This window comes from Streptomyces sp. NPDC096013, from assembly GCF_044763565.1.
In the GTDB taxonomy this organism is placed as follows: Bacteria; Actinomycetota; Actinomycetes; order Streptomycetales; family Streptomycetaceae; genus Streptomyces.
Map to the genome: position 1 here is coordinate 1 of NZ_JBIWGK010000013.1, position 57,671 is coordinate 57,671.

Sequence of the window (57,671 nt, forward strand, 5' to 3'; positions counted from 1 at the left end):
GACGCGGCGATCACCCGCGCCCACGACCAGTTCCGCTGGTTCTCCGGCGGCTGGCCCGTCAACTCCGAACTCCCCGGACCGGCCGCGTTCGCCGGTGCCACCCAGTTCGTACGGCCCGAGGACGTGGCCGAGTCGATTCCCTGCGGCGACGAAGTGGAGGCGGTCGTCGAGGCCGTACGGCCTTACGTGGACGCGGGGTTCACCGAGGTCGCGCTCGTCCAGATCGGCGGCGACCACCAGGAGCCGTACCTGGAATGGGCAGAACAGAAGCTGCTGCCCGCCCTCCGCGAACTGTGAGCCCGCGATGACCACCAAACGCGCCGCGATCTTCGACGTCGACGGAACCCTCGTCGACACCAACCACCTGCACGTCGTCACCTGGTGGGAGGCGTTCAGACAAGGCGGCCACCGCGTCCCCATGCGGGAGATCCACCGTGCCGTGGGCCTCGGCGGCGGCGACCTCATCGAGCATCTGCTCGGAAAGGACCGCGACCGCGGGGACGACGAGCAGTTCGTCGCGGCCCATCACGCCCTCTACGCCACGTACTTCGACCGCCTGCCGCCCCTTGCGGCGGCGGGTGACCTGCTGCGCGAACTGGCCGGGCGGGGCTGGACGATCGTCCTGGCGACCTCGGCGAGCGGCGCGGAACTCGCCGCGCTGCGCCGCGCGATCGACGCGGACGAGGTCATCCTCGGTGCGGCCAGCGCGGACGACGTCGCGGACGGCAAGCCCGCCCCCGACCCCGTCCAACAGGCCAGGGAACTCGCGGGAGTCGAGAGCGAACGTGCCGTGTTCGTCGGCGACACCGTCTGGGACATGAAGGCCGCCGCACGCGACGGAGTGACCCCGGTGGCGCTGCTGTCCGGCGGGATTCCCCGCGCGGACCTGGAGACGGCCGGCGCCCAGGCGGTGTACCGCGACCCCGCGGACCTTCTCGAACGGCTCGACACGAGCGTCTTCGCCGAGCAGTGAGGGGCGAGATCGACGCTCCCGACACGAGGAGGAGGACGAGGACCAGGACAAAACAGGGAGCGCCATGACAGAACTCGACCCGTTCACCGACCTGCTCGACCCGCCGATGTACGTCGTGACCACCGCGGCCGACGGTGAGCGGGCCGGCTGTCTGGTCGGATTCGGCTCCCAGTGCTCGATCCGGCCCGTCCGGTTCATGATCTGGCTGTCCAAGGCCAACCGCACGTTCCGGGTGGCCGAGCACGCCGACCGGCTCACCGTCCACCTCCTCCGCCGGGACCAGGACCACCTGGCCCGGCTCTTCGGCGGTGAGACCGGCGACCTCATCGACAAGTTCGCCGACGTCCCCTGGCACCCGGGACCCGGCGGCTCGCCCGTCCTCGACGAAGCTCCCGCCTGGTTCGTCGGCCGCGTGGAGAACCGCGTCGACGGCGGCGACCACGTCGGATTCCTCCTCGCCCCGGAGACGGTCACCAACGCACAGGGCGACAGCATCACCCCCCTGTCGTTGAGCGACGCCCTCGACATCGACCCCGGCCACCCCGCGAACTGACAGGCAGGGCTTGGTGGTGGCCGACTGAGCACCGGTCAGGCCCTCCCCGCCAACGGGCTTGCCGCGCAATCGAATTGATGCCCTCGGCGGAGCCCGGAACGGGGTCGTACGCGGCTTCGGCGGCCCCTCGCGCATGTTCCGGGCACGGTCTGCCGCTGCCCTGTCGTCCGCTCCCCGGCACGCCGTCACCGGCCCGTCCGCGGCCTCGCCGCATCCGCTCTGACCTGGTGGTTTCGGCGATTCCGCCTAGGGTGGAGTCATCCACCGAACGCCATGGGAGGGGTCTTCGTGAGCGCGGAAGGCATGGAGTACGACGCCGGCGACATCATGGTTCTGGAGGGGCGGGAAGCCGTTCGGAAGCGACCGGGGATGTACGTCGGCTCGACCCGTCAACGCGGGCTGCACCACCTCGTGTCGGAGGTCGTCGGCCGGGCGGTGAACGAGGTCCTGGCGGGCCGCGCCGGTTCCGTCGACGTGACGCTCCTGTCCGACGGCGGCGTGCGCGTCGCCGATGACGGGGTCGGCGATGGGGACTCCTACGGGGCGGACCTCGAAGCGGAGTTGACGAGCTTCGGCGTCGGCTCCGGGTTCAGCGGCCGGCGGACCGCCGTCGTCGGGCCTTTCAGCGTGGGGCTGTTCGTCGTCAACGCCCTGTCGAGCCGTCTGACGGCCGAGGGGACCCGGTGGGCCAAGGAGTACGAGCGCGGTGTCGAGGCCGACCCGCCCGCCATCGCGGGGGCAGCGCGCGGCAACGGGACGACCATCTCCTTCTGGCCCGACGCCGAGATCTTCGAGACGACCTGGTGCTCCTTCGCCCTGCTGGCGGAGCGATTCCGCCAACTGGCGTTCCTCAACCGGGGTTTGACCATCTCGCTGACCGACGAACGCCCGGCGGACGGGGTACGCGCGGTGCTGTTCCGCTTCCCGGACGGCGTACGGGACTTCGCCGCCGCCCTCGACGCGGAGGCGGGAGGTACGACCGACCTGGACGTCATCGGCTTCGAACGGGAGGACCCGCGCATGGCGGGCACGATGGAGGTCGCCCTGCGATGGTCGGACTCCCCGGCGCCGATACGCGGCTTCGTCAACAGCATCGCCACCCGCGAGGGCGGCACCCACGTGGACGGCTTCCGTGCCGGTGTGGCAGCCGCCGTCACCGCGTACGCGAGGGAACGGGCGGGGGCGGCGGCGCCCGACCTCGACGCCTGTGCCGACCGGATCGTCGAGGGACTCACCGCGGTCGTGTCCGTGAAGCTCGACCAACCTGAACTCCTCGGGGCCACACGGCAGTTGCTGGGCAACGCGGCTGTGCGGATCTGCGTGGAGGAAGCCGTCCGGGAGCACCTCCACGACTGGTTCGCCACACACCCGGAGCAGGCCGCGCGGATCGTCGACGACCACGTCACCCGTGCCGTGCGGCGGGACTGAGCAACAGCGCGCCGCCGTCCCGCCGTTGTCCTGTCCCAGGGCAGCGGCAGGGACCGCAGGATGTGGTGGACCATCGTCTCGATGACGACGTAGTCCGGGCCCCCTCCCGCCGACGCGACGAACCCGGTGTACACCCGGTCGGCGGGCAGCCGGAGGGGCCAAGCCGCTCTGCCGGTACGGAGGTTCGCGGCGCGCAGGGTGTGACCGCCGCTGGTGACCGCGCGTTCGTCGGCCTTGTCCATGACCAGGCCGAGGTTCTTGGCCGCGCCGGTGGCGGGCACGGTCCAGGTGGCCGCGCCGTCGGCCCGGGACCGCCCCACGACACCGTCCGCACCGGTGGCGCACACGACCTGAGGGGCCGTGGCACCGCAGACCCGCACCCCTCCGAGCCGGAGAGGTCCTTGGTCCAGGCCCGCGCCACGAGTCCTGGAGGGCCGTCACGCCGGAGCCCGACGCGGTGTGTCGCGAGGACGCGGTCGTGTGACCTGTCCCGGAGGACCGCGCGTCCCTGGAGCCCTCGCAGCCGGCCGCTGTCACCCCGAACAGGACCGCGCCCAGCATCCCGCGCACCACTCGGACCGTCGCATAGCCACCCCCCGGGTGTCTAAAGCGCCCATGGCCGCAGACGTCCCGCGTCCGGCACCATGCCCACGTCACACCCGGTCGGCGCGTGCGACCGGCGGGGAAATGATGACCCGACCGGTTGGTCCTCGCGGCCGGACGGTGTGGCGGCACGGGAGCGGAGGCCGCGTTGGGGACACTCGCGGTCCGGCGCCGCGCGGGCGGCGGGTTCCCTGTCTGGCTGGAGAAACGTGGTGCGACTTCCCCTGCTGCGGGCCGTGCTTGCGGCCTCGGTGCTCGTGGCGTCCGGAGCGGGCGCCGCCGCCCCGGTCCGGGCCGACGGAACGTTCCGGCCCCGGGCCGTCGACGATCTCGCGCGATACGTCAACCCGTTCGTCGGCACCGCCCCCGGCGGTCCCGACTTCGGCCACGGCGGCGGCGCGGGCAACACCTTCCCGGGCGCCTCGGCACCCCTCGGCGGGGTGCAGTGGAGCCCCGACACCGTGACGTACCAGCACGGCGGCTATTCCTACGCCGACAACCGCATCCGCGGCTTCAGCCTCGCGCACATCTCCGGAGCGGGGTGCGCCGCCTACGGCAACGTCCCCTTCATGCCCACGCAGGAGACCGCTCCGCCGGCGTACGCCACGTTCTCGCACGCCAACGAGCAGGCGGCGCCGGGCAGTTACCACGTCACCTTCGACAACGGCATCGGCACCGACCTCACCACCACCCAGCGCTCGGGCATCGCCCGCTTCACCTACCCGGCGTCCGACACCCGCCCGGCCGCCGTGAGCATCGACGCGGCCAAGGCGTTCACCGCGGCCACCGGATCGGTCGACATCGGCACCGACACGCTCTCCGGGTACAGCGACAGCGGCGCGTTCTGCAAGTCCAAGAACCGCTACCGGCTCTACTTCCACGCCACCTTCGACCAGCCCTTCGCCCAGGCCACCCACCCCGACGGCAAAGCGGGCTCGGCCATGGTCACCTTCGCCCCCGGCGTGCGCACGGTGACCGCCCGGGTCGGCGTCTCCTTCGTCGACGTCGAGGGCGCCCGCCAGAACGCGCTCGACGAGCAGAAGGCACAGTCGTACGACACGATCCGGCAGGACGTGCGCGCCGACTGGAACCAGTGGCTGAACCGGATCACCGTCGACGGCGGCACGGACGCGCAGCGCCGCGTCTTCTACACCGCGCTCTACCACGCCCTCCTGCACCCCAGCGTCTTCAGCGACTCCGACGGCCGCTACACCGGCATGGACGGCGTCGTCCACCGCACCCGGGCCGGGCACGTCCAGTACGCGAACTTCTCCGGCTGGGACGTCTACCGCTGCCAGGTCCAGCTGCTGGCGCTGCTCGCCCCGCGCGAGGCCTCCGACATCGCGCAGTCCGTCCTCGACCAGGGCCTCCAGGCCGGCTACTTCGACCGCTGGACCCTCGCCAACGGCGGCAGCGGCGTCATGGTCGGCGACCCGCTGCCCGCCATCGCGTCCGCGATCCACGCCTTCGGCGGCACCGACTTCGACGCCGCCACCCTGCTGCGCACGGCCCTCGCGGACCGCCAGGACAGCCGCCAGCGCCCCGGCCACGAGCAGTACGACACCCTCGGCTACGTCCCCGCCGGCACCAAGGGCGTCTGGGGCTCGGTCTCCACCACCCTCGAATACGCCGTCGCCGACTACGCCCTCGCCCAACTCGCCCATCGTCTCGGTGACGTGACGTCCTACGACACTCTGCTGCGGGCCTCCGGGAACTGGCGCAACCTCTTCAACCCCGCCACCGGCTACATCCAGCCCCGCGCCGCCGACGGGACCTGGCCGGCGTTCACCCCGGCCCAGAAGACGGAGTACGTGGAGGGCAACGCGGCCCAGTACACATGGATGGTGCCGCAGGACCTGCCCGGGCTGTTCGCCGCGATGGGCGGGGACGCCGCCGTCACCGGACGCCTCGACACCTTCTTCACCAACCTCAACGCGGGCGCGGACCAGCCCTACGCCTACCTCGGCAACGAGCCCTCGTTCGGCGCCCCTTGGGCCTACGCCTCCGTCGGGCACGCCGACCGCGCGGGGGAGGTCACCCACCGCGCGCTGGGCACGCTGTTCACCGACGCACCCGGCGGACTCGTCGGCAACGACGACCTCGGCGCCATGTCGTCCTGGGCGGTGTGGGCGAGCCTCGGCCTCTACCCGGAGGTCCCCGGCACCGACCAACTCGTCCGCACGGAGCCCCTGTTCACCGCCGCCACCGTCCACCGGGGCAACGGAACCTCGCTCACGGTCGGCTCCGGGGCGCGCGGGCACTCACTCCGCTAGCGGGAGCCGTACGGGACGGGCCGCCGGTCCGGGGGAGGCCGTCACCTCGGTCGGCTTCAGCGCGCCGTGCGGCCCATCGCACTCCACCACCACCCGCACCGGCTCCCCGCACCCGGTGTGCCGTACGTCGAGCACCGGCCCCTCGGGGTCGGCGGCGTAGGTCTCGCCCCACTGGCGCAGGGCCATGAGGACCGGCCACAGATCGCGGCCCTTGCCCGTCAGGCGGTACTCGTGCCGGGTCCGGCTGCCTTCCTGCCGGTAGGGCACCGTCGTCAGGATGCCGGCCGCCACCAGCTTGCGGAGCCGGTCGGCGAGCACCGCGTCCGAGAGCCCGATATGGCGCCGGAAGTCGTCGAAGCGACGGACCCGGACGAAGGCGTCCCGCAGGATCAGCAGGGTCCACTTCTCGCCGACGAGATCGAGCGTGCTCTGGACCGGACAGTTCTCCGTGCTCACGTCGAGCCATTCCATGCCGCCAGCCTAGCCACCTGGCTCTGTCGTTGACAGTCAGCTCCCACGACATCTAGCTTCTTTTCAAGAAGTCAGCCGGGAGGTAACGCCGTATGGGACGGTCACGCACGTACGAGTGGGACGATCCGGGCGTCTCGGCAGCCGCCGTAGGACAGTCCACGGGTCTGGAATTCCTGCGGGAGCTGATCGGCGGGCGGCTGCCCGCGCCGCCCATCGGGGCCACCCTGAACTTCAGCCTCGACGAGGTCGAGCACGGGCGGGCGGTGTTCTCGCTGGTACCGGGGGAGGAGCACTACAACCCCATCGGCAGCGTCCACGGCGGGGTCTACGCCACCCTGCTCGACTCCGCCGCCGGGTGCGCGGTGCAGTCCACGCTGCCGCAGGGCATGGGGTACACATCGCTCGACCTGACCGTGAAGTTCCTGCGCCCGATCACCGCCGACACCGGGCGCGTCCGCGCGATAGGAACCGTACTGAACGGCGGACGGCGTACCGCGCTCGCGCAGGCCGAACTGTTCGACGAGAAGGACCGGTTGCTCGCGCACGCCACGAGCAGCTGCCTGCTGTTCCCCGTCCCGGGGGCGTGACCCCGGGACGGCGGAAATCCGCCTGTCCCCCGTGCAGGCGGATCCGCACCGTCAACTCCCCCGATCCCCACGGACGAAGGCGCTGCCGGAACGCTGTGCAGTTTGCCTGGCGCGGCGGCCGTGGTGGTATGGGGAGAAGTACGTATGTGGATGTGACACACGCGGGATCGTGAGGACTATGACGGGCGGGCCTGCCGGGGCGTACGAACGCATGCTGGCGGTGGCGGTGGCGGCGCTGCACGAACGGGACCCCGAGCGGCTGTGGCCGATGGTCGCCGCGTCCCTGCCGGAGCTGTGCGGGGGCGAGGCGCTGATCTACAAACTCGGCGAATGGACGGACCGGACCGGCGCGATGGGTCTTTCGCCCGCCGCCGCGGCGCACCTGGGCCGGATCGACGACGACGCGATGGCGGTGCTGCGCCGCGGCTACCCCTTCGCCGACCACTACGCGACGGCCGGTGCCGCCCGCCGCCCCGGTACCGCCCACCGGATGGCGGGGAGAGGGTGGGCGCGCAGCCGGACCGCGGGCACGGTCAGCCGGCTGCTGGACGCCGACCACGTCCTGGCGATCCCCCTGCCCGGCACGGCCACCCCGGTCACCGGCTGCCTGGTGTACCGCGCGGGCGCCGACTTCACCGAGGACCAGGTCCGGGCCGCCGAGCAGCTCCAGCCCCTGCTGGCCGGGGTGGAACAGCAGCGGCAGCTCCTCGAACGCTGGCGCGCGACCACGGCACCACCCGAAGCACCGGAACCGCCGTCGGACTGCCGGCTCACGCCCCGCCAGGTCGCCGTCCTCCTGCTCCTCGCGGACGCGCTCACGGCCTCGGCGATCGCGCACCGGCTGGGGATCTCCGTACGGACGGTCCACAAGCATGTCGAGGCCCTGTACCGGAAGTTGGGCACGAGGGATCGGGTGAGCACCGTACTGCGGGCTCAGGCGATCGGTTTGCTGCCGGGTCGGGCGGGGCGGTGAAGCGAGGGGCAGTCGCCCCTTGAGAGCTCGCCGATGTGCGGCCCGCGCGGGACACCGAGGCCCCGCCCCCTGCCCCCGGCTCCCTCGATGTCCGATGATCGTCGTGGACACCCGGGTCCCCCGAGGCCCGCACTCGGCATCGACAGGAGCTCACCCCCGTGACGTACGACATCACCGCCCTGCGCGCCCTGTTCCCCGCCCTGAGCAGCGGCACCGCCCACTTCGACGGGCCCGGCGGCACCCAGACGCCCCGGCCCGTCATCGAGGCCATCACCGAGGCACTGGCCAATCCGCTCTCGAACCGCGGTCAGGTGACGGCGGGGGAGCGCAACGCCGACACCATCGTCACCGGGGCGCGCGCGGCCATGGCCGATCTCCTCGGGGCACAGTCGTCGGGGATCGTCTTCGGCCGCAGCGCCACGCAGCTCACCTACGACTTCTCCCGTACCCTCGCCGCGCGTTGGGAGCCCGGGGACGAAGTCGTCGTCACCCGTCTCGACCACGACGCCAACATCCGCCCCTGGGTGCAGGCGGCCGAGCGGGTCGGCGCCACCGTGCGCTGGGCGGACTTCGACCCCGCGACCGGCGAACTGACCCCGGACCACCTCCGCGCCGTCCTGTCCGACCGCACCCGGCTGGTCGCGGTCACCGCCGCCTCCAACCTGATCGGCACGCGCCCCGCGGTCCGTGAGATGTCCCGCCTGGCACATGAGGCCGGGGCCCTGTTCTGGGTCGACGGCGTCCACTACACCGCCCACGCCCTGGTCGACGTCGACGCCCTCGGCGCGGACTTCTTCGTCTGCTCGCCGTACAAGTTCCTCGGCCCGCACCACGGTGTCCTCGCCGCCCGCCCCGAACTGCTCGACACCCTGCGCCCCGACAAGCTCCTCCCGTCCTCCGACGCGGTGCCGGAACGCTTCGAACTCGGCACGCTGCCCTACGAGTTGCTCGCCGGCACGCGCACCGCCGTGGACGTCCTCGCCGGCCTGGACGCGGACGCCACCGGCAGCCGCCGTGAACGCCTGGCCGCGAGTCTCGCCGCGCTCCACCGGCACGAGGAGACCCTGCGCACGCTCATCGACCACGGGCTCGCCGACCTGGACGGGATCACCGTCCACTCGAAGGCGGCCGAGCGCACGCCCACCGTGTTGCTGACCTTCGACGAAGCCTTCGGCGAGCACGGCACGCAGGACGCCTCCCGCTTCCTGGCGGACCGCGACGTGCACGCGCCGTCCGGCGCCTTCTACGCCCTCGAAGCCTCCCGGCGGCTCGGCCTGGGCGACTCCGGCGGCCTGCGTGTCGGCCTCGCGCCCTACACCGGCACCGACGACGTCGACCGGCTCCTGACCGGACTCGCGCTGTTCCTGAAGCAGGCCTCCCGCTGACGGCCGGGACCGTGCCAGGACAGCGCTTGAGGAGAAAAAGATGTGTCCGATGACGGGTTAATGATGGATTCGGCCCCTTCAACATTGCCCCGTACTCCCTCTAGCGTTGCGCCCATGTGAACGGCCTCGCCGTCGGCTGATCAGCGCCGCTTCGGCCTTGGGCGGTCTCTGGAGGGAGAAGGCGATGGCGCCTGTGGTACCGGACGTCGGAATCCCGACCCTCGGAGACGCCGCCCGCCGTGTCGCGTACGTCCTCGCGGGGCGGCCGCCGGCCGCGGTCGCCCACCCCCACTGGAAGCCCGGAAAGGCCACAGCATGACCACCTCGTCCCTGAACAGGATCGCCGGCGCTCCCATCTCCTGGGGTGTGTGCGAAGTACCCGGCTGGGGCTACCAGTTGACGCCCGAGCGGGTCCTGAACGAGATGCGCGAGGTCGGCCTCGCCGCCACCGAGTTCGGCCCCGAGGGCTTCCTGCCCAGCGCGCCGGACGCCATGGCCCGCACCCTCGCCGACCACGACCTGCACGCCGTCGGCGGCTTCACCCCGCTGCTGCTGCACGTCCCCGGACACGACCCGCTGCCCGAGGCCGAACAACTCCTCGCGGGCTACGACGCCTCCCAGGCCGAGGTGCTCGTCCTGTCCGCCGTCACCGGCCAGGACGGCTACGACTCCCGCCCCGAACTCGACGCCGACGGCTGGAAGTTGCTGCTCTCCAACCTGGACAGGCTGGCCTCGCTGGCCGCCGAACGCGGTGTGCGCGCGGTCCTGCACCCGCACGTCGGCACGATGATCGAGAACGGCGACGAGGTCCGCCGTGTCCTGGAGCACTCGGCGATCTCGCTCTGCCTCGACACCGGCCACCTCCTCATCGGCGGCACCGACCCGGCCGAGCTGACCCGCCAGGCGCCCGAGCGCATCGCCCACACCCACATGAAGGACGTCGACGCCTCCCTCGCAGCCAAGGTCCAGGAAGGCAGGCTCAGCTACACCGACGCCGTCCGCAAGGGCATGTACCGCCCGCTGGGCGCGGGCGACGTGGACGTCGAGGCGATCGTCACCCACCTCAGCGCGCGCGGCTACGACGGCTGGTACGTCCTCGAACAGGACACCATCCTCACCGAGGAGCCGACGGCGAAGGGCCCCGTCGAGGACGTGTGGGCCAGCGCCGAGCACCTGCGCTCGGTGCTGCGCGGTGTCGCGTAGCCCCGGACATCAGGAATCCGGGAAACGGGAATGACCGCTGACCGATTTCTCGCCACGTGCTGGACCACGGCGGGCGACACCGCTCCCGACGAGGAGGACCAGCGCAGTCCGCTGGACCTGCGGGAACGGGTGGAAGCGGCGCGGGACGCCGGATTCACCGCCTTCGGGCTGCTGTACGCGGACCTGGTGGAGGCCGAGCGCGCGTACGGGATCGCCGGCATCCGGTCCCTGTTCGAGGACAACGGAATCGACCACGTCGAACTGGAACTCCTCACCGACTGGTGGACCGACGGACCCCGGCGGGCCGCGTCGGACACCGTCCGCACCGGCATGCTGAGAGCCATCGAGTCGCTCGGCGCCCGCACCTTCAAGATCGGCCCCGATGTCGCCGACGAACCCTGGGAACTCGACGTCTGGGCCGAGGAGTTCGCCGTACTGGCCGCCCAGGCCGACGGCGTCGGCGCCCGCCTGGGGGTCGAGCCGCTGCCCTGGTCCAACCTCAGGACCGTGCACGACGGGCTACGGCTCGTCGAGGCGGCCGGTCACCCGGCGGGCGGGCTCATCATCGACGTCTGGCACGTCGAGCGCGCCCACACCCCGCCGGCCGAACTGGCGGAGGTACCCGGGTCACGGATCGTCGGCGTGGAGCTCAACGACGCCCACAGCGACGTCGTCGGCACACTCTTCGAGGACACCGTGCACCGCCGACTCCTGTGCGGAGAGGGCTCGTTCGACCTGCCGGGGATCGTCGCCGCGCTCCGGACGGCCGGCTTCCGCGGTCCCTGGGGCGTGGAGATCCTCTCCGACACGCACCGCGCGCTGCCGGTGCGCGAGGCCGCGGCGGCGGCATTTCGGAGTGCCGCGGCACTGGTGAACTGACCGAAAGGAAGGGATAGCCCTCGCTGGTCGTGGCGGTCACACGGCGCAGCCAGTCCTCGGTGACGCACTCGGGCTTGCGCCTGAGCAGCACCGGATGCCGGCCGACGCGCCGTCCGTACCGGTCGTCGGCTGATACGGACGGCGCGTCGCACCCGGGGATCAGCGTTCGTAGACCCCCGTCAGCCGGCCCCGGCCGAGGACCGGCGCGGTGACGGTGGGCAGGAAGGCGCGGGGCCGGGCCCGGTCCACCGGTGTGGTGCCGGAGGTGTCGGTCACGGGAGCCGCGAGGGCGAACAGCTCGAAGACGTAGCGGTGCGGGCCGTGGCCCTTGACGGGCGCGGGGCCGTGGTAGCCCCGGCCGATGGTGGACCGGAGGATCCGCACCCCCGGGCCGGGCTGCCGTGCGGCCAGGGCGCCGGGCGTCAGGTGTCCGGTCGCCGGGTCGATCAGGGCGAGGCAGTGCACGGCGGGCTTGGACATCGGGACGTCGATGTCCTCGACGACCAGGAGGAGTTGGGCGGTGCCGGACGGGAGCGCGGACCAGGCCAGCTCGGGGGAGAGGTCCTCGCCGCCGATCTGCTTCGCGCAGTGCTTCAGCGACAGGGTGTCGCCGTCGCCGAACTCCTGGCTGGTGAGAACGAGGTGTCCGGAGCCTTGGAGGTTGGGCAGGTTCCACGCCATGTGGGTCTCGCCCGCCCTGCGGTTCTTCAGGAGTCGGCCGAGCAGGCTCATCGGGTCGCCTCCACCATGGTGATGACCTCGGCGGCGGTCGCGGTCTCGCCGAGTTTGGGGAAGACGCGCTCGACGCTGTGGCGATGGGCCTCGGGGTCGGGATCGCCCATGGCGTCGGTGGCCAGGACGACGTGGTAGCCGTGGTCGACGGCCGAGCGTGCCGTCGACTCGACGCCCGAACTGGTCGCGACGCCGGTGAGCACGACCTGCGTGACGCCCAAGTCCCGCAGCAGCGTGTCGAGTCCGGTGTCATGAAATGCGCTGCGCCGCCGCTTGGTGATCAGATGGTCGGTCGGCTGTACGTCAAGTTCGTCGATGAGGTCGGCCCAACCCGCGGGCGGGGCAGTGGCGTTGGCGGACCGGCCGGTGCCGACACGTACTCGCGCGGGGATGTCCGTACGACCCGGCGCGCGGCCGGTGACGTTGACCAGGACCACGGGGAGACCGTGCCGCCGGAACTCGGCGGCCAGACGGGTCGTCTGCTGGACGGCGGTGGTGACCGGAGTATCGGTGAGGGCGGAGACGATGCCCTTCTGGAGGTCGACCACGACGAGCGCGGCGGTGGGGTCGATGGTGGTGAGTGGCATGGGCGTCGGTCTCCTGGGGAGGGCTTGTGATGTCTTGGACGTCGGCTGGTCGCCGTGCTCGGGACGGGACGGGCTCAGCCGTCGGCGTTACTTGTCCGGCCGGGCGAGGGCGTCGCCGGTGACGGCCGTACTCGGTTCCGGCGTCCTGGCCGCTGGGCGGGTGCCGGTGCCGCGCAGCATGGACGCGATCGCGGCGAGGAAGGCGAGACCGGCGCCGAAGGCGAACACGACGACCAGACCCGAGTGGAACGGCCCGGATATCAGGCTCGGGAAGAACTCGCTTCCGGTGAGGGTGTGTTGCTGCGCCGCCGTCAGATGGGTGAGGACACCGCTGGGCTGGAGCAGGTGCTGGACCGGGTTCACGCCCAGCTGTGCGGCGAACAGGGAGGAGACCGGGGGCAGTCCGGCGACCTGGGTCGCCACGTGGGCCGGTACGCCCTGCTGTTGGAGCCCGGTGGTGAGGCTGGCCGGGAGCGTCGTGGCCAGTCCGGCGATCATCAGGGAGAAGAAGACGCCGATGGAGACGGCGGTGCCGGAGTTCTGGAAGGTGGCGCGCATGCCGGAGGCGACTCCGCGCAGCCGTGGGGGCACACTGCCCATGATCGAGGAGGAGTTGGGGGATGCGAACATCCCGCTGGCTATGCCGTTGAGCGCGATCAGCAGCGCGAAGACCCAGTAACTGAAGTCGATCGGCAGACACATCAGGCCCAGGAAGCTCGCGCCGAACAGCGCCGCGCCGCCCGTGGCGAGACCTCGTGAACCGAGCCGGTCCGACAGATACCCGGAGACCGGGCCCGCCGCGAGGAAGCCCGCGGTCAGCGGCAGCATGAAGATGCCGGCCCACAGCGGGGTGTCGCCGTAGTCGTAGCCGTGCAGCGGGAGCCAGATGCCCTGGAGCCAGATGATCAGCACGAACTGCATGCCGCCCCGGCCGATCGAGATGGCCAGGCCCGCCAAGTTGCCGAAGGTGAAGGCCCGTTGGCGGAACAGGCTGAGCTGGATCATCGGCGCGGAGACGCGGTTCTCGATGACGACGAACGCCGCCAGGAGCAGCAGTCCGCCCGCGATCAGCGTCTCGACCAGGGGGTTGGTCCAGCCCATGGTGTGGCCGCCGTAGGGCTGGAGGCCCGCGGTGATCGCGATCAGGGCGGCGCTGAGGCCGACCGCGAAGGTGAGGTTGCCCCACCAATCGATGCGGCCGCCGTCGCGGCGGGCGGTCTCGCGGAGGGTGCGGTAGGCCCACACCGTGAAGAACACGCCGACGGGCACGTTGACCCAGAACACCGCCCGCCAGTCCCAGGCCGACAGCAGACCACCGGCGACGAGACCGATGAACATCCCGCCCAGCCCGGCGACTTGGTTGATGCCCAGGGCGAAGCCGCGCTGTTCCTCGGGGAAGGCGTCGGTGAGGATCGCGGCGGAGTTCGCGGTCAGCATCGAGCCGCCGACGGCCTGGAGCAGGCGCCAGGCGATCAGCCACATCGCGCCGTGGCCTCCGTCGAAGGGGTCGAAGGAGAGCAGGATCGAGGCGAAGGTGAAGACCGCGAACCCCGAGTTGTAGATCCGCACCCGGCCGTACATGTCGCCGAGGCGCCCCACCGTGACCACCAGGACGGCCTGGACCAGCCGGTAGCCCATGATCATCCACAGCAGATAGACGATGTTGCCCGGCGCGAGCGGGTCGAGATGGATGCCGCGGAAGATCGCCGGCAGGGCGATCAGCACGATGGAACCGTCCAGCGCGGACATGAAGACCGCGGCGGTCGTGTTCGTCAGCGCGGTCCACTTGTACCGGTCGTCGGCGGCTGGGCGGCGCGGGGTGCGCGCCTTGAGAGGGTCTGTCATGGGTCCGCTTCCTCGTGGCTCCGTCGCCGCCGTCAGATGTGCTGGGCCAGTCGCTCCAACAGAGGTGCCACCGCCGCGAGTTGCTCCACCTCGGCCTCGGTGAACGCGCCGCTGGTCAGGGCTCGGGCGAGCAGTTCGGCCCGGGCGTTGCGCTTGTCCTTCAGTGCCTGCCGGCCGGCGTCGGTCACCGTCAGCACCACACGCCGGCCGTCCTCCGGGTCCGGGCGGCGTTCGACCAGGCCGCGGTTCCGCAGCGCGTTGAGCGTCGCTCCCATGGCCTGCGCGGTGATCTGCGCCTCGCGGGCCATCGCGGAGGAGGTGGCGGGTCCGCCGCGGTCCAGCCGCGCGAGCGCGCTCCGCTCGGGCATGGTCAGCCCACCCTCGACCGGCACTTGCCGGGCCCGCCGCACCAGCACGCCGAAACTCGCGAGCAGCGCGGAGGCGACGGCGGTCGGATCCAGATCCTGGTCGTCGTTCATATGCTAAGGCTACTTTATCAGCCTGCCTTAGTAAATCGCCCCGGCGCGCTGCCCGCCGATCCCGCCGACGCGAAAATCGCCTGTCGCGGAAGGCCCTCCAAGAGTTACGGTTCCCATCACCACTGAACGTCGAGAAGCTGGAGCCCAGAGATGCCCGGTCGTCCGGGCGCGCGTTGACGTCGTAGACCGTGATCGGTCCGTCATCGCGTGCCGCCCTCGATGCTGCGGCACAGCGAGCCTCCCCCTCCCCGCTCGAACGCTGAGCGCGTCCTCCGCGCGCCTGTTCGCGGGCTCGTTGCCGGCAAGCCGAAGGGTTCCCGTGCCGTCCTCCTCCTCTGTCCACGTTCCGTCGAGCCTGTGGCGGGACCGCGACTTCCGCAGGCTCTGGCTGGGGCAGACCGCCTCCCAACTCGGCGAACAGACAAGCCTGGTGGTCCTGCCGCTCTTCGCCGTACTGACGCTCGGCATCGGTGCCGGACAGCTCGGCGTGCTGCGCGCCGTGGAGCAGGCGCCGATCCTGCTGCTCTCGCTCCTCGTCGGCGCGTGGGTGGACGGCCGGCGGACGCGCACCGTGATGGTGGTGGCGGACGTGGGCCGGACCGCGGTGCTGGGCGCGGCGGCCGTGGCCGGACTGCTCAACTGGCTTGGTCTGCCCGCCCTGTTCGTGGTGGTCTTCGTCGCCGGAGTCCTCTCCGTGTTCTTCGACCTGGCCTACCAGATCTCCCTGGTGCGGCTGGTGACGCGCCATCAGCTCGTGCGGGGGAACAGCGCGTTGGAGGGCAGCAGGTCCGCCGCGCAGATCGGCGGACCCGCACTCGGCGGCACGCTGGTGACCCTGCTGTCGGCGCCGATCGCCGTCGCCGCGTCGTTCTTCGCGGTGTCGTTCCTGTCGGTCCGACGGATCCGCCGGACCGAATCCGTCCCGCAGCGCTCGGGACACTCCCCTCGCCTGTGGCGGCGAGTCCATGAAGGTCTGCGTTTCGTCGCCGGCGACTCCCTGCTGCGCACCGTGTGTCTTGCCGCCGCCGTCTTCCAGTTCTTCTTCTCGGCCACGATGACCGGCTATCTGCTGTTCCTGCCAAGGGAGTTGCACCTCTCGGGCGCCGCCGTGGGCCTGGCGCTCGCGGCGACCGGTCCCGGTGCGCTCGTCGGCGCGCTGCTGGCCGCGCGGCTGCCAGGCCGGTTCGGGCACGGCACGGTGATCGTGGGCGCGGCGGCACTCGGCGACGGCGCGTTCCTGTGCGTGCCCGCGTCGCACGGGTCGTCCACGGCGACGATCACCGTACTTCTCGCGGCCAACTTCGTGTTCGGAGTCGGCGGACAACTGGTGAACGTCACGGTCATGGCGGTCCGGCAGGCCGTGACTCCCCACGGAATGCAGGGGCGTGTGGCCGCGACGATCAATTTCGCCGGCATGGGGATGACGCCGCTGGGCTCGCTGCTCGGCGGCTTCCTCGCCCAGGAATGGGGGCTGCGGGCCGGCCTCCTCGTGACCGCCGGAGGCATGCTGCTGTCGCCGGTGGTCATGGCGCTGTCCCCGCTGGCGCGGCTGGGAAGGGATCTCCACGGCCTCGCGGGTACCGAGTAGGGAGACAGCGGCGGCACCTTGGTTAACCTGCACGGGTGACCATTGACCTCACCCTGCTGCCGCGTGTCGCCTGCCGAAGACAGGAGGTCACCGCGCCCCGGCTGCGCGGGCTGCTCGCGTTGCTCGCGGGGGACTTGAGGACCGGGTGCAGCACCGAGCGGCTGGTGGAAGGGCTGTGGCCGGACGAGTTGCCGGAGCGGCCGGGGAAGGCGTTGCAGGTCCTCGTGTCGAGGGCGCGGGCGCAACTGGGCGCCGACCTCATCGTCAGCACGCCGACTGGATACCGGCTCGACCTCGCCGCGGAGCAGGTCGACAGTGCCGCCCTGCTGCTGCACGCCGCCGCGAGCGCGGACCGGGCCAGGGCAGGCGATCACGCGGGTTCGCTGGCCGCCGCCGAGGCCGGGCTCGCCCTCTGGGAAGGCACCCCCGACCAGGGCGCCGACAGCGACGACCCGGTGGCCGCGCTGCGCGCCGAGCGCGTCCCCGTCCACGACACGCTCGTCCGCGCGCGGGCGCTCGCGCTCGCCCGCCTCGGACGCCACGCGGAGGCCGCGGGACCCCTGGCCGTCGCCGCCGCAGCGCATCCGCGCGACGAGGAGGTGCTCGGTGAGGTGCTGCGCGGGGAGGCGGCGACGGCCGGCCCGTCCGCGGCGCTGACCCGGTACGAGGCGTACCGCCGTGAACTGCGCGACGAGCTCGGCACGGACCCGGGGCCCGGACTCAAGGCCGTACAACAGGAGTTGCTGCGCGGCGAGGCGCCCGTGGCCAGGCACGGGGTGCCGCACGAACCGAATCCGCTGCTCGGCCGTGACGACGACATCGCGGCGGTGGAAGGGCTGTTGCGTGTCTCGCGTGCCGTCACCGTCGTAGGACCCGGCGGTCTCGGCAAGACCCGGCTCGCGCACGCGGTCAGCCGTCGGGCCGAACAGCGCCTCGTGTACTTCGTGCCGCTCGCCGGTGTCACCGAGGACGCGGACGTGGCCGCCGAGGTCGCCTCCGCGCTCGGCGCCGGTGCCATGAACGGGCCCGCGTCGGGCGACCCGGTGTCCGGCATCCTCGGTGTGCTCGGCTCCGGGCCCGCGCTGCTGGTCCTCGACAACTGCGAGCAGGTCGTCCGGGGCGCCGCCGACCTCGTCCAGGCCCTGGTCTCGTCCTCCAAGGACCTGCGGGTGCTCGCCACCAGCCGCTCCCCGCTCGGCCTCACCTCGGAGGCGGCCTACGCGCTGCCGGAGCTCGGACTCGCCGTCTCCGTCAAGCTGTTCACCCAGCGGGCCCGCGCCGCCAGGAGCGGCGTGGAGCTGCCCCCGGACGCGGTGGCCGAGCTGTGCCGGCACCTCGACGGGCTGCCCCTCGCGGTGGAGTTGGCGGCGGCCCGGGTGCGGGTCCTGTCGGTGCCGGACATTGCCCGCCGCCTCGGCGACCGGTTCGCGCTGCTCCGCGGCGGCGCCCGGGACGTGCCCGAGCGCCACCGCACCCTGCACGCGGTCGTCGAGTGGAGCTGGAACCTCCTCGCCGAGGACGCGAGGGCCGCCCTGCGCACCCTGTCCGTCTTCCCCGGAGGCTTCTCCGGCGAGGCGGCCGAACAGGTCCTGGGCGAGGACGCGTTGCTCCTGCTGGAGCAGCTGGCCGACCAGTCGCTGCTCACCGTCCTCGACACCCCCGCCGGTGTGCGGTTCCGGATGCTGGAGACCGTACGGGAGTTCAGCGCGGCCCGTCGCACGGAGGCGGGCGAGGACGAAGCCGCCGTGGACCGATTCCTGGACTGGGCGCGGGAGTTCGGGGTCGTGCATCACGATGTGCTGTTCGGGTCCGACTCGCAGTCGGCGTGGGAACGGATCAAGGCCGAGCAGGACAACCTCGTGGCGGCGCTCCGGCATGCGCAGGCACGCCTGGACCATCCCGCCACCGCCGCGCTCACCGCCGTCCTCGCCAGCCTGTGGTCCACCGGCACCAACTACCCCCGCCTCCTCGCCCTCACCACCGACACCGGCCCGGCGCTCTCGCACTACCACCCCGAGCCTGAATACCTCGAAGTCGCCCGCACCGCGGCCGTGTTGGGCACGGTCACCGTGTTCATGGGCCAGGGCCCACGCGCCGTACGCCAGCTCGTCACCCTGCGACGGCTCCCGGCGGCCCCGCCGGACTCGCTGATCCGCGCCGCCTCGGTCGTGCTGAGCGCGATCCCCGAGATCCGCCCGCCCGGCTACGACGTACTGCGCAGGCTGTCCGAGGACGGGCAGCCGTTGCTCTCCGGCATCGCCGAGTGCATGGCCTGCTACGTCTGGGAGTTCGAGCACGACATCGAGCGCGCCCTCGTCTCGGCCCGCCGAACGGTCAGCGGACTCGCGGCAGTTGACAACCCGTCCGTCCAGCTCATGGCGCACTCCCGGCTGAGCGAACTGTGCCTGCGCACAGGGCAGGGCGAAGAGGCGTACGACCATCTCAAGGCCTCCCTCGCCGTGTTGCCGCGGCTCGGCGACGGGCACGACCACATCGGCATCCGTTCGCTGCTCGCCCTCGCCTGTCTGCAACGCGGGGAGGTGGACGAGGCCGAGTACTGGCTGCGGCAGACGGAGAGCGACAACCCCCCACCGGAGGACGACTTCTACCGGCCCGACCTCGGCGGGCGCGCCGAGATCGCGCTCGCTCGCGGACTGACGGAGGTCGGACTCGGCCTGTGGCGCGGCGCCGTGGAGCGCATGCTCGCGGCGGGATCGTCGCGCGGCGACGAAGTCCGCCCCGATCCATGGGCGTTCCTGGTCCAGTCGGTGGCCGTGACGGCCCACGCGCGCGCTGGCCGGCACGCGCTGGTCGCGGACACCGTCGACCGGTTGCGCCGAGGATTGCGGACCCTGCTCGCCGAGCCGTACGGCTCGCCCTCCGAACTCCCCCTGCTGGGGGCGATGTTGCACGCCCTCGGCACGGTCGGGTGCGCGGAGGGCGACCCGTCGGCCGTACGGATGATCGCGCTGGCCGAACGGCTGGGCGTACCGCGGGACTTCCAGCCCACGATGTCCGCGGACCTCGCCCGGCAGGCGGCCGAGGACGCCGACAGGGCGGCGTACGCCGACGCGGTGTCGGAGTATGCCGCCCTGGGGCGGGACGAGTTGCGGGACGCTGCCCGCGCTGTCATGGCGACTACTTCGGGTCGCGGTTGAACGAGGCGGTGGACCAGCGGTAGCCGAGCACGGTGAGCCCGACGCACCAGGCGGTGGCGATCCACCAGTTGTTGCCGATCTCCGTGCCGAGCAGCAGACCGCGCAGGGTCTCGATCGCCGGGGTGAAGGGCTGGTACTCGGCGATCGGCTGGAACCAGCCCGGCATCGTGTGGGCCGGGATGAACGCGCTGGAGATGAGCGGGAGGAGGATCAGCGGCTGTGCGCTGTTGCCGGCCGCCTCGGCGTTCGGGCTGGCCATGCCCATGCCCACCGCGATCCAGGTGAGCGCCAGGGAGAACAGGACGAGCAGACCGAAGGCGGCCAGCCACTCCAGCGCCGTGGCGTCGGTGGACCGGAAGCCGATGGCCACGCCGACGGCACCGACCAGCACCACACTGGCGACGCACTGGAGCACACTGCCGACGACATGCCCGACGAGCACTGACCCGCGGTGGATCGCCAGGGTCCGGAAGCGGGCGATGATGCCCTCGTTCATGTCGGTGGCGACGGAGACCGCCGTGCCGATCACGGTGCCGCCGATGGTCATCATCAGGATGCCCGGGACGATGTAGGCGATGTAGTCGGAGCGGTTGGCGCCGCCGATGCCGGTGCTCATCACGTCGCCGAAGATGTAGACGAAGAGGAGCAGCAGCATGATCGGGGTGAGGAGCAGGTTCAGGGTGAGCGACGGGTAGCGGCGCGCGTGCAGCAGGTTGCGGCGCAGCATCGTGGACGAGTCGCGCACGGCGAGGGAGAGGGTGCTCATCGGACGTTCTCCTTGGGCTGGTTGGGGACCTTGGCGCCGCCGGTCAGGGCGAAGAACACGTCGTCGAGGTCGGGGGTGTGCACGGTGAGTTCGTCCGCCTCGATGCCCGAAGCGTCCAGCCAGTCGAGGATGGCGCGCAGTTCGCGCTGGCTGCCGCCGCTGGGGATCTGGAGCGCGAGTGCCTCGTCGTCGCGGCTGACTTCGCGCAGGGAGGTCGCGGCGGACTGGTAGGCGTCGGGGTCGGTGAAGCGCAGGCGTACGTGTCCGCCGGGTACGAGGCGCTTCAACTCGTCGGCGCTGCCTTCGGCGGCGATGCGGCCGTCGTTCAACACCGCGATGTGGTCGGCGAGTTCGTCCGCCTCGTCGAGGTACTGAGTCGTGAGGAAGACGGTCGTACCGCCGGAGACCAGCTCGCGGATGATGTTCCACATGTTGTGGCGGCTGCGGGGGTCGAGGCCGGTGGTGGGTTCGTCGAGGAAGATGATGCGGGGGCTGCCGACCAGGGTCATGGCGAGGTCGAGGCGGCGTTTCATGCCGCCGGAGTAGGTGGAGGCGGGTTTCTTGGCCGCGTCGGTGAGGTCGAAGCGGTCGAGCAGTTCGGCGGCGACCCGCCGTCCGTCCTTCTTGGGCAGGTGGTGGAGGTCGGCCATGAGGAGCATGTTCTCCTCGCCGGTGATGAGGCCGTCGACGGCGGAGAACTGTCCGGTGACGCCGATCGTCGCCCGTACGACCTGCGGGTCCAAGGCCAGGTCGTGTCCGCCGACGCGCAGTCGGCCGGCGTCGGCGGTGATGAGGGTGGAGAGGATGTTGACGGCGGTGGTCTTGCCTGCGCCGTTGGGGCCGAGCAGGGAGAAGATGGTGCCGGTGGGGACGGTGAGGTCGATGCCGTCGAGGACTGTCTTGTCTCCGTAGGCCTTGTGCAGTCCGGTGGCTGAGATCGCTGGTTCGTGGGTCGTTTTCGTCATGCCGCAGAGCGTGCGGCAGGGCGCCTTCAGCTCGGTTTCACCGCGGTTTCAGTGCTCTGGAACCGGGTGGGCGCGACGGCTTCGGCCGTGCCCTGGTGCGGCCCCGCGCCGCCGACGAGAAGCACGGACGGAGCCGCGCCGATAGGCTGACGGTGATCGGTTCATCAGGGCGCACCCTCCAGCACTCCCACCGCAGCACAGCAGGACTCCCACCGCAGCACAGGAGGAATCGTGGCCGGACAGTTCGAGGCGACAGCAGAGATCGACCGCCCCGTCGAGGAAGTCTTCGCCTTCCTGGCGGAGGGCACGAACGACCCCAAGTTCAGCCCGCGGGTCCAGGAGATCACCAAGACTCCCGAGGGCCCGACGGCCGTGGGCACCGTCTTCACGAGCACCGTCAAGGACGCCGGAATGAAGACGGGCCGGACGTTCCGGATCACCGCGTACGAGGCACCCCACCGCATCCGCTGGGCGGAGACGTCCAAGAACACCGTGACGGCCACCGAGGGCGGCTACGACCTGGAATCCACGGGTCCCGGCACGACCAGGGTCCGGATCTTCAACGTCCTCGAAGGCCACGGCATCGGAAAGCTGTTGGTGGGTTTCGCCCTGGGCGCGGCCCGTAAGGACGCGCCCGCGTTCGGGCAACGCATCAAGACCGCGGTGGAGGCGTCCTGACGGACCGGCTGTCACGAACTCGCTTTTGCGGGGCGGCTGTTGTACGCCTCCACTTCCAGGTGCGGACGACCTGAGGCGAGGGCCCGGGTCGGCCAGGTCAGAGTGACGGTCTGGGACTCGCCGGGCAGCAGCCACAGGTAGTTGTGGCTGTACAGCGTCGGCAGTACGCGATCGCCGGTCGCACCGTTCTTCAGCGAGAGCCGGACCATCGTGGCGACGGCCGGGCCGTGATTGCGGACGGTGGCGGTCAGTTCGGTGCGGTTTCCGGATCGGGACACGTGTCCGGTCGTCGCGGAGACCTTCGTCCTCGGCGCTGTGCCCAGTGCCCGCATGGCGGCCGGTGTGCGATAGCGCCAGTAGGTGTTGCGGGACAGGACCCGGCCGTCGCCGCCGGTGAGCGTCAGGCGGAGGAGATGGAGGTCCGGCAGGTCGTCGGTCCAGGCCGCGGTGAAGGCCTTCGCGGTCGCGGCCGGTGCGATGTCCAGTCGGGCGGTCTGGTCCGCGCCGAGCCGACGACCCGTCAGGTCGATCAACTGCGCCATGACCACGGCGTTCTTCAGGCCGTCCCGTGTGTGGTTGACCGCGATGACCCGCCCCTCGGGATCGGCCTGCACATGCAGCGGCTCACAGGCCGAACGGGCGCCGTAGTACGTGCCGTTGACGTCGAAGTCGTAGTCGTACGTCTGCCAGACCGTGCTGTGCCACGCCGGGTGGGACATCCACAGCATGAGACCACTGGCGTTGTCCCACAGGTTCGCGTTCCATGCCTCGAACATGGCGCGCGTGTTCTCGTAGTTGACGAACTGCGCCTTGCGCGCGAAGTCGTCCAGGCCGGTGGTCGCTCCGAGACGCGCCTCTACGGCCGCCTTGTACGTCTGCGGTGCCTGGTTCCCGCGCTCGCTCCAGTCGTGGTAATACCACGCGCCCCGGATCGGCCACTCGGGCTCGTCGCCCGTCATGTCCCGCATGCTGGCGGCGGTGGAGACCACGGGCATGCCGATCTCCGTGTGGAACCCGAAGTCCTTGCTGCCGTAGGTGGTGGGGTCGAAGTACTTCTCCGGCTCGACCCAGCCGTACGGTCCGCCGCCGGTGATGATGCCGCCGGCGGAGTTGTTCTGGTAGAGGATGCCGGGGGCCTGGCCCTGCACGGCCTCGCGCATGCCCTGGTCGATGGCGGCCGGTGGGTTGCCCTCGTTGGCGCCGCACCAGATCACCACGCTGGGGTGGATGCGGTAGCGCAGGACGGTGTCCCGGGCGATCGAGTTGTAGGCGTCGTGGTCCGGCGGGTCCATGCCCCACGCGTTGGGGAAGTCGTTCCACACCAGGATGCCGTGCTCGTCGCAGGCGGCGAAGAACTCCTCCCGGTCGGACGTGCCCACCCAGTTGCGGATCATGGTGAAGTTCATGTCGCGGTGCATGCGTACGGCCGCGTCCATGCGCTCCGGCGGCATCCGGCGCAGCAGCTCGTCCCAGCCCCAGTTGCCGCCGCGGGCCAGGACCCGCACGCCGTTGACGCTGATCTTCAGCGGATCGGGCGTGTTGGACACCGACTTCACGTCGGTCCACGTGTCCGCGTCGTCCGACACCTGGATCACATATGTCTTCGGGTAGGCCGACTCCCACAGGATGGCGACCCGGTCAAAACGCTTGGAGGCGCCGAGGTCGACCTGGATCCACTGGTTGTCGGCGTACTCCGAGGACCAACGGGTGCTCGTGTCACCGTCGGTGGCGTGCGCGGCCGGGTGGTCGGGGTCCTCGGTGGACGCGGTCGTCTTCCGGTGCAGGGCCAGGTCGGTCGCGGGGGCCGTGCTGTCGACGACCCCGAGCGACCACAGGGAGTTGCCCCAACTGGTGTTGCGCAGCCCGCAGGAGATGCGCACGTAGCGGGCGGTCCGGGCGGTGAAGTCCTCCACCTGGAGGCTCGCGTTGGCGTTGCCGAACGGCAGCGGGACCGCGCTGTTGTCCACCGGCGCGGCATCGGTCCAGGTGGAGTCGTCGGTGGAGACCTGCACCAAGTAGGTCTTCGCGTAGGCCTGTTCCCACACCAGGTCGACCTGGTCGAAGGACTGCACGGACCCCAGGTCGACCCGTATCCACTGGTCGTCCGTGTAGGCCGAGGACCAGCGGGTGCCGGGATCGCCGTCGGTCACGTTGGCGGCGCCGTGGTCGTCGCCGTCCGTGGTCGACGCGTCGGCCGGGGCGTGCAGGGCCAGGTCGGTGCCGGCCCGCGTGCTGTCGCGTACGGCCAGGGTCCACAGCGAGTAGCCCCAACCGGACGCCCGGGTAAGGAACTTGACGCGCACGTACCGCGCTTGTCGCCGGCCGAGGGGCACCGTCTGGGTGTACGCGTCACCGGAGTCGGTGAACGGCAGCGGGACCTCGTACTCGTAGCCGAACTGGCGGATGCCGAACCGGGTGGTGCGCCGGTCGCTTTCCGCGCCGTCGAGCGTCGCGACCAGGGTGAGTTCATGGAGCGCGGGGTCACCGAGGCCGTTGGGCCACCACAACGCCGGGTTCTTCAGCCGCAGTTGACCGAAGGCGTCGGGGCTGAAGGTGACCTCGACGCTCTCGCCCGCGGGCACGGTGACGGACTTGCTCACCCGTATGTTGTCGAAGGCCGCGGAGACCGTCACCTTGTGGGCGCTGGTGTCGGCGTTGCGGACCGGGACGACGACGGTGAGTTCGGCGACCGACACCTGGGGCAGGTTCGGCAGCGCGGTGTCGACGCGCGGGTCGCCGATCACGACATGGCCGGTCGATCTCAGCCGGACGTGGTTCCAGATGCCGACGGCCCGGTCACGGACCGCCGGCATCCAGTCCCAGCCCGAAGAGGCAAGGTACGTGGGGGAGTTGAGGTTCATCTGGTTGGCGCCCGCGTCCACCCAGGACTCACCGGCGGGACCCTTGTCGCCGGGGCTGCCGGGCACCGGCATGGGCGTGATCTTCACGGCCAGCGCGTTCGCCCCGTGCGTCGCGAGGAACGCGGTCACGTCGTGGGCCGAGCGGGCGAAGGGGTAGGTCAGACCGCCCACGTGTCGGCCGTTGAGCCAGATGTCGGCGGTGTGGTTGACGCCGTCGAACTCCAGCCAGATCCGGCGCCCGGACCCGCTGCGCAGACCGTGTGGCAGCTCGAAGTCCCGCTTGTGCCACCAGGCATGGCGTGACAGGGCCTCGGGGATGTGCAGGTTGTTCAGTCCGACGACGGGGTCGGGCAGCTTGCCCTGGTCCACGAGGGAGCCGAGGACCGTGCCGGGGACGGTGGCCGGGAGCCAACTGCTGGTGTCCACCGCCGTCTTGGACAGCTTCGCGCCGTCGCCGTCGGCCCAGTCGTCGAGCGTCAGCCGCCAGCCGGACTCCACCGGGACCGTGCCGTCCTCGGCGACCGCCAGCTTCGGCGCGGGTCCGGAGTGGGTGCCCCAGTCGGTCCATCCCGTGGCCGACGGACGGTGTTCCTGGGCGGTGCCGTAGACCTCGAAGCCGTTGAGGCCGAGGGGGTTGGGGCTGGAGCGGCGGGTTGAGGTGAGGCGGACCCAGCGGGCGGTGACCGGGCGGGGCGGCTGGATGGTCACGACGCCGCCGGTGCCCGCCGTGGTGCGGTGGAGGCTGGTCCAGGACGTGTGGTCGGTCGACGCCTCGACGACGTACTCGACCGAGTAACTGGACTGGATCTCCTGGCCCGTTGTGCCGTCGGCCGGATTGCCCGTGGTGGGAGGGGTGAACACCGGGTCGCTCGCGTCGCCCTCGAAGGTGAGGCGGACCGAGGTGACCTCGCACGCGGCCTGGAGGTCGACCGAGATCCACTGCGGGTCGCCGGCCCCGGCACGCCAGCCGCTGCCTCGTACACCCGGCGCGGTGAGCCGGTCCACCACGAACGAACCCGGGGCGGGCGCGTAGGCCGTCGAGGAGACCGACACCGGGCGGTGGAGGGCGAGTTCACCGGGGGAGGAGGGCGCGGCCGACCGGGCGGAACCGGCGGCGGTGGCGGTCGCCGTGGGCAGGACGGCACCCAGGCCGAACCCCGCCAGCAGGGTCGAACCCGTGGTGACGACGGAGCGGCGAGACAGGCGTGGCGAACCCGGTTGATCAGTCATGAGCGTGATGTCCCATCAAAAGCCAGCGGCACTGACAACGTTGCCAAAGGCTGTGACGCGTGATGGACTCTGTCAACCCCTGATGCAGCCTTCTAATAAATTAGGAATTAATGTTGACAGGGTTTCGGCCGCACGCCACAGTCGTCGCCGTGACGCCGGAAGCCCCTGTCGCAGTGCGGCCCGGGTCGCGTCCTCCTGCTTCCCAACCTCCGGGAGAGGCAAGTGACTTCACATCCGCAGGTCCGCACACCCGCGGCAGCGAGACTGACCCGCCGCGCCACCGCGATCGCCGCCGTGACCGTGCTGGCGGCCACCACGGCACCCGCCGCCCTGGCACGCACCGGCACTGACCAGGGAGCGCCCGCCTACTACGACAGCGGCCTCGCGCAGACGCCCTACATGGGCTGGAACACCTACTACGGCCTCGGCGCCCCCACCGAACAACAGGTGCGCGCCGTCGCGGACAAGCTGGTGAACAGCGGTCTGCGGGACGCCGGTTACGACATCGTGTGGCTCGACGGCGGCTGGCAGGCCGACAACCCACGAGACGCGCAGGGGCGGTTGGTCGCCAACCCGGACCGCTTCCCCTCCGGCGTCCCCGCGTTGGTGTCCTACCTGCACCGACGCGGCCTCAAGGCGGGCATCTACACCGACGCCGGCACCTACGACGGCGGCAAGAGCTGCGGCCTGGGCAGCAGGGGCCACTACGACGCCGACGCACGGCAGTTCGCCGGCTGGAGGATCGACGCGATCAAGGTCGACTTCCTGTGCGGCATCGGGGCCAAGCTCGATCCCGGCCCGGCGTTCAAGGAGTTCAGCGACGCGGTCGCCAAGTCCGGCCGCAAGATGCTGCTCAACCTCTGCAACCCGCTCACCGACGACTGGGGCCTGCCGCACACACCCGAGCAGGACGCGCACAACACGTACGTCTACGCCCCGACGATCGCCGACTCCTGGCGCACCGGCACGGACATCGCCTGGGGCACCCCGAGCCTCGGCCAGTGGCCCAACATCCTGCGCAACATGGACGCCAACGCCTGGCACCCCGAGGCGCAGGGGCCCGGCCACTACAACGACCCCGACTACCTCATCCCCATGCGCCACATGACCGACGGCACCCTGGAGCTGACCCAGGAGGAGTCCACCACGCAGTACGTGATGTGGGCCGAGATGGGCTCGCCGCTCGTCCTGGGCTCCGACCCGCGCACCCTGTCCGACTCGATGCTCGCCACCCTGCGCAACCCGGAGATCATCGCCGTCGACCAGGACCCGCTCGCCGTCCAGGGCGTCCGCGTGGCGAGCGACTCCGTCGGTGATGTCTACAGCAAGGTGCTGGAGGGGCACGGGCGGCGCGCGGTCGTCCTGCTCAACCGGTCCGGCCAACCCGCCCTGCGCACCGTGCGGTTCGCGGACGCCGGGCTCGGCGGACCGGTCCGGGTCCGCGATCTGCGGGCCCGCGCCGACCGGGGCACCCGCACGGGGTCGTACACCGTCGAGGTCCCCGCCCACGGCACCGCGCTCCTGAAGCTGACCGGCGCGGACGCCGTGCCCGGCACGAATCTCGGCCGGAGGACCACGGCAGGTCCCGCTGTCGTACGGGACGGCGACACGCTGACCACCTTCCTGCGCGGACCGCACGGCTCGCTCCTCCAGCAGACCGGCGACAGGACGGAGGACCTCGGCGGACCGACGAAGGGCGAGATCCTGGGCCAGCCCGCTGCCTACGCCTCGGCCGGCGGCCGGATCGACGTCTTCGTCCGCGGCGCCGACTCCCGGATCTACCGGCGGGTCCACGCCGCCGGTCGCTGGAGCGGCTGGCAGAGTCTGGGCGGCCGGGTCGCCGACGCCCCCTCGGTGGCGTTCACCGACCCCGCGCACTGGACGCTCTTCGCCACGGGTACCGACGGGCAGATCGTGCAGCGCGGCCCGTCCACCGGCTGGTCCTCGCTCGGCGCACCCGGCGGCAAGGCGGTGTACGGGCGGCCGTCCGCCGTCGTGGACGCCCAGGGGAAGGTCCAGGTCGCCGTACGCACCGCGGCCGACGACGTGTGGACCCGGTCCCGGGAGACGTCGGGGGAGTGGTCGACGTGGGCGTCGGTCGGCGGCACCGTCAGCGGGAGCCCGACGCTGGTCGCCGTAGGGGACGCCGTGGTGCTCTACGCGCGGGCCGCCGACTACACGCTCTGGCAGCAGCGGTACGAGAACGGTGCCTGGCAGGGCTGGACCAAGCAACAGGCTTTCCCCAGCGCCGTGTTCGACGGTGCGCTCGGTGCCGTGGCCGGGCCGGAGGGAACGGTCGACGCGGGGTTCCAGGGCGTCGACGGCTACGTACACCGAACTCAGTTCAACTAAATTAGTAATTATTCTTGACGTGGTGGGGACGCCACGTGAACCTGGATCCGCGCGGGATCCACAAGGAGCCATCCATGACGAACCACCAGCCAGACCGCCGCCGGTTCCTCGCCGGACTCGGCGCCGCAGGGGCGACGGCACTGCTCAGCGGCTGCGTCACCTCCACCTCCTCCGGCAGGAGTTCCTCCAAGGGGGCGGTGACCCTCCAGTCCAACCTGTCCGCCCCGCAGGCCAAGGCGGCCATGGAGGACCTCGTCGCCGCCTACGCGAAGAAGGGCTCCGACCGGGCGAGCCTCAACACGGTCGCCGCGGAGACCTTCCGCGCCCAGTTGCCGACCTACCTCACCTCGGCCAACCCGCCGGACGTGTACACCTGGTACCCCGGCTCGGTCGCCGACGCCTACGCCAAGAAGAACCTGCTGCTCGACCTCGACGCGGCGTGGACCTCCTCGCCCGACCTCAAGCGCTACTCCAAGGCACTCAACTCGCTGTGCACATCCACGAGTTCGGGCAAGAAGGTCTTCGTGCCCACCACCTACTACTGGTGGGGCATGTTCTACCGGAAGTCCAACTTCGCCAAGTGGGGCGTGAGCGAGCCCACGAGCTGGGACGACTTCCTCGACCTGTGCGACAAGCTCAAGAGCAAGGGCGTCACCCCGATTGGACTGGGCGCCGGCGGCGGCACCGCCTGGGTGGCGTCCGCCTGGTTCGACTACCTCGACATCCGCATCAACGGCGCCGAGTACCACCGCCAACTCCTCGCGGGCAAGCACCGGTTCGACGACCCCGAGGTGCGCAAGGTCTTCGACCGCTGGCAGGAGGTGCTGCCGTACATCGACCCGAACGGCACCGCCGTCGCCTTCCAGGACGCGTCGACCTCCCTGCTCAACGGCCGCAGCGGCATGATGCTCATCGGCACCTTCTTCGCCGACGCGGCGCCCAAGAACGCCCTGGACGACGTCGACTTCTTCCGCTTCCCGATCATCGACCCGAAGGTCCCGCTCGCCGAAGAGGCGCCCACCGACGGCTACTTCGCCAGCGCCCGCACCGGCCGGCACGACCAGGTGATCGACCTGATGAAGTACCTCGCGACCGCCGAGGCCCAGGAGATCTACATCAAGGGCTCCTCCGGCACCGTCCTGCCCTGCAACCCCGACGCGAAGGACGCCGGCACCGCCCTGGTGAAGAAGGGCCGCAAGCACGTCGAGGAGGCGGCCGAGGTCACCCAGTTCTTCAACCGGGACTCCAGCGACGCCCTCCAGCCCACCGCCGACAACGCGCTGACCAAGTTCCTGGCCAGGCCCAAGTCGATCGGGAGCATCCTCACGGACTGGCAGCGCGACGCCGAGAAGATCTGGAACGCCTGACATGGCCGTCCTGACCGCGCCCGACCGGACGTCCCCGGCCCCGACGCCCGCCAAGGGCAGGCGAGTTCGGGGCCCCCGGCGGACACCCCCTCTGGTGCTCGCGTTCGTCCTCGTCCCGCTGCTCGTCGAGGCGGTGTGGGTGTTCTGGCCCGCCGTGCAGGGCTTCTACCTGGCCCTGACCCGATGGGACGGCGTCTCCCCGCCGCAGTTCGTCGGCCTGGGCAACTTCCGGGAGATGGCCCACGACGACGTCTTCCGCAGCGCCACGATCCACACGGTCCTCTGGCTCGTCCTCTTCGGCGGGCTGTCCGCCCTGCTCGGCCTCGCCGCCGCCCTCCTGCTCCAACAGGAGCGCCGCGGCGTCGGGTTCTACCGCGCGGCCCTGTTCCTGCCCGTCGTGTTCTCCCTCGTGGCCACCGCCCTCGTCTGGCAGGCGATCTACCAGCCCGACGGCGTCCTCAACCAACTCCTCCAGTCCCTAGGCCTCGGCAGCCTCCGGCACGCCTGGCTCGCCGACCAGGACACGGCCCTGTACGCGGTGATCGTGCCCGCGCTCTGGCGCCAGATCGGCTACGTGATGGTCCTCTACCTGGCCGGTCTCAAGGGCATCGATCCCGCCCTGTACGAGGCGGCCAAGGTCGACGGCGCGAGCGCCCTGCAACGCCTGCGGCACATCACCCTGCCCCAACTGCGCAGTGTCAATGCGGTGGTTCTGTCGGTCATCGTCATCGACTCGCTGCGCTCCTTCGACGTCGTGTGGTCCCTGACCCGCGGCGGCCCCTACCACTCGTCGGAGCTGCTGAGCACCTACATGTACTCCACAGCCTTCCAGTCCCTGCGCCTGGGCTACGGCTCCGCACTCGCCGTCGTCATCTTCGTGCTGGCCTTCGGCGTGATCTGCTCCTACCTCGTCCGCGCGTTCCGGGAGGCCGACTGATGTCCGCCAACTCCACGGCCCTGCGCCGCAAGAGGGCCGCGACCGCCGGATTCCACCTGGGCGCCGGGGCGCTGGCCGTCCTGTGGCTGCTGCCCATCGTGCTCGTCCTGGTGACCAGCCTTCGTTCCTTCGACGACATCGCCGCCCACGGCCTGGGCAGTTGGCCGCACTCCTTCACCCTCGGCAACTTCCGCCAGGCCTGGGTCGACGGCGGTCAGCAGCGCGCCCTCATCAACAGTCTGGTCGTCACGATTCCCTGTGTCCTGATCACGCTGGCCCTCGCCGCGATGGCCGCCTTCGGCCTCAGCCGCTACGAACTCCCCTTCCGCCGCTCCCTGTTGCTCCTCATGCTCGGCGGCAACCTCCTCCCACCGCAGATCCTCCTCATCCCGGTGTCCAAGCTCAGCGAAGTCATGGGCATCTACGACACCCTGCCCGCGCTCATCGGCGTGCAGATCGGCTTCGGCGTCGGCTTCTACGTCTTCGTCCTGCACGGGTTCATGCGGTCGATCCCGTCCGAGATCCAGCAGGCCGCGGTCGTCGACGGCGCGGGCCCCTGGGGGATCTTCTGGCGGATCATCCTCCCGCTGACCCGCCCCGCCCTCGCCGCGCTCAGCGCACTGTCCTTCACCTGGATCTTCAACGACCTGCTCTGGGCGATCACCGTGCTGCGCAGCGACACCAAGATGCCGATCACCGCCGCCCTCATCGGACTTCAGGGACAGTACGTGTCGATGTGGAACGTCATCGCGGCCGGCTCCGTCATCGCCGCCGCCCCCACGGTCGCCGTCTTCCTGCGCTTCCAGCGGCACTTCGTCGCCGGACTCAACCTCGGAGCGGTCAAGTGACCCACGAGCGCTGGACCTTGCGCACGGAGAACACCAGCTACACCGTGCGCCTCTCCCCGGACGGCCCCTGGGCCGAACTCGACGCCTGGGGCCCGCTCGGGGTCGAGGACGGCCCCTCCGCCCTGGACTGGTCGCGACGCACCCACTTCATCACACCCGCCGACGCGGCCCCGGCCGAGTATCTGCCGTACGGACTGCGGCCGTTCACCGGCTCCGAGCTGGTGGCCTCGCGGCCGAACGGCGACGACCGGGGCATGTGGTGGGAGTTCGCGGGCGCGGAAGCGGACGAGGGCGCGCTGCAACTCGTTTTCGATGACGAGCAGTTGGGCCTCCGCACCGCCCTCCACTACGAGACCGTCCCGGGCACGGACGTGATCCTCCGCTGGACGGAGTTCACCGCGACCCGCGACCTCCGCCTGGAGCGCATCGACTCGGCCGCCGTGAACATCCCCGTGACCGGAGTCGCCCGCCTGACCTACCTCACGGGCCAGTGGTCGCATGAGTTCCAGCGCACCCAACTCGACCTGCCCCGAGGCACGTTCAGCATCGGCAGCCGGCAAGGTGTACCGGGGCACGCGTACGCGCCCTGGCTCGCCGTGCAGGACAGCGAGGCGCCGTCGGCGTACGGCATCGCCCTCGCCTGGCCAGGCAACTGGCACATCACCGCCGAGGCCGAACCCGGAGGCGCCGTGCGGGTTCGGGCGGGCCGGGTCCCGCACGAGGGAGCGGTGTTCCTCGCCCCCGGCGAGACCCTCGCCACCCCCCAACTCGCCTGCGCCTTCAGCCCGGACGGGCTCGACGGACTCTCCCGGGTCTGGCACCGCTACGAGCGGCACCTCACCGGCGAACGCCTGCACCGCCCACGCAAGGTCCTCTACAACTCCTGGGAGGCCACCGGCTTCGACGTCGACGCGGCCGGACAGCTGGAGCTGGCCAAGACGGCCGCCGACATCGGGGCCGAGCTGTTCGTCGTGGACGACGGCTGGTTCACCGGGCGCGCCGACGACACCGGAGGACTCGGCGACTGGTGGCCGGACCCGGCGGCCTTCCCGCTGGGCTTCGACCAATTCATCGCGGACGTCAAAGCGTTGGGGCTGGACTTCGGCCTGTGGATAGAGCCCGAGGCCGTCAGTCCGGGGAGCCGGCTGTACGCCGAGCACCCCGAGTGGGTCTACCGGATCGAGGGCCGCCCCGGCTGGCTGGTCCGCAACCAGCTCCTCCTCGACCTCGGCCGGACCGACGTCCAGGACTTCGTCATCGGCACGCTCGACCGGCTGCTCGGCACCTACGACATCAGTTACCTCAAGTGGGACATGAACCGCCCGCCCACCGAGCGCGGCCGTCCCGGTGCGGGCCGCGTCGACCTCGACGCCGAGCACGTCGCGGGCTATCTGCGCGTCCTCGACCACCTTCGGACCGCCTACCCCGACGTCACCGTCGAGGGCTGCGCGGGCGGCGGCGGACGGATCGAGCACGCCACGATCGCCCGCACCGACGTGGTCTGGCCCAGCGACAACACCGCACCCCTGGACCGGCTTTCGATCCAGTACGGCTTCCTGCACGCGCACGCTCCGCACGTCATGAGCTCCTGGGTCACCGACGCCCCCGGCGTCTTCGACCCGCGCCCGCGCAGCCTCGCCTTCCGCTTCGTCAACGCCCTGTGCGGGGTACTCGGCATCGGCGCCGACCTGCGCGCCTGGACGCCGGAGCAGCGGGCCGAGGGCGCCTGGTGGATCGCCCGGTACAAGGAGGTACGGGACGTGATCCACCACGGTGAGGCCCGGCTCCTCGGGTCGCCGGACGCGTCGAGCTGCGGGGTGCAGTACGACGCCGGTGACCGGACGGTCGTCGCCGCGCTCAGCACCGGGCGTCTCGACGGCGCCCCGCTGGTTCCCGGGCGTGCGGACCGGCTGCGGCTGCGGGGACTCGAACCGGCGGCTCGCTACCGGGACACGGCGACGGGGACGACGTACAGCGGAGCGCATCTGCTCCACCACGGGCTGCCGTTCACCTGGAGCGCCGCGCATGACGCCGACCTGATCGTGCTCATGCGTGAGTGAGCCCCGTATGTTTCCGGCAAGCCCTTTCTCGCGAGAAACGCGCAGGACGCGAAGGAGTCGAACCCCGATGGACCAGTCCGTACGACGGCACGGCGCCCGTTTCACCGGACGCACGGCCGTGGTCACCGGCGCGGCCTCCGGCATAGGAGCCGCCACGGCCGTACGCCTCGCCGAGGAGGGAGCCGCCGTCGTGCTCGCCGACATCGCCGAGGAGCGCGGCGAGGCGGTGGCCGAGCGCATCCGGAAGGACGGCGGGCGGGCCGGGTTCGTGACCGCCGATGTCGCGGCCGAGGACGACTGGGAGCGGATCGTCACCGCCGCGCACACGTTCGGGCCCGTCGACGTCCTCGTCAGCAACGCCTTCACCGTCGACGTCGCACCCGCCCACGAGATGACCCTGCCGTCCTGGCAGCGGCAGCTCGACGTCAACCTCACCGGCAGCTTCCTCGGCTTCCGGGCGGTCCTGCCCGACATCGAGGAGCGGCACGGCGCGGTCGTGCTGACCTCGTCCGTGCACGCCCACAAGGGCATCCCCGGGCATCCCGCGTACGCCGCCGCGAAGGGCGCGTTGCTCTCCCTGTGCGGTCAACTCGCCGTGGAATACGGGCCGGTCGTGCGCGTGAACGCCGTGCTGCCCGGGCCGGTACTGACCCGTGCCTGGGACCGGGTGCCGCCCGGGGAACGGGAACGCAGCATCGCCGAGACGGCCGTACGCCGCTTCGGCACGCCCGAGGAAGTGGCCGCGGCCATCGCGTTCCTCAGCGCCGACGAAGCCTCCTTCATCACCGGGACGAGTCTCGTGGTGGACGGCGGCTGGAGCGTCGTCAAGGCCTCCGCATGACCACGCTCCCCAACCAGCAGAAAGGCTGTACGACATGACGCCCTATGCCCGTCGCGGCGTGCACGGCCAGACCGTGGAACTCCTCGCCCGCCGCATCCTGGGCGGCGAGATCGCCGAAGGCGCCACGCTCGATCTGGTGGCGCTGCAAAGCGAGTTGGACGTGAGCCTGACCGCGCTGCGCGAGTCGCTCAAGGTGCTCGCCGCCAAGGGGATGGTCGACGCCCGGCAGCGGCGCGGCACCTTCGTACGCCCCCGTGCCGAGTGGAACCTCCTCGACGCCGACGTCCTGCGCTGGCAGTTCGAGGGCGCCTCCACGTCGGAGTCCGACCGGGCGCTGCTGCACAACCTCGCCGAGGTGCGCGCGATCATCGAACCCGCCGCCGTGCGCCTCGCCGCCGAGCGCCGCACCGACGCGGACCTGGCCGCCCTGGACGGCGCGCTCGACGCGATGGGGGAGCAGGGCACCGACGCCGCCCACGCCGTCGAGGCCGACCTCGCCTTCCACCGCGCGCTGCTCACCGCCACCCACAACGAACTCCTCGAACGCATGGAGATGGTGATCGAGTCCGGCCTCGCGCACCGCGACCGCATCGTGCACAGCGCCCCGCACAGCGAGGACCCGGTCCCCGCCCACCGCGCCGTCCTGGACGCCGTCCGCGACCGGGACCCGCGGGCCGCCGAGGCCGCGATGCGCGCCCTGCTCGACCAGGCAGGACGCGACCTGGACCGCCTCGGCGACTCCGAGGGGGACGCCCCGGCCGACTCCCCGCTGGGCTCCGAGGAGACGGAAGGTTCCCGCTCTCAGTGAAGATCACCCGTGTCGAGACCTTCCTCGTCCCGCCCCGCTGGCTGTTCTGCCGCGTCGAGACCGACGAGGGCGTGGTCGGCTGGGGCGAACCGGTCGTCGAGGGACGCGCCGAGGTCGTGCGCGCCGCCGTCGACGTCCTGGCCGAACTCCTGATCGGTCAGGACCCGTTGCGCATCCAGGACCACTGGCAGGTCATGTCCAAGGGCGGTTTCTACCGGGGCGGCCCGGTCCTCTCCAGCGCCGTCGCCGGCCTCGACCAGGCATTGTGGGACATCGCCGGGAAGACCTACGGCGCCCCCGTGCACGCTCTGCTGGGCGGCCCCGTGCGCGATCGCGTCCGGGTCTACGCCTGGGTCGGCGGCGATGAACCCGCGCAGCTCAGCGAGCAGATAGCCGCCCAGGTCGAGGCCGGTTTCACCGCGGTGAAGATGAACGCCGCCGGAGCCACCTCACCGATCCCCACCCCCGCCGAGACCGCCGCGATCGTCGCCCGCGTGGCCGCCGCCCGCGAGGCACTTGGCCCGGGCCGCGATGTCGCCGTCGACTTCCACGGCCGCTTCACCGCGGCCGGCGCCCGCCGCGTCCTCGCCGAACTCGCCCCGCTGCACCCGCTGTTCGTCGAGGAACCCGTTCTGCCCGAGCACAGCCACCAACTGGCGGTTCTCGTCGCGTCCAGCCCGGTACCGCTCGCCACCGGCGAACGCCTCTACGGCCGCGCCGAGTTCCTCCCCGCACTCGCCGCCGGCATCGCCGTCGCCCAGCCCGACCTCTCCCACGCCGGGGGCATCTCGGAGGTCCACCGCATCGCCTCCCTCGCGGAGGCCTACGGCGCCCAGCTCGCCCCGCACTGCCCACTCGGCCCGATCGCGCTCGCGTCCAGCCTCCAGGTCGCGTTCGCCACCCCCAACTTCCTCATCCAGGAACAGAGTCGGGGCATCCACTACAACAAGGACGCCGATCTGCTCTCCTACCTCGTCGACCCGGCGCCGTTCAGGTTCGTCGACGGTCACGCCCTGCGCGGCGACGCCCCCGGCCTCGGCATCACCGTCGACGAAGCCGCCGTACGCGCCGCCGACCGCACCGGCCACGCCTGGCGCAACCCCGTGTGGCGGCACCCCGACGGCTCCTTCGCGGAGTGGTGACCATGCCGCTGGACATCGTCACCGACCCTGCCCACGGCGGGCGTTGGACCTCGCTGCGGTCGGCGGGGCGCGAGTGGCTGTGGCGGCGCGAGGCCCCGGAGCGCGACAACGTCTTCCCCGGCGACGCCTTCGTGGACGCGGGGGGACTGGAGGAGTGCGTCCCCACGATCCGGGGCGATCCCGACCACGGGGACGCATGGTCCCGGTCCTGGACGCGGGAGGGGGAGGCGGACGTCGTTCACTGCGACCGCTTCACCTTGGCGCGGACGGTGCGTGCCACGACCGGCGCGGCGGTGGCCGAGTATGTCCTGTCGGCCGACCCGGGCTTCCGCTTCGTTTGGGCCGCCCACGCTCTGCTCGACCTCTCCGACCGTGCGGCCGTGCACATCCGGGACGGAGCGCGCGCCCGGCTGTTCCCCGAGGCGGCACCGCTGCTGGACCGGGTGTGGCCGCGGGGCGCCGCATGGGTGGAGGGCGACTGGCCCGTGCCGTGCGGGCTGCGCCTGGACCGGCTCGGGCCGGACGACGGCACCGCCGTAGGAGCCGTCGTGGACGCTTCCCGGTGCTGCGTGCACGACGGGGAAGACCGGCTCTCCTTCGCCCTCGAAGCCGACGGAGAGCCCGTGTCCATCGCCCTGTGGCGCAACTTGGGCGGCTTTCCGGTCCAACACCCCTATCGCAGCACAGGTGTCGAACCCATGCTCGGCCGCGTCTTCGACCTCGCCGAGGCGGGGCCCGACGACGCCGCCCGGGTATCCGCCTCGGGTGAGGTGCGGTGGCGGCTCACGCTGACCGCGAACTGCCGTTGTGCCGGAACCGGCCTGTACAGAAAGGGAATTCGTCCCATGGATCTTCGAGGCATGGACCTTCGGGCCGCGCTGGTCACCCACCGCCTGGTCGCGATCGTCCGCGGCACCGACCCCGAAGCCGCCGTGCGCACCGTGCTGACCCTCGCCGAGGAGGGCGTGGAACTGATCGAGGTCTCCCTGACCGGCACGGACGCCCTGTCCGTCATCGAGCGGGCCCGCAGGGAACTCGGCCCCGACCGGCCGCTCGGCGCCGGAACCGTCCTGACCGCCGAGGACGCCCGCGCCGCACACCGGGCCGGCGCGAACTTCGCCGTCACCCCCGCACTCGGGGACGGCATCCGCGAGGCGCACCGGCTCGAACTGCCGGTACTGGCCGGGGTGTTGACCCCCACCGAGATCCTCGCCGCCCGACCCTACGGTGTCGCCGCGCTGAAGATCTTCCCGGCCGCAGAGGCCGGCGGCCCCGCCTATCTGAAGGCGTTGCGCGGCCCGTTCCCGCACGAGGTGTTCGTGCCGGTGGGCGGTGTCGACGCGGTGGCCGCGCGGGAGTATCTGAACGCCGGGGCGACGGCAGTCGGCGTCGGCTCGCCCCTGGTCGGCGACGCGGCCGACGGCGGCAGCCTGACCGCGCTGCGGGATCGGACTCGCGCTCTGCTGAACGTCGTTGGGGAGGCCTCGGCCCTGCGGGAGGAGTCATGACGAGCGAAAGGCAGTCGGTGCGGGACGGATGGCGGCCGGCGCACGGCGGGGTCGTCTGTATCGGCGAGACCATGGCGGCCCTGGCCCCCGACCCTTCCTCGTCGCTGGAGTGCGCCGACGATCTGCGGGTGTCGGTGGCCGGGGCCGAGTCGAACGTGGCCATGTATCTGGCGGACCTCGGGGTCCCCGTCGCGTGGGTCTCGGCGGTCGGCGACGACCCGTTCGGGCGGCGCGTGCTCGCCGAGGTCGGGGCCGCGGGGGTCGATGTGAGCGGTGTCCGCTCCGATCCGGGGCGGCCCACGGGACTGCTCGTGAAGGAGCCGACCGGGTCCCGGACCCGGGTCCACTACTACCGGGGCAACTCGGCGGCCTCGGCGATGGGCCCCGACGTACTCGACGACGACAGGCTGAGATCGGCCGCCGTCCTCCACCTCACCGGTGTGACCCCGGCGCTGTCCCCGTCCTGCCGGAACCTGGTGACCACCGCGCTCACCGCCCCGGCCGCCGAACGGCCTTACGCCATCAGCTTCGACGTCAACCACCGCCCCGCGCTCTGGCCGCCCAGTACGGCCGCCACCGTGCTGCGTGACCTCGCGGATCTCGCCGACATCACCTTCGTCGGGCTCGACGAGGCGCAGGAGTTGTGGGGCGCGGACCTCCAACCCTTCGATGTGCGGGCGCTGTTGCCGAATCCGCGCCTGCTCGTCGTGAAGGACGGTGGCCGTTCCGCCGTCGCCTTCAGGGATGAAGGGACACGGATCGTGCCCGCGCTGGACACGGAGGTGGTGGAGGCGGTCGGCGCGGGTGACGCGTTCGCGGCCGGGGTGCTGACCGGGCTGCTGCGCGGTGAGGGCATGGAGCGCGCGCTGCGGCTCGGGCACATCACGGCGGCGTCGGCGCTCAAGGTCACGGCCGATCACGGTCCCCTGCCGGACGGTTCCCGCATCGAGCGGCTGCTCGCGCTGTCGACGGACGAGTGGGCGGCCGGGACCAGTCTCCGCGGGTGACCCGACGTGTCGGTGGCGCCATGGTGTCCACGGGGCGTGTGCGCCGTTCTCTACATGTCCAGGACGACATCCGTGCGGGGCCGGGCGCAGCAGATCAGGACCTCGCCGTCGGGCGGTGGCTCCAGCGGGTCGGGGGAGTAGGTGACCGTGCCGGACAGCAGGGGCGTGACGCAGGTGTGGCAGACGCCGGTGCGGCAGCTCCAGCGGGTGGGTACGTCGCAGGCGTCGGCGAGATCGAGCACGGTGCCGTTGGTGTCGGCGTCGAACGGGACGGCGATGCCGCTGCGGGCGAAGGTCACCAGCGGGCCGGTTCCGGGCGGGCCCGGGGGCAGGTGCGGTGCCCGGGTGGACCGGTCGGTGAGGCCGGGGTTTATGGCGCCCAGCGTGCCGAACAGTTCGGTGTGGACGCGCTCGGGGGCGACGCCCGCCTCGGTCAGGGCCTGTCGCATGTCGGCCATGAAGGGGGCGGGGCCGCAGATGTAGGCGGTCGCGTCGGGCGGGACGGACAGCGCGAGAAGCCTGTCCTTCGTGAGGCGTCCCGCGGTGGCATGGGCCAGCCGGAGTTCCTCGGCTGTCGCCGCGCTGTAGTAGACGTGCTCGTGCGCGTCCGGCAGCGCGCTGAGCAGGTCGTGTGCCTCGGCGGCGAGGGGGTGTTCCCGGGGGCCGCGGGCGCCGTGAAGCCACCAGACCTGACGCTTGCTGCGCCGTGCGGCCAGTTCGTGCAGCATCGACAGCACCGGTGTGAGGCCGATGCCGGCGGAGACGAGGAGCAGCGGTCCGCTGTCCTCGACGTACACGAACTCCCCACGGGGAGCGGCGACTTCGAGTTGGGCGCCCGGGCGTAGCCGCGTGGTGAGGTAGCCGCTCGCGGTGCCGTGCGCCTCGTGTTTGACGCTGATGCGGTAGCTGCCCGCGTCGGGGGCGGCGGACAGCGAGTAGCTGCGCACCGGGGCGGGGCCGGTCGTGGCGGGGATGCGCAGGGTCAGGTACTGGCCCGCGCGGGCCGGCGGGAGCGGGGAGCCGTCCGGGGCGGTGAGCCGGATCGAGGTGACCGTCGTGCTCTCGGGGACCACGTCCGCCACCCGCAGCGCGCGGAAACCGGCCCAGGCCGGGGGCGCGGTCGTCGTCGTACCGTCGGCCTCGGCGAGCAGCTCACGGAACGACCCCTGCCAGCCGGGACTGAGCGCGGGCACGTCCAGAGCGAGGCGGAGCTTGGCGGGGTCGCGGTCGGGGAGGTACAGCAGCGCGTCGGTGTCGGCGACGCTCAGCGCGCCCGGCCCGGTCCTGGTCCGTACGATGCGGTCGCCCGCCTGTACCCGTCCCTCGCGCACGACCCGCATGTAGAACCCGGGCCGGTGGTGGCTCACCAGCAGCGCGGCCAGCTCCGGCTCGCCGAAGCGCATGCCGACGCGGTAGCAGGTGACGCGGGGCTGGGTGACCTCGAACTCGGCCGCGCCGATGCGGTACCGGTCGCCGATGCACACCTCGTCGTCGAGGAGGCCGTCCACGGTGAGGTTCTCGCCGAACTGGCCGTAGCAGAGGTCGTCGCGGCCGAAGTGCCGCTGCCAGTGGCGGTACGACTGGATCTGGTAGACGAGCACGGCCCGCTGCTCGCCGCCGTGACCAGCGGTGTCGCCCTGGCCGTCGCCGTCGATGTTGAGGCGGCGGACCATCGCCGGGCCGACGACCGGGTATTTCCATACGCCCGTATACACGGTCCTGCCCTGCCATGGAACGTCCTTCGGCATGCCGACATTCACCGACAGCAGTGTGGGCATCGGAGCGCTCCTTCCCACGGGGACGGCCGGAGGCGGTGGCGGCCGGGGCGGTCGTCTCCCTCCATACTGAGGGTGCGGCCGTCGCCGTGCGAGACCGCACCCTCCACCTGCCGGCCTACTCCGGTGCCGTGATCCGGAGCCTGATCGTGCGGGACTCCGGGCGCAGCGCGAACTCCGGCCACACATCCGGACCGCAGGCCCGTGAGCCGAGCCCGTGCTGGGCGGCGTCCACGAAGAGGCGGCTCGTCGTCGAGACCGGCAGCTCGTGCGGGTGTCCGGCCCTGGCGATCTCCTGCGGGGTGTGACGGCTGAGCGTGAAGCCGGGACGGCGTCCGTGCGTGTCGGGGAGCGCCTCGACCCGCAGAACCGTGGCGTTTCCGCTGGTCAGGGCGAGCCGGCGGAGTGCGGAGCGGTGTCCGGTCTCCTGAGGGCGCGCGTAGTCGACCGAGAGATCGCCGATGGCGGCGGTGAAACGGCCGGTGCGGGCCGCGCGGACACTGTCGGGGTAGGACTCCAGCGGGCCGAGGCCGAACCATTCGGCGCCGTCGACCGGAGCCGTGCCGTCGGGCAGGTCGAAACGCACCCCGATGCGCGGCCACACCGTCTGCCAGCCGTGCGAGGGCTGGATCTCCACCCGCAGCTCCACCTCGCCGTCGGCCTCCAGCGACCAGACGGACTCGACCAGCACCGACAGGCCCGAGTCGGCGGCGGACACCTTGTCGACCGTGCGCAGCGCTTCCGCGTCCTGCTCCACGGAGACCCGGCGCGAGGTCAGCCGGTCGAGTCCGTCGCGGAGCCACAGCTCGGCGTTGGACACCCCGGAGACGCTCGCGTCGCTCTCGTCGACCTCGCCCCACGCGCCCTTGTCGTTGTCGGTCGGCGCCCGGAACAGCTCCAACCGCGGTCCCGCCACGGCACGTTCGCCGAGCCTGACGAGCGACCCGCCGACGAATTCGGCGATGCCGAGGGTGAGGGTTCCGGCGCCGCGCCGCCAGTCGAACCGGCCACGGGCAGCGGGCACAGGGCGTCGAACGGAGCGGTCCAGCTGGGCGGTTGCGACGACATGACCCTCCGGCGCCCAGGCGGTGCCGGTCGCCAGGACCGCGTCGATCGTCAGCCAGGTCTCGGCGTCCGGCGCCACCGGGACCGCAGGCAGCGACACCCGGCCCGAGTCCCCCGCCGCGACGAGAGGGACCTCCAACTCCCCTGATTCCACGGCCACTCCGTCGTGCTCGACCCGCCAGCGGAAGCGCAGGTCGGAGGTGTCGGCCGTGTGCCGGGAGTTGGTGATCGCGACCTTGTCGCCGTCGAAGGCGAAGTGCACCGGTGCCACGACCGCCTTGAACTCGTGGAGGCTCGGCGTCGGCATGTCGTCGCTCAACACCATGCCGTCCATCACGAAGTTGCCGTCGTGGACGACCTCGCCGAAGTCGCCTCCGTACGCGTAGTACGGCGTCCCGTCCGGCGTGGTGGCCAGGATGCCGTGGTCGCGCCACTCCCAGACGAACCCGCCGTGCAGGCGCGGGTGTCGGCGCACCAGCACCTCGTACTGGTCGAACGCGCCCGGTCCGTTGCCCATCGCGTGGGCGTACTCGCACAGCAGGAACGGCTTGGTGCGCTGCCGGGCGCCCTGCGCAGGCGTGCAGTTGAGCAGCGGGGCGCGGGAGCCGTCGGTGCCGATCTGCTCGGTCTCCAGCACGGACGCGTACATGCGCGAGTAGACGTCGGTGTACTCGCCGGTGTAGTCGCCCTCGTAGTGCACGGGGCGTTCGGCGTCGCGGGCGTGGACCCAGGCCGACATGGCGGCGAGGTTGCTGCCGGTGCCCGCCTCGTTGCCGAGGGACCAGATCACGATGCTGGGGTGGTTCTTGTCCCGCTCCACCGTGCGCTCGATACGGTCGAGGTACGCCTCGCGCCAGGCCGGGTCGTCACTGGGGTTGCCGACCCAGTCGACCTTGCCGAAGCCGTGGGTCTCCAGGTCGCATTCGAGGATCACCCAGAACCCGAGCTCGTCGGCGAGGTCGAGCAGCCGGGGGTGCGGCGGGTAGTGGCTGGTGCGGATCGCGTTCACGTTGAACCGCTTCATCAGCGCCAGGTCCTCGCGGGCGTGCGCCTCGTCGAAGACACGGCCGCGCTCCGGGTGCGTCTCGTGCCGGTTCACGCCGTGGAAGACGACCCGGCGCCCGTTGACCAGGAACTGGTCCCCGCGGATCTCGACCGTACGGAAACCCACCCGCAGCGAGACGGTCTCCGCGGCCGACGACACCGTGGCGTCGTACAGGCGCGGCACCTCGGCCGACCAGGGCTCCACGGTGTCGATGTCGACGGCCGCCACATCGTGAGGCGTCGCCCAGACCTGCTCGACACCGAGTTCGGGGATGCGCAGCGTGACCGGGAACGCCGTTGCGGCGGCGGTGACTTCGGCCTCGACCCGGCCGCGCCCGTCGTCGAAGCCGGTCCGCAGCCAGACGTCCTCGATGCCGCCGGCCGGGCGGGCGGTCAGGGTGACATCGCGGAAGATGCCCGGCAGCCACCACTGGTCCTGGTCCTCGACGTAACTGGCCGCCGACCACTGGTGCACCCGCACGGCGACGACGTTCTCACCAGGGCGTACGGCGTCGGTCACATCGAATTCGTGGGCGAGGCGGCTGCCGCTCGCGCTGCCGGCCTCGACCCCGTTGACCCAGACGCGGAACAGCGACTCGACACCGTCGAAGCGCAGCACGACCCGCTCGGCGTCCGACCAGTCGGCGGGGACGTCGACGGTGCGGCGGTAGTCACCGGTCGGGTTCTCGTCCGGGACGTACGGCGGGTCGATCGGGAAGGGAAACTGGATGTTCGTGTAGATCGGGCGGCCATGGGCGCCGTCGCCCTCCAGCACCCAGTGGGCGGGTACCGGGATGCTGCCCCAGCCCCGGTCGTCGAAGCCCTCGGCCGCGAAGTCCTCCGCCGCCGACGCCGTGGGGGACAGGCGGAAGTGCCAGGGCCCGTTCAGGGAGAGCGACTTCGCGTCGGAGTGCAGCCACGAGCGCGCCGGTCGAAGCGCGCCGCGCCCGGGTGCGAGGTCGGAGACATGGGGGGAGAGCTCGGGAAGCAAGAGGTCACAACGCTTTCGTGAGGGCGGAACGGGGGCATTGCATTCGATCATGGCGGTCTATCGGAGCACGACGGTGCGGATCTCCCAGGGGCCGAGGGCGAGTTCGAGCTCGTCCCGGACCCGGACGCGGGAGATCGGCCGGCCCAGCAGATCGACGGTGGCGGCCTCGGCGAACGTGCCCGTCACCCGGACCGTCGACCCGGAGTCGCTCATCGCCGTCAGCCGCACCTCGGTGCCCGGCCCGTGCTCGGCGTCGGTGACACGGCGGACGGCCGAGACGAGGACGTCCTCACCGTCGACGCGCAACCCGGCCCGGTCGGACGGCAGTTGACGCCCCGCGGGTGCCGTCCCCCGGGTGACGAGGACCTCGTTGCGGAACTCCTCCGCGAGCGCCACCGCGTTCGCACCGCGCCATCCGGTGGCCGACGGGACGACGGCGAACCGGTTCTCGATCCGCATCCCGAGGTCCTGCGCGCCGGGTACGGGGATCTCGCTCGCCGCCGGTTCGTCACGCAGGGGGTGGATGTTGACGCTGATCGACCCGATCGCGCGCAGCAGCGTGACGGCCAACTCGGAGCCGCCGCCGACGAGTTCGTACTCGCTGGAGTGATCGAGCAGGACGGTGGCGGCACCGGACGACACGAACGAACCGGCCGGGAAGGTCGGCAGCGGATACTCGCCCCAGCCGCCCTCGGCGGTCAGCCCGCGCTCGGTGACGGCGAACTGACCGGCCGACGCGGACGCGGTCACCGGCTCGGGCAGCGGCACATGGAACCGCAGCCGGTGATCGGCGGACTGGTTGAGGAAGGACGTGGAGACCCGCACGAACGGCTCACCCGCCCGCACCTCCACCAACGTCTCCACCGGCGTCGGCACGGTCCCCTCGGCGCGCACGTCACGGTCGTCGGAGAGCGCGACCGGCCAGGCGTAGACGCGGGTGACCCGCAGCCGTGCGCGCAGCGGGCCTGCCTCGACGACCTCGACGGCGATCTCCGCCGGCTCCGACACGAGCACGTCATGCGCCGGGGGAGCGTAGTTGTAGCTGTCGCCCCGGTCACCGCCGTCGACGAGCTGCCCGACGCCGTACAGTACGGTGCCGTCGGGGCCGGTCAGGTCCAGGGTCCCGTCGGCGGCGACCGCGACCTCGACCAGGCCGTTGGAGAGGGTGCGGTCCGTCGCCGTCGCGGGCGTGTGCGACGCTGCGGCGGGGCCGGCCTCGGCCGGCTCGACCCGGAAGGACGCCAGCCCGGAGGCGGGAACGCGCACAGGGACGAGCGCGGTGGCCCGTGCCTCCTCCAGGGTCAGCACCCGCCACTCGCCCGGGTGCCGAGCGGCTGCCTCGGCCACCTCGCGGCGCAGGATCAGCAGGTCGAAGGGGCCGGCCGTCGGCACCTCCGCGAGGTGGAACACCAGCGCGCCGGGGGTGAGTTCGTAGTGGTCGATCTGGCGGCCGAAGAGTTCACGGCGGTGGATTCGGCGCAGGACGCGTTCGAGCCGCGAGGCGTCCATGCGCTCGTCGCTGAGGACGGTCGGCGCCTCGGAGATCAGCTGCACGGGGGCCGTCGTACCGTCGGCGGCGGTCGCGACGAGCGCGGTTCCCTCCGGCGGGGCCATGACGTCCACCTCGACCAGCACCGCGCGGTCGAACGGCAGCGGGTTCACGGCCAAGTGGCCGTCGCTGGGCACCAGTTCGGCGGGCTCGGTGAGCGCCGCGTCCCGTACGGCACGCGCTGTCTGCGCGGCTTCGGCGAGGCGGGCGGCGACCTGGTCGCAGGTCTCGTCGGTGCCGGAGCCGACGACCGAGTCATGCGCGGTCGACTCGATGATCTTGTGCCAGGCCAGGCCGAGGAACGGCGAGTCGTCGCGCCGCGACCACAGGGCGTTCACGCGCTCGGCATGGTCGATCGTGCGCTCGGCGACGGCCATCCGCTGCTTGAGCCCGAGCCGCACCGAGAGCACACCCGGGAGGATGTTGCCGCGCACATGGCTGCGCAGTTCGCCGGTGACGGTGGCGGACACCTCGTCGCGGACGTGCCGGCGGAGGTACTCGTCGAGCGTGGCGATGGTGATCGGGCGCCCTTCGGCGGCGGCCTGCCGCAGCCAGGAGGCCAGTTGGGGGTCGGGCGCGTTGTGGTCGGTGCCGGCCATCGCCAACACCGGGTCCGTGCCCCAGCGTTCGGCCGTCATCTCGGCGTAGTCGCCGAGCGCGCGGCCGATCCGGTCCGGCACCAGCAGGACGTCCAGGCCGTTGTCGTAGCCGTCGAAGAGGAACTCGGTGCGGACCTGGGAGCCGTCCGGCGCACGCCAGTTGAAGGCGTGGCCGTCGACGGAGCCGGGCACCCCGCGCCACAGTGCCGCGTGCTCGATGCCCGCGCGCGCCAGGATCTGCGGCATCTGCGCGACATGGCCGAACATGTCCGGGAGATAGCCGACCGGCATCGCCCCGCCCAGATCGGCCGCGGCGGCCCAGCCCATCCGGAGATTGCGGACGATGGTCTCGCCGGAGCAGAGGAACTCGTCCAGCAGGATCAGCCACGGCCCGACGGCGAGTCTGCCCTCGGCGACCAGGGCCGCGACCCGGGCGCGGTTCTCCGGCCGCATCTCCAAGTAGTCCTCGACCGCGGCCATCTGGCCGTCGACGGTGAACCGGAAGTCCGGGTCCGTCTCCGCCGTCTCCAGCACGGTGTCGAGGGCGGCGACGAGCCGGTGCCGGAACACCTGGAAGGGCTCGTACCACTCCCGGTCCCAGTGGAAGTGGGGCACGAACACAGCGGGGTTGGGCATGGCGTCGGACACCTTCTGTGCGGGGACGGTCACTTGAGGGAACCGGCGGCGAGACCGGTGCGCCAGAACCGCTGGAGCAGGATGAACACGATGATCACGGGCACGATCGACACCAGCGAGCCGGTGATCACGGACTCCTGGAGCAGCGGGGCGCGGGCCGTCTGGCCGTTCCACTCGTACAGGCCGAGCGTGATCGGGAAGAGGGACTCCTTCTGGAGCATCACCATCGGCAGGAAGAAGTTGTTCCAGATCGCGACGAACTGGAACAGGAAGATGGTCACCAGCGACGGCGTCATCAGCTTGAACGCCACCGAGAAGAACGTGCGGAACTCCCCGGCACCGTCGAGCCGCGCTGACTCCAACAGCTCCTGCGGAACAGCGGAGTTGGCGAAGATCCGGGCGAGATAGACGCCGAACGGACTGACGATGCTCGGCAGGAACACCGCGAAGTACGTGTTCACGATCCCGGTCGCCGAGAAGAGCAGGAACAGCGGGAGCGCCAGCGCGGTGGTCGGGACGAGGACACCGCCGAGGATCACCGAGAACAGGAACTCCCGGCCCCGGAAACGGAACTTGGCGAGCGCGTACCCGCACAGCGCGGAGATCAGCGTGCCCACGAGCGCGCCGAACACGGCGTAGATCACGGTGTTGACGATCCACTTGCCGAAGATGCCGTCGCTGCGGCTGAACAGGACACGCAGGTTCTCGAACAGGTTGAAGTGCGAGAACGTCAGGCCGTTGGTGGCGGCGAGGTCGCCCTGCGGCTTGGTGGAGGCGACGATCAGGAAGTAGACCGGCAACAGGAAGTAGATCGCCAGGAGCAGCATCAGCGCCATGGCAGCCGTACGGCTGACCTGGCTCTCGCGGTTCACGGAACGCCCGGCCGAGGAAGGGCTGTTGACGGATCGGTTGGTCACAGGCCGGCCCTCTTCGACGTCAGTCGCATGAATCCGAAACTCAGGACGAAGGTGATGACGGCGATGACCACGGAGATCGCCGCGGCCTGTTGGTAGTTGTTCCCGGAGGCCACCGCGTAGGCGAGCATGTTCGGCGTGAACGTGCTGGAGATGTTCGAGGAGATCTGCCGCAGCACGGCCGGCTCGGCGTAGAGCTGAAGGGTGCCGATGATCGAGAACACCGTGGTGAGGACGATCGACGGAGCGATGATCGGGACCTTGATCCGCCAGGCGATCGTCCAGTTGCCGGCGCCGTCGAGCCTGGCCGCCTCGTACAGCTCCTGCGGGATCGACTGAAGTGCCGAGAACATGATCAGCATGTTGTAGCCGGTCCACAGCCACGTGGAGATGTTCGCCGCCGACCACAGCACGGCGCCCGGGCCGAGGAAGTCGGGCTTGAGCCCGATGTTGCTCAACAGGTCGACTACTGGGCTGAGTTGGGGCGAGTAGAGGTACGACCACATGATCGCGGCGATCACACCGGGCACCGCGTACGGCATGAACGCGGTGATGCGGAAGACCGACTTGAGCTTCAGCAGGGGAGAGTCCAGGAGCAGCGCGATGATCAGCGCGACGAACAGCATGACCGGCACCTGCACGATGCCGAACAGACCGATGCGGCCGACGCTGGACCAGAACTCGCTGTTCTGGAGGACCTTCGCGTACTGCTCGAAGCCGCCGAAGGTCGTGTACGAGGTGCCGTACTGGCCGCCGGTGCGGCGGACGACGCGGACGCTCTGCCACAGCGCGTAGCCGACCGGGACCAGGTAGAACAGCACGAACGGGAGGAAGAACGGGATCACGAAGGCGACGATGGTGCCGGCCCGGGGGCCGCCGCCGTTGAGACGGCGACGGCCCCCGGGCGATGCCACCACACGCGTCGCGCGGGGTGCGATGTCGGTCATTGCGCGGTCACTTGCCCGCCTCGGCCGGGATCGCCTGGTCCTTCATGGACTTCAGCGCCGCCGCCTGCGCCGCCGAGACCGCGTCGTAGAGCGTGCCGTCACCGGCCGCGGCCTTGGCCATCGAGTCCTGCAACGCCAGGTTCACCGTCTTCTGCGTGGGACCCCAGGCGAAGCTGGTGTTGATCTTCTTGGAGGAGTCGGCGAAGACGTCGAAGATCTTCTCGTTGTCGTAGTACGGAACTCCCTTGGACAGCGCGGGCAGTTGAAGTCCCGCGTTCGCCGCCGGATAGAGACCGCCCAGCTGGTTCTCCAGGGCGAGGGCCTCCGGGTCGGTGTTGAGCCAGGTGTTGAACTTGACCGACTCGTAGAGGTGCTTGCCGCCCTTCATGAACGCGACGGTCGAGCCGCCCCAGTCGCCGGAGGCGCCGTCGGAGCCCCAGGTCGGCATCGGGACGATCGACCACTTCCCGGACTGCTTGGGGAGGTTGTCGCGGAACATGCTGTAGCCCCAGGCCGCGCCGACGTAGCTGGCGATCTGGTCCTTCTGGTACGCCGCGTACATCTGCGTCGAGCCGTTGGCGAGGTCGGTGCGCACGAGCTTGCCGGCAATCAGCTTCTGCCAGTAGTCCGCGACCTGCTTGCTCTGCTTCGACGCGACCGTGACCTGCCACTTGTCACCGGAGTAGCTGTACATCTGCGCACTGTTCTGCCAGAGCAGGCCGTTGAACCACTCGGCGTTGTTCGGGTCGAAGAACGTGATGTCCAGACTGGAGTCCGCCTTGTGCAGCTCGGCCGCGGCGGCGGCGTACTCGTCCCAGGTCCTGGGGATCGCGATGCCGTGCTTCTTGAAGATGTCGCTGCGGACGTAGAGGGCCATCGGCCCGGTGTCCTGCGGCAGGGCGAACACCCCGGTGTTGCCGAAGCTGGTCTGCGACCAGGTCCACGGCACGAACTTCGACTTGGCGGCGGTGGCCGCCGAGCAGGCCGAGGCGTCCACGAACGCGCTCTGGGTGCGCAGGTTGGGCAGCTCGTCGTAGCCGACCTGGGCGAGGTCCGGTGCCTTGCCCGCCTTGAGGGCGTTGCCGAGGGTGCCGTACTGGTCGTTGGAGATGTTCTTCGTCTCGACCTGGATGTTCGGGTTCTTCTTGTTCCACAGGGCGACCACCTTGTCCATGCCCGGAACCGTGTTCCAGTACTGGAGGGTGACCTTGCCCTTGGCGGGTGCGCAGGAGGCCGCGGAGGTCTTCGTCGACGGCGAGGACGACGAGCATCCGGCGAGTACGGCGACACTGGCGGCCACGGCTACGGCGCCGAGGCGGATGCGCGTGATTGTGCTGCTCATGTTTTCCGTTCCAGACAACGACTAGCGGCGGTGCTAGGCGGCTCGATGCTGATCCCTCGGGCGGGATGCCTTCTGGGTGGAAGGGACGTGGGGCACACCGTTTTCCTTGGGTCTAAGAGCGTCCCGTGAGCGCTCCCGTGAGCGCTCACGGGACTGCTTGCAGATAGACCTCGACATGCGTTTTTGGAATGTTCGGAAGTCTGCGCTCCGGTGCGGGGGAGTGTCAAGACATTCGGGTCTGACGCGTATCGGACGGTCAGGCAGAGCCGCTCAGCCGCAGTTCGGCGCGCACGACCAGTTCGTCGGCGGCCAGTTCCTCCAGCCCCGACAGCAGTCGCGCCACCTGCTCGATGGCGAGCGCGCCGAGCCGGCGGGTGTCCAGCGCGACGCTGGTGAGCGGGGGTTCGACGAGCGCCCCGAGCTGGAGACCGTCGAAGCCGATGACCGCCAGCTCCCGCGGGATGCTCCTGCCGAGCCGGCGTGCCTCACGCAGCGCGCCGATCGCGATGATGTCGTTGAACGTGAACACCGCGGTGATGTCGGGATGGCCGCTGAGCAGTTCACGGAGCGCCGCTCCGCCGCCGTCGGCCGTCTGGTCCGCGCCGACGACCATGCCGGCGTCGATCCCGTGGGCCCTGGCCGCCGTGGTGAACCACTCGTGGCGGATGCTCGGTTCGGCCCGCGTGTGGTGGTCGAGCATGCCGATCCGCGTGTGCCCCTGCGCGACCAGGTGGGCGACCGCGGCGTGCACGCCCGCCGTGCCGTCGATCTGGATCGCGCTGAAGCGCGTGCGCTGTTCACGCCCGATGAGCACCACCGGCATCCCGCGCGTGAACTTCTCCAGCTCGCTTTCGGGACAGCTGAAATAGCCGATCACCGCGTCCACCTGCGAACTGATCACCTGGAGTGTTCCGCGCTCCTCCTCGGCCCGGTCGCCGGTGTCGTACACGACGACCTGCCAGCCCCGCGTCCTGGCCGCCTCCAGCGCCGCCGCGGCGACCTCGGTGAAGAACGGGTTCAGCAGATCCGGGATCACCAGGCCGATCGTCATGGTGTCCTGCCGGACCAGCCCCCGGGCGAACCGGCTCGGTCGGTAGCCCAGCGTGCGGGCCGCGTCCAGCACCCGCTGCTTGGTGTCGCTGTCGATCTCGTCCTTGTCGTTGAGCGCCCGTGACACGGTCTGCCGGGACACCCCGGCCGACTTGGCGACGTCATTGATCGTGATTCTGCGGGGTTCCGTCCCCGCTGCCGACGGCACCACCATCGCCCACCTCCCGCTTCTCGCGAACGCCGGTGCGCGCGCAGAGCCCGAGTATGCATGTACGGGGGCGCCGGTACGAAGCCACGTCCCGGGATTCCGGCGCCGTTCCGGGCGTCGGCGACGGATCGGATCGCTACGGCGAAGGGGCCGCGACCGGTGACGGAGAGGCCACCGGGACGCTGGTGGAATTGTCGAGCAGCGTGTCACGACACATCTGGAACGCGTCCCGCGACCCGACCCCGGCGACTCGTCGCCTCCTCACCGAGCACACCGAAGGTGATGACCGGCTGCATGCCGGGCGCAAGGGCGCGGCACCCGGCGAGCCGTGCGTCGAGTCCAGGCCGGAGCCATGCCGGCCAGGTGGCGAGGCAGCCGCCGAGGATCATCTCCCCGGCGTGTCGGTGACACCGACCCGCCGAGGACGGCGGCGCCGAGCGCGTGCCCGGCGGCCGAACCGCCGACGAAGTCCCTTGCGAGTGCCAGTGAGCGCCTTTCAAGAAAGTCGGGGTTCGGCGGTGCGTATCAGCAGCCCCGACAGCACGATGAAGTCCCGTCTGTCCCCCAACTACGCTCCTGGAGAAAGGGCTTGCCGCTGTCCCGCCGAGGCTGGCACGCTCACCTCCTCCATCACTCCGAGCGACGGACGATGTCCGTCAAGGAGGTCCGGTGCCCAAGCGGTGGCTGTTCCTGTCGGCGGCCGCGGTACTCATCGTCGTCTCCCTGGCGCTGGTGCTGCTGCCCGGCCACAAGAGCGACGACGAGGACGCGACCTCGGTGGCCGCGAGCGCCGCGACCGAGCCCTCCGCTACCGGCTCGGCGTCGAACTCGCCCTCAGCGAGCGGCACTTCGACCGCCTCCCCGCGCGCTGTCCCCACCTCGAAGAAGCCGTCCCCGACGCCGACCACGCACGCGGCCACCACCCCGGCGGCCACGAAGGCACCACAACAGGCCTCCGGCACCGCCTCGTTGGCCGGCCGTATCCGCCCCGGGGTCACCTACCGGGGCCTCGCCACCTTCTACGACGCGGACGGCGGCGGCGCCTGCATGTACGACCCGAGCGGCGACGTGCTGACCGGCGCGATGAACACCACGGACTACGAGTCGTCCAAGGCGTGCGGGGCGTATGTGTCCGTCCACGCGGCCAACGGCGCCACCGTCACCGTCCGCATCACCAACGAATGCCCGGGGGAGTGCGCCGTCGGCCAGATCGACCTCAGCGCCCAGGCCTTCGCCAAGCTCGCCGCCCCATCCGCCGGCCGCATCCCGATCACCTGGAACCTGGTGAGCCCCAGCACCACCGACACCCTCTCGATCCGCTACAAGACCGGGTCCACCCGCTACTGGTGCGGCATCCAGGCCATCGGCCACCGAAATCCCCTGGCCCGCCTCGAAGTTCGCGTCGGCGGCGGCTGGCGTCAGCTCCAGCGCGCCGAATACAACTACTTCCTCTCCGAGGACGGCAGCGGCTGCGGCGGCGCGCTCAGGCTCACCGACATCTACGGCGAACAGCTCACCGTCCCGCCGCTCGCGGTGCGGGCGAACGTCACGCAGCCGACCCAGGTCCAGTTCGCCGGGCACTGACCCGTCCCGGTCAGGAGTCGGCCGCCCGCAAGGCGTCGCGGGCCAGCGTCCGCCGCAACCTCTCCTCGTCCGAACTCCCCGGCGCAGCAGTCAAGATGACGATCTTCAGGTCGGAGTCACCGTCCGTCAGGACATCGCAGTCCACCTCCACGGGTCCCACCTCGGGATGCTCGACCGTCTTGCGGTCCTCCCGGTGCGCGCCGACGGCCCCGCTCGCCCACAGTCGCGCGAACGTCGGGTTGCCCGCGACGAGTTGACGGACCATCTCGGCCAGGCGGACGTCCTGCGGGAAGCGGGCGGTGGCGCGGCGCAGATCGGACACGACGGCGAGGTCCGAGGCCTCGCCGTTCCGCACGAGCACCGGCCACGACGCGATGCGCACGTCGTCGCCGGAATCGACCGGGAACCGCTCGCGCGCGAAGTTGCGCTGCTCGGGCGGCTTGGCCGACGGGTCGCCGAGCAGCGCCGCCCAGCCCGCGTTCCACCAGATCAGCTGCCAGTCGGCCGCGAACACGGCGACGGCGACATCCCCGAGCCGGCTCAGCACGCGATGCACCCCCGCCGGGAGGTGATCCGGGATCGGCTCGCCGTTCGGCGACACCAGCCCGGCCATGCGGTAGAGGTGATCCCGTTCCACAGGGGTCAGCCGGAGGGCCCGCGCGAGCGAGGCCACGACCTGCGCCGAGGGTGCCGTGGACCGCCCCTGTTCCAGGCGCACCACATAGTCCACCGACACCCCGGCCCGCTCGGCGAGTTCCTCACGCCGCAGACCGGCCGCTCGCCGGGACCGCCCGGACGGCAGTCCCACGTCCGACGGGGAAAGCCGCTCCCGCCAGGCACGGATCGTCGCCCCCAGGCCGAGCCCCTCCAGTGTCGCCATGTCCTCCATCCTGCCCCACCCACCCTGGTACTGCCGTTCCTACGGTCGCGGCGTCCCTGGCAGAGGGGCGGCGCGGTGGGGACGATCGACGCATGACCACCACGTTCATCACCGGAGCCAACAAGGGCCTCGGCCACGAGACCGCCCGCCGCCTCCTCGCCCTCGGCCACACCGTGATCGTCGGAGCCCGTGACGAGGAGCGGGGCGCGGAGGCCGCCGCCGCGCTAGGTGCGCGGTTCGTCCGTATCGACGTCACCGACGACGCCTCCGTCACGGCCGCGGCGGCCGATGTCGCCGCCCACGAAGGCGTCCTCGACGTCCTGATCAACAACGCCGGTGTGCACGGCCCGCACGGCGACCCCGCCGACCTGACGGGCGCGGACGCGCTCGGCGTCTTCGACGTCAACGTGTTCGGAGTGGTCCGGACGACCACCGCGTTCCTCCCGCTGCTGCGCCGCTCGGCCGACCCGGTCGTCATCAACGTCAGCAGCGGCATGGGGTCGCTGGCGATCACCCACGACCCGTCGCGCGTCGAGTCCTCCGTCGTCGCGCCGCTGTACACCGCCTCGAAGGCCGCCCTCACCATGCTGACCACTCAATACGCCAAGGGGCTCCAGGGAGTTCGCGTCAACGCCGTCGATCCCGGCTACACGGCGACCGACCTCAACGGCCACAGCGGCCCGCAGACCGTCACCGAGGGAACGGACGCGATCGTCCGGCTGGCGACGGAGGAACCCGGCGCCGGTTCGGGCCGCTTCGTCGACCGTGACGGGCCCATCGACTGGTCCTGAACCCGGGCTCGCAACACGGCCGACACAGCTTGGTCTCCCGGGGCTACCGGCGGTAGCGACAGGGGTGTCGCGGCACGTTCACGCGTCGGACGCACCTCCCGCACCTCCCGTACCTGACCCGGAAGGCACCCCATGGAGCATTCGGCCCCCACCGCGACGAAGAGCCCTGACGGTGGCCGGCGGTGTCGCCGCAGGCGCCGCTCTCGCGGCGCACGCGGTACCGACGTTCGCGGCAGGCACCCCGGACGCCGACGCCATCGTCGTCGGCCACGGCCTCGCCGGTCTCGTCGCGACCTCCGAACTGGTCGCAGCCGGAAAGAAGGTGCTGCTCCTGGACCAGGAACCCGAATCCAACCTGGGCGGCCAGGCGTTCTGGTCCTTCGGCGGCCTATTCCTGATCGACTCCGTCGAACAGCGGCTCATGGGCATCAAGGACTCCCAAGAGCTGGCCTGGCAGGACTGGCGGCCTGCTCGCCCCGCTCGCCCGGCACCGATGAGAAACTGCGCCATATCCCCTGAGTAAGTCTTGTCCCGTAACTGCTGGTCACGAGTGAGATGATCTTGGTGTGGCTGGTGTGATCACGGCGTCGGAGCCGTCTTGGATAACCCCGTTCACGGGGCTGAGTCCGCGTCAGTTCGGCAAGCTCCTCACCGCGTTGCGGCGTGAGGGTGCGGACCCGGTGCGCAAGGGGCGGCCCTGGAGCCTGCCGCTGGAGGACCGGGTCCTGATGGTCGCCGCGTACTGGCGGACGAACCTGACGCTGCGCCAACTCGCCCCGCTGTTCGGGGTGTCGAAGTCTGCGGCGGACCGCATCGTCAACCACCTCGGGCCGGCGCTGGCACTGCAGCAGCGCAAGCGGTTCCGGAAGGACGCGGTGCTGATCGTGGACGGAACCCTGGTGCCCACGCGCGACCACACGGTGGCCGAGCAATCGAAGAACTATCGTTATTCGACCAATCACCAGGTCGTCATCGACGCCGACACCCGGCTCGTGGTTGCCGTCGGACGGCCGCTGCCCGGCAACCGCAACGACTGCAAGGCGTGGGAACTGTCCGGCGCCAAGGACGCCGTCGGCAAGACCACAGTGATCGCGGACGGCGGCTACCGCGGCACCGGTCTGGTCATCCCGCACCGTCGAGAGAGAGGCCAGAGCGAACTCCCGGCCTGGAAAGAAGAACACAACACCTCCCACCGCAAGGTCCGCGCCCGCGTCGAGCACGCCTTCGCCCGCATGAAGACCTGGAAGATCCTCCGCGACTGCCGCCTGAAAGGCGACGGCGTCCACCACGCCATGCTCGGAATCGCCCGCCTGCACAACCTCACCCTGGCCGGATGACGGAGAAACGAGCAGGTGACCCACCACGTCAAAGATCATTTACGGGACAAGTCTTAGGTGTTTTCAACTCCTGTTGGTCAGACCGGGCAGCCTGGCCAGGAATCGAACTGTCAGTACGGCCGTCTATGTTCAGCGCATGACACAGATAGATCTTTCTGCGTTCGAGCGTGAGTGGACTCGTTTTGCGTCATGGCTCCTGGTGAACTCGCCCGCTGATCATGCCCTGTTGTGAAGGCCGGCCGTCCCCGAGCGGTTCATCGAGATGGAGTCGCGGCTCGGCTTCGAGCTGCATCCGGAACTCAGGGCACTGCTGCAGCAGCATGATGGAGCCGCTGAGGCTGTTGCCAGTCCTGGCTCCCGCAGGCGCCTTCCCGCTGGCGCATTTCTTCCGTTGGGGCACCGGCTCAGCGGCGTGGACGATATCGCGTGGATGTACGACGTGATCGTGGACGTCGGCGAAGACAACATCGATGCTGACCTGTGGGAGGACGGTGCACTGGCCGTGAATCTGCATCGCTGCGTGCCGTTCGCGCTTCCCAACGACGGCGGGGTTGCCTTTGTCGATCACCGGCCCGGCCCCTCATATGGTCACGTGTATGAGATGGGCATAGGGTCCGGAGACCTGGACGGGACCCTATGGGCAATCAGTCTGACGCAGCTCTTTAGAACCTTGGCCGACGCGTTGGAATCTGACGGTCCCTTCCTCTACTACTGGCCCACACCTTTCGAAGACGCATCAGGCCACCGTTGCTTGGAGTGGCAGATCCGAACCTGACGCGGTCGGCTTACCCGAACACCGGGTGACCGCCCCCCGTGGCACTCCAGGGTTACGGTTGCGCGCATGTCGATTCTGATCGTTGGCGGCACCGGTTTCCTGGGGTCCGAGCTGGTCCGGCAGGCGAGAGCGGCTGGGCACACCACCGTGGCGACCTACACGACGGAGCCGGGCACCGCCTCTCCCAGCGCGTGGTGCCCCCTGGACCTGCGGGACGCGGAGAGCCTGAACGCCGTGATGGCCGAGGTGAACCCGTCGGTCGTCATCAACGCGTCGAGCGGCGGGGCCGACTGGGCGGTCACGGCCGAAGGCCCGCTCCACCTCGCGGTCGTCGCGGCGAGCCACGGTATCCACATGGTCCAGGTGTCCACCGACGCGGTGTTCTCCGGCATCGGCCGCGTCCACTACGACGAATCCTGCCTCCCCGACCCCGTCACCCCCTACGGCGCGGCCAAGGCCGCGGCGGAGACCGGGATCATCGAGTTGCACCCGAAGGCCTTGGTCGCCCGCACGTCACTGATCATCGGCCACGGGCGCTCCGTCCATGAGCGGCTGGTGCACCAGCTCGCCGTCGGCGCATCCGACGGCGTCCTGTTCACCGATGACATCCGCTGCCCAGTCCATGTCTCGGACCTGGCAGCCGCCCTGCTGGAACTGGCGTGGAGCGGCGCGGCAGGCATCCGCCATCTCGCTGGGCCCGACGCTCTGAGCCGCCACGAACTCGGCGTCCTCATCGCCGAACGCGACGGTCTCGACGCCCCGCTTCCCGCGGGCCTGCGAGCGGACAGCACCCTTCCCGGAGCCCTCGACGTACGCCTCAACAGCCAGGCAACCCAGCGGCACCTGCAGACCACGTTGCGTGGCGCCCGACAGTTCCTGCAACGCGACGCAACTACAGACCCACGAGGGAGCTACTGACCTACGGACCAGGGGCACCGTGGGGCTGGCAGCGCGGCTGCGGCCCTGGCCATGGTGTTCAAGCTAACCGAGTCCGCCCAGGCCCGCTGGCGCGCGATCACCGCACCCCACCTCGTCGCCCTCGTGCGGGTCGGCACCCGCTTCAAGAACGGCCAGCTCGTCGAACGACCCGACGGATT

44 protein-coding genes and 3 pseudogenes (1 of these 47 running past the window's edge) are annotated in these 57,671 nt (G+C 71.0%); 31 read left to right on the forward strand and 16 right to left on the reverse strand.

Annotated elements, in window-relative coordinates:
* The 5 genes and pseudogenes from ACIRB1_RS34475 to ACIRB1_RS34495 form a co-directional block, all read left to right on the forward strand.
* A pseudogene (locus tag ACIRB1_RS34475) lies at positions 1–297 on the forward strand (LLM class F420-dependent oxidoreductase); the annotation flags it as partial.
* A gap of 7 nt (positions 298–304) precedes the next feature.
* Complete coding sequence (locus ACIRB1_RS34480; protein ID WP_403468199.1) at positions 305–973, forward strand: HAD family hydrolase; 669 nt, start codon at positions 305–307, stop codon at positions 971–973.
* 64 nt (positions 974–1,037) lie between these two features.
* A complete protein-coding gene (locus tag ACIRB1_RS34485) occupies positions 1,038–1,526 on the forward strand; it encodes a flavin reductase family protein (RefSeq protein ID WP_403468200.1) in 489 nt (162 codons plus the stop codon).
* Positions 1,527–1,814: 288 nt separating this feature from the next.
* On the forward strand, positions 1,815–2,954 hold the full coding sequence (locus ACIRB1_RS34490; RefSeq protein WP_403468201.1) for a DNA gyrase subunit B: 1,140 nt from the start codon (positions 1,815–1,817) through the stop codon (positions 2,952–2,954).
* Between the two features lie 812 nt (positions 2,955–3,766).
* Entirely contained in the window at positions 3,767–5,830 is a 2,064-nt protein-coding gene (locus ACIRB1_RS34495) for a GH92 family glycosyl hydrolase (RefSeq protein ID WP_352178433.1), read from the forward strand.
* Here the strand turns inward: ACIRB1_RS34495 and ACIRB1_RS34500 are convergent.
* Positions 5,819–6,301 carry a winged helix-turn-helix transcriptional regulator gene (locus tag ACIRB1_RS34500; RefSeq protein ID WP_403468202.1) on the reverse strand — a complete coding sequence of 161 codons (483 nt, stop codon included), beginning with the start codon at positions 6,299–6,301 and terminating at the stop codon, positions 5,819–5,821. The genes ACIRB1_RS34495 and ACIRB1_RS34500 overlap by 12 nt on opposite strands.
* Positions 6,302–6,393: 92 nt before the next feature.
* Here ACIRB1_RS34500 and ACIRB1_RS34505 point away from each other — a divergent pair, with 92 nt between their 5' ends.
* From ACIRB1_RS34505 to ACIRB1_RS34530, 6 genes are all read left to right on the forward strand, one after another.
* Entirely contained in the window at positions 6,394–6,888 is a 495-nt protein-coding gene (locus ACIRB1_RS34505; protein ID WP_352178435.1) for a PaaI family thioesterase, read from the forward strand.
* Positions 6,889–7,066: 178 nt separating this feature from the next.
* Positions 7,067–7,861, forward strand: a complete 795-nt coding sequence (locus ACIRB1_RS34510; protein ID WP_403468203.1) for a LuxR C-terminal-related transcriptional regulator — start codon at positions 7,067–7,069, stop codon at positions 7,859–7,861.
* 158 nt (positions 7,862–8,019) lie between these two features.
* The gene (locus ACIRB1_RS34515) at positions 8,020–9,246 is read left to right on the forward strand and encodes a cysteine desulfurase-like protein (protein ID WP_403468204.1); all 1,227 of its coding nucleotides are present in this window, start codon (positions 8,020–8,022) and stop codon (positions 9,244–9,246) included.
* Between the two features lie 184 nt (positions 9,247–9,430).
* Complete coding sequence (locus ACIRB1_RS34520; RefSeq protein WP_352178438.1) at positions 9,431–9,565, forward strand: hypothetical protein; 135 nt, start codon at positions 9,431–9,433, stop codon at positions 9,563–9,565.
* A complete protein-coding gene (locus tag ACIRB1_RS34525; RefSeq protein ID WP_352178439.1) occupies positions 9,562–10,449 on the forward strand; it encodes a sugar phosphate isomerase/epimerase in 888 nt (295 codons plus the stop codon). The genes ACIRB1_RS34520 and ACIRB1_RS34525 overlap by 4 nt, the downstream gene beginning before the upstream one ends.
* 30 nt (positions 10,450–10,479) lie before the next feature.
* Positions 10,480–11,328, forward strand: a complete 849-nt coding sequence (locus ACIRB1_RS34530; protein ID WP_352178440.1) for a sugar phosphate isomerase/epimerase family protein — start codon at positions 10,480–10,482, stop codon at positions 11,326–11,328.
* A gap of 159 nt (positions 11,329–11,487) precedes the next feature.
* On the opposite strand, the gene ACIRB1_RS34535 is transcribed toward ACIRB1_RS34530, so the two are convergent.
* From ACIRB1_RS34535 to ACIRB1_RS34550, 4 genes are all read right to left on the reverse strand, one after another.
* Positions 11,488–12,060, reverse strand: coding sequence for a YbhB/YbcL family Raf kinase inhibitor-like protein (locus tag ACIRB1_RS34535; protein ID WP_352178441.1), 573 nt, complete (start codon positions 12,058–12,060; stop codon positions 11,488–11,490).
* Entirely contained in the window at positions 12,057–12,647 is a 591-nt protein-coding gene (locus ACIRB1_RS34540; RefSeq protein ID WP_403468205.1) for an isochorismatase family cysteine hydrolase, read from the reverse strand. Before ACIRB1_RS34540 ends, ACIRB1_RS34535 begins: the two co-directional genes overlap by 4 nt.
* 87 nt (positions 12,648–12,734) lie before the next feature.
* Positions 12,735–14,492 carry an MFS transporter gene (locus tag ACIRB1_RS34545; RefSeq protein WP_403468206.1) on the reverse strand — a complete coding sequence of 586 codons (1,758 nt, stop codon included), beginning with the start codon at positions 14,490–14,492 and terminating at the stop codon, positions 12,735–12,737.
* A 32-nt stretch (positions 14,493–14,524) separates the two neighbouring features.
* Positions 14,525–14,971 carry a MarR family transcriptional regulator gene (locus ACIRB1_RS34550; RefSeq protein ID WP_352178444.1) on the reverse strand — a complete coding sequence of 149 codons (447 nt, stop codon included), beginning with the start codon at positions 14,969–14,971 and terminating at the stop codon, positions 14,525–14,527.
* Between the two features lie 319 nt (positions 14,972–15,290).
* Between ACIRB1_RS34550 and ACIRB1_RS34555 the strand changes: the two genes are divergently transcribed.
* Together ACIRB1_RS34555 and ACIRB1_RS34560 are read left to right on the forward strand one after the other, a co-directional pair.
* Entirely contained in the window at positions 15,291–16,559 is a 1,269-nt protein-coding gene (locus ACIRB1_RS34555; RefSeq protein WP_403468207.1) for an MFS transporter, read from the forward strand.
* Between the two features lie 35 nt (positions 16,560–16,594).
* A complete protein-coding gene (locus ACIRB1_RS34560) occupies positions 16,595–19,717 on the forward strand; it encodes an ATP-binding protein (protein WP_403468208.1) in 3,123 nt (1,040 codons plus the stop codon).
* On the opposite strand, the gene ACIRB1_RS34565 is transcribed toward ACIRB1_RS34560, so the two are convergent.
* Complete coding sequence (locus ACIRB1_RS34565) at positions 19,698–20,483, reverse strand: ABC transporter permease (protein ID WP_403468209.1); 786 nt, start codon at positions 20,481–20,483, stop codon at positions 19,698–19,700. The two genes, ACIRB1_RS34560 and ACIRB1_RS34565, sit on opposite strands and share 20 nt — an antisense overlap.
* Complete coding sequence (locus tag ACIRB1_RS34570; protein ID WP_403468210.1) at positions 20,480–21,448, reverse strand: ATP-binding cassette domain-containing protein; 969 nt, start codon at positions 21,446–21,448, stop codon at positions 20,480–20,482. The genes ACIRB1_RS34565 and ACIRB1_RS34570 overlap by 4 nt, the downstream gene beginning before the upstream one ends.
* Positions 21,449–21,679: 231 nt before the next feature.
* Here ACIRB1_RS34570 and ACIRB1_RS34575 point away from each other — a divergent pair, with 231 nt between their 5' ends.
* Entirely contained in the window at positions 21,680–22,126 is a 447-nt protein-coding gene (locus ACIRB1_RS34575) for an SRPBCC family protein (RefSeq protein ID WP_352178449.1), read from the forward strand.
* Between the two features lie 11 nt (positions 22,127–22,137).
* On the opposite strand, the gene ACIRB1_RS34580 is transcribed toward ACIRB1_RS34575, so the two are convergent.
* Entirely contained in the window at positions 22,138–26,217 is a 4,080-nt protein-coding gene (locus ACIRB1_RS34580) for a discoidin domain-containing protein (protein WP_403468211.1), read from the reverse strand.
* A 222-nt stretch (positions 26,218–26,439) separates the two neighbouring features.
* Here ACIRB1_RS34580 and ACIRB1_RS34585 point away from each other — a divergent pair, with 222 nt between their 5' ends.
* From ACIRB1_RS34585 to ACIRB1_RS34630, 10 genes are all read left to right on the forward strand, one after another.
* Entirely contained in the window at positions 26,440–28,569 is a 2,130-nt protein-coding gene (locus tag ACIRB1_RS34585; RefSeq protein WP_403468212.1) for a glycoside hydrolase family 27 protein, read from the forward strand.
* A 74-nt stretch (positions 28,570–28,643) separates the two neighbouring features.
* Positions 28,644–29,936: an ABC transporter substrate-binding protein gene (locus ACIRB1_RS34590; protein ID WP_403468213.1), complete on the forward strand. Its 1,293-nt coding sequence runs from the start codon at positions 28,644–28,646 to the stop codon at positions 29,934–29,936.
* 1 nt (position 29,937) lies between these two features.
* Positions 29,938–30,873, forward strand: coding sequence for a sugar ABC transporter permease (locus ACIRB1_RS34595; RefSeq protein WP_352178452.1), 936 nt, complete (start codon positions 29,938–29,940; stop codon positions 30,871–30,873).
* Positions 30,873–31,721: a carbohydrate ABC transporter permease gene (locus ACIRB1_RS34600; protein WP_352178453.1), complete on the forward strand. Its 849-nt coding sequence runs from the start codon at positions 30,873–30,875 to the stop codon at positions 31,719–31,721. The genes ACIRB1_RS34595 and ACIRB1_RS34600 overlap by 1 nt, the downstream gene beginning before the upstream one ends.
* Entirely contained in the window at positions 31,718–33,781 is a 2,064-nt protein-coding gene (locus ACIRB1_RS34605; RefSeq protein WP_403468214.1) for an alpha-galactosidase, read from the forward strand. Before ACIRB1_RS34600 ends, ACIRB1_RS34605 begins: the two co-directional genes overlap by 4 nt.
* Before the next feature lie 67 nt (positions 33,782–33,848).
* Complete coding sequence (locus ACIRB1_RS34610) at positions 33,849–34,622, forward strand: SDR family NAD(P)-dependent oxidoreductase (protein ID WP_403468215.1); 774 nt, start codon at positions 33,849–33,851, stop codon at positions 34,620–34,622.
* A 34-nt stretch (positions 34,623–34,656) separates the two neighbouring features.
* Positions 34,657–35,430, forward strand: coding sequence for a FadR/GntR family transcriptional regulator (locus ACIRB1_RS34615; protein ID WP_403468216.1), 774 nt, complete (start codon positions 34,657–34,659; stop codon positions 35,428–35,430).
* Complete coding sequence (gene dgoD / locus ACIRB1_RS34620) at positions 35,427–36,572, forward strand: galactonate dehydratase (protein WP_403468217.1); 1,146 nt, start codon at positions 35,427–35,429, stop codon at positions 36,570–36,572. Before ACIRB1_RS34615 ends, dgoD begins: the two co-directional genes overlap by 4 nt.
* An 860-nt stretch (positions 36,573–37,432) precedes the next feature.
* On the forward strand, positions 37,433–38,080 hold the full coding sequence (locus tag ACIRB1_RS34625) for a bifunctional 4-hydroxy-2-oxoglutarate aldolase/2-dehydro-3-deoxy-phosphogluconate aldolase (RefSeq protein ID WP_403468382.1): 648 nt from the start codon (positions 37,433–37,435) through the stop codon (positions 38,078–38,080).
* Positions 38,077–39,087, forward strand: coding sequence for a sugar kinase (locus tag ACIRB1_RS34630; protein WP_403468218.1), 1,011 nt, complete (start codon positions 38,077–38,079; stop codon positions 39,085–39,087). Before ACIRB1_RS34625 ends, ACIRB1_RS34630 begins: the two co-directional genes overlap by 4 nt.
* A 50-nt stretch (positions 39,088–39,137) precedes the next feature.
* Here the strand turns inward: ACIRB1_RS34630 and ACIRB1_RS34635 are convergent, their stop codons facing one another.
* The 7 genes from ACIRB1_RS34635 to ACIRB1_RS34665 all read right to left on the reverse strand — a co-directional run bounded on the left by ACIRB1_RS34635 (position 39,138) and on the right by ACIRB1_RS34665 (position 51,213).
* Positions 39,138–40,865 (reverse strand): MOSC domain-containing protein, encoded by a 1,728-nt coding sequence (locus ACIRB1_RS34635; protein WP_352178460.1) that lies wholly within the window; start codon positions 40,863–40,865, stop codon positions 39,138–39,140.
* Between the two features lie 115 nt (positions 40,866–40,980).
* Positions 40,981–43,962, reverse strand: a complete 2,982-nt coding sequence (locus tag ACIRB1_RS34640) for a glycoside hydrolase family 2 TIM barrel-domain containing protein (protein ID WP_403468219.1) — start codon at positions 43,960–43,962, stop codon at positions 40,981–40,983.
* 57 nt (positions 43,963–44,019) lie between these two features.
* The gene (locus ACIRB1_RS34645; protein WP_403468220.1) at positions 44,020–46,746 is read right to left on the reverse strand and encodes a glycosyl hydrolase-related protein; all 2,727 of its coding nucleotides are present in this window, start codon (positions 46,744–46,746) and stop codon (positions 44,020–44,022) included.
* 29 nt (positions 46,747–46,775) lie between these two features.
* Positions 46,776–47,582, reverse strand: coding sequence for a carbohydrate ABC transporter permease (locus ACIRB1_RS34650; RefSeq protein ID WP_403468383.1), 807 nt, complete (start codon positions 47,580–47,582; stop codon positions 46,776–46,778).
* A 77-nt stretch (positions 47,583–47,659) separates the two neighbouring features.
* A complete protein-coding gene (locus ACIRB1_RS34655) occupies positions 47,660–48,607 on the reverse strand; it encodes a sugar ABC transporter permease (RefSeq protein WP_352178464.1) in 948 nt (315 codons plus the stop codon).
* A gap of 7 nt (positions 48,608–48,614) precedes the next feature.
* Positions 48,615–49,949, reverse strand: a complete 1,335-nt coding sequence (locus ACIRB1_RS34660) for an ABC transporter substrate-binding protein (protein ID WP_403468221.1) — start codon at positions 49,947–49,949, stop codon at positions 48,615–48,617.
* A gap of 256 nt (positions 49,950–50,205) precedes the next feature.
* Positions 50,206–51,213 (reverse strand): LacI family DNA-binding transcriptional regulator, encoded by a 1,008-nt coding sequence (locus ACIRB1_RS34665; protein WP_403468222.1) that lies wholly within the window; start codon positions 51,211–51,213, stop codon positions 50,206–50,208.
* 663 nt (positions 51,214–51,876) lie between these two features.
* Between ACIRB1_RS34665 and ACIRB1_RS34670 the strand changes: the two genes are divergently transcribed.
* The gene (locus tag ACIRB1_RS34670) at positions 51,877–52,791 is read left to right on the forward strand and encodes an expansin EXLX1 family cellulose-binding protein (protein WP_403468223.1); all 915 of its coding nucleotides are present in this window, start codon (positions 51,877–51,879) and stop codon (positions 52,789–52,791) included.
* A gap of 10 nt (positions 52,792–52,801) precedes the next feature.
* Here the strand turns inward: ACIRB1_RS34670 and ACIRB1_RS34675 are convergent, their stop codons facing one another.
* Positions 52,802–53,680: a helix-turn-helix transcriptional regulator gene (locus tag ACIRB1_RS34675; protein ID WP_403468224.1), complete on the reverse strand. Its 879-nt coding sequence runs from the start codon at positions 53,678–53,680 to the stop codon at positions 52,802–52,804.
* A gap of 83 nt (positions 53,681–53,763) precedes the next feature.
* Between ACIRB1_RS34675 and ACIRB1_RS34680 the strand changes: the two genes are divergently transcribed.
* From ACIRB1_RS34680 to ACIRB1_RS34705, 6 genes and pseudogenes are all read left to right on the forward strand, one after another.
* A complete protein-coding gene (locus tag ACIRB1_RS34680) occupies positions 53,764–54,462 on the forward strand; it encodes an SDR family NAD(P)-dependent oxidoreductase (RefSeq protein WP_403468225.1) in 699 nt (232 codons plus the stop codon).
* 139 nt (positions 54,463–54,601) lie between these two features.
* Positions 54,602–54,925, forward strand: a pseudogene (locus ACIRB1_RS34685) (FAD-binding protein); the annotation flags it as partial.
* Positions 54,926–55,028: 103 nt separating this feature from the next.
* Entirely contained in the window at positions 55,029–55,799 is a 771-nt protein-coding gene (locus tag ACIRB1_RS34690; protein ID WP_403468226.1) for a transposase, read from the forward strand.
* 256 nt (positions 55,800–56,055) lie between these two features.
* A complete protein-coding gene (locus tag ACIRB1_RS34695) occupies positions 56,056–56,574 on the forward strand; it encodes a cell wall assembly protein Knr4 (RefSeq protein ID WP_403468384.1) in 519 nt (172 codons plus the stop codon).
* A gap of 66 nt (positions 56,575–56,640) precedes the next feature.
* Complete coding sequence (locus ACIRB1_RS34700; RefSeq protein WP_403468227.1) at positions 56,641–57,492, forward strand: SDR family oxidoreductase; 852 nt, start codon at positions 56,641–56,643, stop codon at positions 57,490–57,492.
* An 18-nt stretch (positions 57,493–57,510) separates the two neighbouring features.
* Positions 57,511–57,671, forward strand: a pseudogene (locus tag ACIRB1_RS34705) (IS256 family transposase); its annotated part runs 25 nt beyond the window's last position; the annotation flags it as partial.

Coding starts and splice junctions, on each gene's coding strand:
- ACIRB1_RS34700 (WP_403468227.1), top strand. CDS start 56,641: ATGTCGATTCTGATCGTTGGCGGCACCGGTTTCCTGGGGTCCGAGCTG.
- ACIRB1_RS34660 (WP_403468221.1), bottom strand. CDS start 49,949: ATGAGCAGCACAATCACGCGCATCCGCCTCGGCGCCGTAGCCGTGGCC.
- ACIRB1_RS34630 (WP_403468218.1), top strand. CDS start 38,077: ATGACGAGCGAAAGGCAGTCGGTGCGGGACGGATGGCGGCCGGCGCAC.
- ACIRB1_RS34645 (WP_403468220.1), bottom strand. CDS start 46,746: ATGCCCAACCCCGCTGTGTTCGTGCCCCACTTCCACTGGGACCGGGAG.
- ACIRB1_RS34650 (WP_403468383.1), bottom strand. CDS start 47,582: ATGGCGCTGATGCTGCTCCTGGCGATCTACTTCCTGTTGCCGGTCTAC.
- ACIRB1_RS34600 (WP_352178453.1), top strand. CDS start 30,873: ATGTCCGCCAACTCCACGGCCCTGCGCCGCAAGAGGGCCGCGACCGCC.
- ACIRB1_RS34525 (WP_352178439.1), top strand. CDS start 9,562: ATGACCACCTCGTCCCTGAACAGGATCGCCGGCGCTCCCATCTCCTGG.
- ACIRB1_RS34520 (WP_352178438.1), top strand. CDS start 9,431: ATGGCGCCTGTGGTACCGGACGTCGGAATCCCGACCCTCGGAGACGCC.
- ACIRB1_RS34595 (WP_352178452.1), top strand. CDS start 29,938: ATGGCCGTCCTGACCGCGCCCGACCGGACGTCCCCGGCCCCGACGCCC.
- ACIRB1_RS34580 (WP_403468211.1), bottom strand. CDS start 26,217: ATGACTGATCAACCGGGTTCGCCACGCCTGTCTCGCCGCTCCGTCGTC.
- ACIRB1_RS34550 (WP_352178444.1), bottom strand. CDS start 14,971: ATGAACGACGACCAGGATCTGGATCCGACCGCCGTCGCCTCCGCGCTG.
- ACIRB1_RS34610 (WP_403468215.1), top strand. CDS start 33,849: ATGGACCAGTCCGTACGACGGCACGGCGCCCGTTTCACCGGACGCACG.
- ACIRB1_RS34500 (WP_403468202.1), bottom strand. CDS start 6,301: ATGGAATGGCTCGACGTGAGCACGGAGAACTGTCCGGTCCAGAGCACG.
- ACIRB1_RS34615 (WP_403468216.1), top strand. CDS start 34,657: ATGACGCCCTATGCCCGTCGCGGCGTGCACGGCCAGACCGTGGAACTC.
- ACIRB1_RS34545 (WP_403468206.1), bottom strand. CDS start 14,492: ATGACAGACCCTCTCAAGGCGCGCACCCCGCGCCGCCCAGCCGCCGAC.
- ACIRB1_RS34505 (WP_352178435.1), top strand. CDS start 6,394: ATGGGACGGTCACGCACGTACGAGTGGGACGATCCGGGCGTCTCGGCA.
- ACIRB1_RS34485 (WP_403468200.1), top strand. CDS start 1,038: ATGACAGAACTCGACCCGTTCACCGACCTGCTCGACCCGCCGATGTAC.
- ACIRB1_RS34625 (WP_403468382.1), top strand. CDS start 37,433: ATGGACCTTCGGGCCGCGCTGGTCACCCACCGCCTGGTCGCGATCGTC.
- ACIRB1_RS34675 (WP_403468224.1), bottom strand. CDS start 53,680: ATGGAGGACATGGCGACACTGGAGGGGCTCGGCCTGGGGGCGACGATC.
- ACIRB1_RS34510 (WP_403468203.1), top strand. CDS start 7,067: ATGACGGGCGGGCCTGCCGGGGCGTACGAACGCATGCTGGCGGTGGCG.
- ACIRB1_RS34665 (WP_403468222.1), bottom strand. CDS start 51,213: ATGGTGGTGCCGTCGGCAGCGGGGACGGAACCCCGCAGAATCACGATC.
- ACIRB1_RS34655 (WP_352178464.1), bottom strand. CDS start 48,607: ATGACCGACATCGCACCCCGCGCGACGCGTGTGGTGGCATCGCCCGGG.
- ACIRB1_RS34680 (WP_403468225.1), top strand. CDS start 53,764: ATGACCACCACGTTCATCACCGGAGCCAACAAGGGCCTCGGCCACGAG.
- ACIRB1_RS34535 (WP_352178441.1), bottom strand. CDS start 12,060: ATGAGCCTGCTCGGCCGACTCCTGAAGAACCGCAGGGCGGGCGAGACC.
- ACIRB1_RS34635 (WP_352178460.1), bottom strand. CDS start 40,865: ATGCCCACACTGCTGTCGGTGAATGTCGGCATGCCGAAGGACGTTCCA.
- ACIRB1_RS34565 (WP_403468209.1), bottom strand. CDS start 20,483: ATGAGCACCCTCTCCCTCGCCGTGCGCGACTCGTCCACGATGCTGCGC.
- ACIRB1_RS34530 (WP_352178440.1), top strand. CDS start 10,480: ATGACCGCTGACCGATTTCTCGCCACGTGCTGGACCACGGCGGGCGAC.
- ACIRB1_RS34570 (WP_403468210.1), bottom strand. CDS start 21,448: ATGACGAAAACGACCCACGAACCAGCGATCTCAGCCACCGGACTGCAC.
- ACIRB1_RS34590 (WP_403468213.1), top strand. CDS start 28,644: ATGACGAACCACCAGCCAGACCGCCGCCGGTTCCTCGCCGGACTCGGC.
- ACIRB1_RS34540 (WP_403468205.1), bottom strand. CDS start 12,647: ATGCCACTCACCACCATCGACCCCACCGCCGCGCTCGTCGTGGTCGAC.
- ACIRB1_RS34480 (WP_403468199.1), top strand. CDS start 305: ATGACCACCAAACGCGCCGCGATCTTCGACGTCGACGGAACCCTCGTC.